53 protein-coding genes (2 of these 53 running past the window's edge) are annotated in these 56,815 nt (G+C 64.9%); 28 read left to right on the top strand and 25 right to left on the bottom strand.

Annotation, left to right across the window (positions count from 1 at the left end):
* The 9 genes from DKT70_RS04730 to DKT70_RS04690 all read right to left on the bottom strand — a co-directional run.
* On the bottom strand, nt 1-548 hold the 5' portion of the coding sequence (locus DKT70_RS04730; RefSeq protein ID WP_111558058.1) for a DNA topoisomerase IB. 508 nt of this gene lie to the left of the window's left edge; the window shows 548 of its 1,056 coding nt (coding positions 1-548); the start codon lies at nt 546-548; the stop codon falls past the left edge of the window.
* 109 nt (nt 549-657) lie between these two features.
* Nucleotides 658-2,184 carry an aldehyde dehydrogenase gene (adh, locus tag DKT70_RS04725; RefSeq protein WP_111558057.1) on the bottom strand — a complete coding sequence of 509 codons (1,527 nt, stop codon included), beginning with the start codon at nt 2,182-2,184 and terminating at the stop codon, nt 658-660.
* A 127-nt stretch (nt 2,185-2,311) separates the two neighbouring features.
* Nucleotides 2,312-3,268 carry a GAF domain-containing protein gene (locus DKT70_RS04720; RefSeq protein ID WP_233490422.1) on the bottom strand — a complete coding sequence of 319 codons (957 nt, stop codon included), beginning with the start codon at nt 3,266-3,268 and terminating at the stop codon, nt 2,312-2,314.
* A gap of 81 nt (nt 3,269-3,349) precedes the next feature.
* Nucleotides 3,350-4,558: an ABC transporter ATP-binding protein gene (locus DKT70_RS04715; protein ID WP_111558056.1), complete on the bottom strand. Its 1,209-nt coding sequence runs from the start codon at nt 4,556-4,558 to the stop codon at nt 3,350-3,352.
* Between the two features lie 16 nt (nt 4,559-4,574).
* The gene (locus DKT70_RS04710; RefSeq protein ID WP_111558217.1) at nt 4,575-6,101 is read right to left on the bottom strand and encodes an alpha-amylase family glycosyl hydrolase; all 1,527 of its coding nucleotides are present in this window, start codon (nt 6,099-6,101) and stop codon (nt 4,575-4,577) included.
* Nucleotides 6,102-6,111: 10 nt separating this feature from the next.
* A complete protein-coding gene (locus DKT70_RS04705) occupies nt 6,112-7,245 on the bottom strand; it encodes a carbohydrate ABC transporter permease (protein ID WP_111558055.1) in 1,134 nt (377 codons plus the stop codon).
* On the bottom strand, nt 7,245-8,240 hold the full coding sequence (locus DKT70_RS04700) for a carbohydrate ABC transporter permease (RefSeq protein WP_111558054.1): 996 nt from the start codon (nt 8,238-8,240) through the stop codon (nt 7,245-7,247). Before DKT70_RS04700 ends, DKT70_RS04705 begins: the two co-directional genes overlap by 1 nt.
* A gap of 69 nt (nt 8,241-8,309) precedes the next feature.
* Complete coding sequence (locus tag DKT70_RS04695) at nt 8,310-9,665, bottom strand: ABC transporter substrate-binding protein (protein WP_111558053.1); 1,356 nt, start codon at nt 9,663-9,665, stop codon at nt 8,310-8,312.
* An 84-nt stretch (nt 9,666-9,749) separates the two neighbouring features.
* Nucleotides 9,750-10,808 carry a quinoprotein relay system zinc metallohydrolase 2 gene (locus tag DKT70_RS04690; protein ID WP_111558052.1) on the bottom strand — a complete coding sequence of 353 codons (1,059 nt, stop codon included), beginning with the start codon at nt 10,806-10,808 and terminating at the stop codon, nt 9,750-9,752.
* 144 nt (nt 10,809-10,952) lie between these two features.
* Here DKT70_RS04690 and pqqA point away from each other — a divergent pair, with 144 nt between their 5' ends.
* The 11 genes from pqqA to DKT70_RS04635 all read left to right on the top strand — a co-directional run bounded on the left by pqqA (nt 10,953) and on the right by DKT70_RS04635 (nt 19,315).
* Nucleotides 10,953-11,045, top strand: a complete 93-nt coding sequence (pqqA, locus tag DKT70_RS04685) for a pyrroloquinoline quinone precursor peptide PqqA (protein ID WP_072296681.1) — start codon at nt 10,953-10,955, stop codon at nt 11,043-11,045.
* Nucleotides 11,046-11,119: 74 nt separating this feature from the next.
* The gene (gene pqqB / locus DKT70_RS04680; RefSeq protein ID WP_111558051.1) at nt 11,120-12,001 is read left to right on the top strand and encodes a pyrroloquinoline quinone biosynthesis protein PqqB; all 882 of its coding nucleotides are present in this window, start codon (nt 11,120-11,122) and stop codon (nt 11,999-12,001) included.
* Nucleotides 11,998-12,750: a pyrroloquinoline-quinone synthase PqqC gene (gene pqqC, locus DKT70_RS04675; protein WP_111558050.1), complete on the top strand. Its 753-nt coding sequence runs from the start codon at nt 11,998-12,000 to the stop codon at nt 12,748-12,750. Before pqqB ends, pqqC begins: the two co-directional genes overlap by 4 nt.
* The gene (pqqD, locus tag DKT70_RS04670) at nt 12,747-13,040 is read left to right on the top strand and encodes a pyrroloquinoline quinone biosynthesis peptide chaperone PqqD (RefSeq protein ID WP_072296684.1); all 294 of its coding nucleotides are present in this window, start codon (nt 12,747-12,749) and stop codon (nt 13,038-13,040) included. The genes pqqC and pqqD overlap by 4 nt, the downstream gene beginning before the upstream one ends.
* Nucleotides 13,037-14,173, top strand: a complete 1,137-nt coding sequence (pqqE, locus tag DKT70_RS04665) for a pyrroloquinoline quinone biosynthesis protein PqqE (RefSeq protein ID WP_111558049.1) — start codon at nt 13,037-13,039, stop codon at nt 14,171-14,173. Before pqqD ends, pqqE begins: the two co-directional genes overlap by 4 nt.
* Nucleotides 14,174-14,176: 3 nt before the next feature.
* On the top strand, nt 14,177-14,968 hold the full coding sequence (locus DKT70_RS04660) for a quinoprotein dehydrogenase-associated SoxYZ-like carrier (protein ID WP_111558048.1): 792 nt from the start codon (nt 14,177-14,179) through the stop codon (nt 14,966-14,968).
* A 136-nt stretch (nt 14,969-15,104) separates the two neighbouring features.
* Nucleotides 15,105-15,812, top strand: coding sequence for a response regulator transcription factor (locus DKT70_RS04655; protein ID WP_111558047.1), 708 nt, complete (start codon nt 15,105-15,107; stop codon nt 15,810-15,812).
* Nucleotides 15,812-16,975 carry an FIST N-terminal domain-containing protein gene (locus DKT70_RS04650; protein WP_111558046.1) on the top strand — a complete coding sequence of 388 codons (1,164 nt, stop codon included), beginning with the start codon at nt 15,812-15,814 and terminating at the stop codon, nt 16,973-16,975. Before DKT70_RS04655 ends, DKT70_RS04650 begins: the two co-directional genes overlap by 1 nt.
* On the top strand, nt 16,965-18,287 hold the full coding sequence (locus tag DKT70_RS04645) for an ATP-binding response regulator (protein WP_111558045.1): 1,323 nt from the start codon (nt 16,965-16,967) through the stop codon (nt 18,285-18,287). Before DKT70_RS04650 ends, DKT70_RS04645 begins: the two co-directional genes overlap by 11 nt.
* A 57-nt stretch (nt 18,288-18,344) precedes the next feature.
* A complete protein-coding gene (locus tag DKT70_RS04640; RefSeq protein WP_233490421.1) occupies nt 18,345-18,983 on the top strand; it encodes a hypothetical protein in 639 nt (212 codons plus the stop codon).
* Nucleotides 18,980-19,315 (top strand): hypothetical protein, encoded by a 336-nt coding sequence (locus DKT70_RS04635; protein WP_111558044.1) that lies wholly within the window; start codon nt 18,980-18,982, stop codon nt 19,313-19,315. The genes DKT70_RS04640 and DKT70_RS04635 overlap by 4 nt, the downstream gene beginning before the upstream one ends.
* Here DKT70_RS04635 and ubiB read toward each other — a convergent pair.
* Both ubiB and ubiE read right to left on the bottom strand, forming a co-directional pair.
* On the bottom strand, nt 19,312-20,847 hold the full coding sequence (ubiB, locus tag DKT70_RS04630) for a 2-polyprenylphenol 6-hydroxylase (RefSeq protein ID WP_111558043.1): 1,536 nt from the start codon (nt 20,845-20,847) through the stop codon (nt 19,312-19,314). The genes DKT70_RS04635 and ubiB overlap by 4 nt on opposite strands.
* A 4-nt stretch (nt 20,848-20,851) precedes the next feature.
* Nucleotides 20,852-21,598: a bifunctional demethylmenaquinone methyltransferase/2-methoxy-6-polyprenyl-1,4-benzoquinol methylase UbiE gene (gene ubiE, locus DKT70_RS04625; RefSeq protein ID WP_111558042.1), complete on the bottom strand. Its 747-nt coding sequence runs from the start codon at nt 21,596-21,598 to the stop codon at nt 20,852-20,854.
* Nucleotides 21,599-21,699: 101 nt separating this feature from the next.
* Here ubiE and mutM point away from each other — a divergent pair, with 101 nt between their 5' ends.
* The 8 genes from mutM to DKT70_RS04585 all read left to right on the top strand — a co-directional run bounded on the left by mutM (nt 21,700) and on the right by DKT70_RS04585 (nt 31,521).
* Nucleotides 21,700-22,545 carry a bifunctional DNA-formamidopyrimidine glycosylase/DNA-(apurinic or apyrimidinic site) lyase gene (gene mutM / locus DKT70_RS04620; protein ID WP_111558041.1) on the top strand — a complete coding sequence of 282 codons (846 nt, stop codon included), beginning with the start codon at nt 21,700-21,702 and terminating at the stop codon, nt 22,543-22,545.
* Between the two features lie 70 nt (nt 22,546-22,615).
* Nucleotides 22,616-23,392 (top strand): enoyl-CoA hydratase, encoded by a 777-nt coding sequence (locus DKT70_RS04615; protein ID WP_111558040.1) that lies wholly within the window; start codon nt 22,616-22,618, stop codon nt 23,390-23,392.
* Nucleotides 23,393-23,546: 154 nt separating this feature from the next.
* On the top strand, nt 23,547-23,816 hold the full coding sequence (gene rpsT / locus DKT70_RS04610; RefSeq protein ID WP_072296695.1) for a 30S ribosomal protein S20: 270 nt from the start codon (nt 23,547-23,549) through the stop codon (nt 23,814-23,816).
* A 561-nt stretch (nt 23,817-24,377) separates the two neighbouring features.
* Nucleotides 24,378-25,742: a chromosomal replication initiator protein DnaA gene (gene dnaA, locus DKT70_RS04605; protein WP_199559530.1), complete on the top strand. Its 1,365-nt coding sequence runs from the start codon at nt 24,378-24,380 to the stop codon at nt 25,740-25,742.
* Nucleotides 25,743-25,840: 98 nt separating this feature from the next.
* On the top strand, nt 25,841-26,959 hold the full coding sequence (dnaN, locus tag DKT70_RS04600; protein ID WP_111558039.1) for a DNA polymerase III subunit beta: 1,119 nt from the start codon (nt 25,841-25,843) through the stop codon (nt 26,957-26,959).
* Nucleotides 26,956-28,038 carry a DNA replication/repair protein RecF gene (recF, locus tag DKT70_RS04595; protein ID WP_111558038.1) on the top strand — a complete coding sequence of 361 codons (1,083 nt, stop codon included), beginning with the start codon at nt 26,956-26,958 and terminating at the stop codon, nt 28,036-28,038. Before dnaN ends, recF begins: the two co-directional genes overlap by 4 nt.
* Before the next feature lie 127 nt (nt 28,039-28,165).
* Complete coding sequence (gene gyrB, locus DKT70_RS04590; protein ID WP_111558037.1) at nt 28,166-30,604, top strand: DNA topoisomerase (ATP-hydrolyzing) subunit B; 2,439 nt, start codon at nt 28,166-28,168, stop codon at nt 30,602-30,604.
* 173 nt (nt 30,605-30,777) lie between these two features.
* Nucleotides 30,778-31,521: an outer membrane protein gene (locus tag DKT70_RS04585; protein WP_111558036.1), complete on the top strand. Its 744-nt coding sequence runs from the start codon at nt 30,778-30,780 to the stop codon at nt 31,519-31,521.
* A gap of 54 nt (nt 31,522-31,575) precedes the next feature.
* Here DKT70_RS04585 and pdeM read toward each other — a convergent pair whose 3' ends face one another.
* From pdeM to DKT70_RS04560, 5 genes are read right to left on the bottom strand one after another with little or no spacing between them, the layout of a single operon-like run.
* Nucleotides 31,576-32,262 carry a ligase-associated DNA damage response endonuclease PdeM gene (pdeM, locus tag DKT70_RS04580; protein ID WP_111558035.1) on the bottom strand — a complete coding sequence of 229 codons (687 nt, stop codon included), beginning with the start codon at nt 32,260-32,262 and terminating at the stop codon, nt 31,576-31,578.
* Entirely contained in the window at nt 32,259-34,634 is a 2,376-nt protein-coding gene (locus DKT70_RS04575) for a ligase-associated DNA damage response DEXH box helicase (protein ID WP_111558034.1), read from the bottom strand. The genes pdeM and DKT70_RS04575 overlap by 4 nt, the downstream gene beginning before the upstream one ends.
* The gene (locus tag DKT70_RS04570; protein WP_111558033.1) at nt 34,631-36,181 is read right to left on the bottom strand and encodes a cisplatin damage response ATP-dependent DNA ligase; all 1,551 of its coding nucleotides are present in this window, start codon (nt 36,179-36,181) and stop codon (nt 34,631-34,633) included. The genes DKT70_RS04575 and DKT70_RS04570 overlap by 4 nt, the downstream gene beginning before the upstream one ends.
* Nucleotides 36,178-37,170: a ligase-associated DNA damage response exonuclease gene (locus DKT70_RS04565; RefSeq protein WP_111558032.1), complete on the bottom strand. Its 993-nt coding sequence runs from the start codon at nt 37,168-37,170 to the stop codon at nt 36,178-36,180. Before DKT70_RS04565 ends, DKT70_RS04570 begins: the two co-directional genes overlap by 4 nt.
* Before the next feature lie 30 nt (nt 37,171-37,200).
* Nucleotides 37,201-37,677, bottom strand: coding sequence for an Lrp/AsnC family transcriptional regulator (locus DKT70_RS04560; RefSeq protein ID WP_111558214.1), 477 nt, complete (start codon nt 37,675-37,677; stop codon nt 37,201-37,203).
* 91 nt (nt 37,678-37,768) lie between these two features.
* Between DKT70_RS04560 and DKT70_RS04555 the strand changes: the two genes are divergently transcribed.
* Nucleotides 37,769-39,157 carry an aminotransferase class V-fold PLP-dependent enzyme gene (locus DKT70_RS04555; protein ID WP_233490420.1) on the top strand — a complete coding sequence of 463 codons (1,389 nt, stop codon included), beginning with the start codon at nt 37,769-37,771 and terminating at the stop codon, nt 39,155-39,157.
* Nucleotides 39,158-39,173: 16 nt separating this feature from the next.
* On the opposite strand, the gene DKT70_RS04550 is transcribed toward DKT70_RS04555, so the two are convergent.
* From DKT70_RS04550 to DKT70_RS04540, 3 genes are all read right to left on the bottom strand, one after another.
* Nucleotides 39,174-40,064, bottom strand: a complete 891-nt coding sequence (locus DKT70_RS04550; RefSeq protein ID WP_111558030.1) for a DMT family transporter — start codon at nt 40,062-40,064, stop codon at nt 39,174-39,176.
* A 122-nt stretch (nt 40,065-40,186) separates the two neighbouring features.
* Nucleotides 40,187-40,486, bottom strand: a complete 300-nt coding sequence (locus DKT70_RS04545; protein WP_072296707.1) for an HU family DNA-binding protein — start codon at nt 40,484-40,486, stop codon at nt 40,187-40,189.
* A 138-nt stretch (nt 40,487-40,624) separates the two neighbouring features.
* The gene (locus DKT70_RS04540) at nt 40,625-42,109 is read right to left on the bottom strand and encodes an AMP nucleosidase (RefSeq protein WP_111558029.1); all 1,485 of its coding nucleotides are present in this window, start codon (nt 42,107-42,109) and stop codon (nt 40,625-40,627) included.
* Between the two features lie 97 nt (nt 42,110-42,206).
* Here DKT70_RS04540 and DKT70_RS04535 point away from each other — a divergent pair, with 97 nt between their 5' ends.
* From DKT70_RS04535 to DKT70_RS04525, 3 genes are read left to right on the top strand one after another with little or no spacing between them, the layout of a single operon-like run.
* On the top strand, nt 42,207-43,112 hold the full coding sequence (locus DKT70_RS04535; RefSeq protein ID WP_111558213.1) for an SDR family oxidoreductase: 906 nt from the start codon (nt 42,207-42,209) through the stop codon (nt 43,110-43,112).
* Nucleotides 43,096-44,319: a UbiH/UbiF/VisC/COQ6 family ubiquinone biosynthesis hydroxylase gene (locus DKT70_RS04530; RefSeq protein ID WP_111558028.1), complete on the top strand. Its 1,224-nt coding sequence runs from the start codon at nt 43,096-43,098 to the stop codon at nt 44,317-44,319. Before DKT70_RS04535 ends, DKT70_RS04530 begins: the two co-directional genes overlap by 17 nt.
* A 57-nt stretch (nt 44,320-44,376) precedes the next feature.
* Nucleotides 44,377-45,294, top strand: a complete 918-nt coding sequence (locus DKT70_RS04525) for a glutaminase (protein ID WP_111558027.1) — start codon at nt 44,377-44,379, stop codon at nt 45,292-45,294.
* Nucleotides 45,295-45,298: 4 nt separating this feature from the next.
* On the opposite strand, the gene DKT70_RS04520 is transcribed toward DKT70_RS04525, so the two are convergent.
* Both DKT70_RS04520 and DKT70_RS04515 read right to left on the bottom strand, forming a co-directional pair.
* On the bottom strand, nt 45,299-46,723 hold the full coding sequence (locus DKT70_RS04520) for a UdgX family uracil-DNA binding protein (protein ID WP_111558026.1): 1,425 nt from the start codon (nt 46,721-46,723) through the stop codon (nt 45,299-45,301).
* Nucleotides 46,720-47,955: a putative DNA modification/repair radical SAM protein gene (locus DKT70_RS04515; RefSeq protein WP_111558025.1), complete on the bottom strand. Its 1,236-nt coding sequence runs from the start codon at nt 47,953-47,955 to the stop codon at nt 46,720-46,722. The genes DKT70_RS04520 and DKT70_RS04515 overlap by 4 nt, the downstream gene beginning before the upstream one ends.
* Nucleotides 47,956-48,105: 150 nt before the next feature.
* Between DKT70_RS04515 and DKT70_RS04510 the strand changes: the two genes are divergently transcribed.
* From DKT70_RS04510 to DKT70_RS04490, 5 genes are all read left to right on the top strand, one after another.
* Complete coding sequence (locus DKT70_RS04510) at nt 48,106-48,696, top strand: LolA family protein (protein WP_111558024.1); 591 nt, start codon at nt 48,106-48,108, stop codon at nt 48,694-48,696.
* Nucleotides 48,697-48,780: 84 nt separating this feature from the next.
* Nucleotides 48,781-50,022, top strand: coding sequence for an MFS transporter (locus tag DKT70_RS04505; RefSeq protein ID WP_111558023.1), 1,242 nt, complete (start codon nt 48,781-48,783; stop codon nt 50,020-50,022).
* 77 nt (nt 50,023-50,099) lie between these two features.
* Nucleotides 50,100-50,867 (top strand): 5'-nucleotidase, lipoprotein e(P4) family, encoded by a 768-nt coding sequence (locus DKT70_RS04500; protein WP_233490419.1) that lies wholly within the window; start codon nt 50,100-50,102, stop codon nt 50,865-50,867.
* A 1-nt stretch (nt 50,868) separates the two neighbouring features.
* Nucleotides 50,869-51,549, top strand: a complete 681-nt coding sequence (locus tag DKT70_RS04495; protein ID WP_111558022.1) for a 5'-nucleotidase, lipoprotein e(P4) family — start codon at nt 50,869-50,871, stop codon at nt 51,547-51,549.
* Between the two features lie 106 nt (nt 51,550-51,655).
* Nucleotides 51,656-52,801: a UDP-galactopyranose/dTDP-fucopyranose mutase family protein gene (locus tag DKT70_RS04490; protein WP_111558021.1), complete on the top strand. Its 1,146-nt coding sequence runs from the start codon at nt 51,656-51,658 to the stop codon at nt 52,799-52,801.
* A gap of 51 nt (nt 52,802-52,852) precedes the next feature.
* Here the strand turns inward: DKT70_RS04490 and DKT70_RS04485 are convergent, their stop codons facing one another.
* The 4 genes in view from DKT70_RS04485 to DKT70_RS04470 are tightly spaced (at most 41 nt apart) and all read right to left on the bottom strand, a layout consistent with a single transcriptional unit that may run on beyond the window.
* Nucleotides 52,853-53,851: a hypothetical protein gene (locus DKT70_RS04485; protein WP_111558020.1), complete on the bottom strand. Its 999-nt coding sequence runs from the start codon at nt 53,849-53,851 to the stop codon at nt 52,853-52,855.
* A 5-nt stretch (nt 53,852-53,856) separates the two neighbouring features.
* Complete coding sequence (locus DKT70_RS04480) at nt 53,857-54,843, bottom strand: hypothetical protein (RefSeq protein WP_111558019.1); 987 nt, start codon at nt 54,841-54,843, stop codon at nt 53,857-53,859.
* Between the two features lie 41 nt (nt 54,844-54,884).
* Entirely contained in the window at nt 54,885-55,784 is a 900-nt protein-coding gene (locus DKT70_RS04475; protein WP_111558018.1) for a glycosyltransferase family 2 protein, read from the bottom strand.
* Nucleotides 55,785-55,793: 9 nt separating this feature from the next.
* Nucleotides 55,794-56,815, bottom strand: partial view of a glycosyltransferase gene (locus DKT70_RS04470; RefSeq protein ID WP_158529944.1) — the 3' portion only. Its footprint extends 583 nt past the window's final position; 1,022 of the gene's 1,605 nt are visible here — the last part of the coding sequence; its start codon lies beyond the right edge, outside the window; the stop codon is at nt 55,794-55,796.

Genomic DNA, 56,815 nt, shown 5'->3' with positions numbered 1-56,815 from the left:
AACCGGATCCTGTTGCCGTCAAAGCTGACATGCCGGTCGCGCAGGGTCGTCAGCCCGTGCGACTTGTTCTGTTTGACATAATCCGAATTGCCGACGCGGATCATCGTATGTTCCAGCAGATAGACGATGGTGCCCAGCACCTTTTCCGCGGGCATCCCGCGTCGCGACATGTCCTGATCGACCTGCGCGCGCAAGGCTGGCAGGGCCTTCGCGAAATCCAGCATGCGGTCGTATTTGGCACTGTCGCGGACCTCTCGGAAATCAGGGTGGTATCGATATTGCTTGCGCCCCTTGGCATCGCGCCCCGTCGCCTGGATGTGGCCGCGCGGGTCCGGGCAGATCCAGACATCGTCATAGGCGGGCGGAATGGCCAGCGACGCCAGGCGCTTGCGTTCAGCCTTGTCCCTGATCGTCCGGCCCTTGGCGTCGCGATAGGAAAAGCCCTTGCCGGACCTGACGCGGGTGATGCCCGCCATGTCGTCGTTCACATAGATCAGGCCCGCGCTTTCGGCGGCGTCCTGGGGGTCGATGATGCTGTCTTTGGGCATGTGGGGCAGTCCGACAGGGAGGGGATGCGTCCTGCCCCAACGCCGCAGATCCCCCGGCGGTTGCCGAAGGATCGGTGGGCGGCCCCGGCGGCCCGCCCACCGTTGCGGATCAGAAGAAGCCGAGCTTCTTGGGGCTGTAGCTGACCAGCATGTTCTTGGTCTGCTGATAGTGATCCAGCATCATGCGGTGGTTTTCGCGCCCGATGCCCGACTGCTTGTAACCGCCGAAGGCCGCATGGGCCGGATAGGCGTGATAGCAGTTCGTCCAGACCCGGCCCGCCTGGATGGCGCGGCCAAAGCGGTAGCAGGTGTTGGCATCGCGCGACCAGACGCCCGCGCCCAGGCCGTAAAGCGTGTCATTGGCGATGGACAGCGCCTCGTCATGGTCCTTGAAGGTGGTCACGGACACGACCGGGCCAAAGATCTCCTCCTGAAAGACGCGCATCTTGTTATGGCCCTTGAAGACCGTCGGCTTGATGTAATAGCCGCCCGACAATTCGCCGCCATGATCGGCGGTTTCGCCGCCCGTCAGGATCTCGGCGCCCTCTTTCCGACCGATGTCGAAATAGGACAGGATCTTCTCCTTCTGCTCGCTGGATGCCTGGGCACCGATCATCGTGGCCTCATGGCGCGGATCGCCCTGCACGATGGCCTCGACCCGCTTCAGCGCCTTTTCCATGAACTGGTCATAGATCTTTTCGTGGATCAACGCGCGCGACGGGCAGGTGCAGACCTCGCCCTGGTTCAGTGCGAACATCACGAAGCCTTCAATCGCCTTGTCGAAGAAATCGTCATCCTCGCGGCAGACATCCTCGTGGAAGATGTTGGGGGATTTGCCGCCCAGTTCCAGCGTCACCGGGATCAGGTTTTCGGACGCATATTGCATGATCAGCCGGCCGGTGGTGGTTTCCCCGGTGAAGGCGATCTTGGCGATGCGCGGATTGCTGGCCAAGGGCTTGCCGGCCTCCAGGCCGAAACCGTTCACGATGTTCAGCACGCCCGGCGGCAGGATGTCGGCGATCAGCTCCGCAAAGATCATGATCGTCGCCGGGGTCTGTTCGGCGGGCTTCAGCACCACGCAGTTGCCGGCGGCCAGCGCAGGCGCCAGTTTCCAGCAGGCCATCAGCAGCGGGAAGTTCCACGGGATGATCTGGCCCACGACACCAAGCGGTTCGTGGAAGTGATAGGCGACAGTGTCATTGTCGATCTCGCTGATGCCGCCTTCCTGCGCGCGCAGGACGCCCGCGAAATAGCGGAAATGGTCGACGGCAAGCGGCAGGTCGGCGGCCATCGTCTCACGGATGGGCTTGCCGTTGTCCCAGGTTTCGGCGGTGGCCAGCAGCTGCAGGTTCTGTTCCATCCGGTCGGCGATCCGCAGCAGCGCGTTCGACCGTTCCGTGGTCGAGGCCTTGCCCCAGGCGTCCTTGGCCTTGTGGGCGGCGTCCAGCGCGGCCTCGATGTCATCGGCGTTCGACCTGGCGATCTCGCCAATGGCGGCACCGGTGATGGGGGTGGTGTTGGTGAAATACTTGCCCGATTTCGGCGCGACCCATTCGCCACCGATGAAGTTGTCGTAACGGGCGGCAAAGGGCATCACGCCCACGCCCTTGAATTCATGCGTCTGGTCGTTCGGCATCGGTTCCTCCTTGGGGTGTCTTCCCGGATCTCCCCATCCGGGTCTGTCCCAAGGCTGTGCTGCGCAGCGATTCGCGGCAACGGGTGATCCTCGCCGCGGCGCAGAAGGTGTATCAGCGGTGGGACAGTCAGCCGTGGTTTTCGCTGATCCCCAGCCGCGTCATGCGCCGGTACATGGTCGCCCGCCCGATCCCCAAGGCCCGCGCCGCCGCCGAGACATTGCCCTGCGCCCGCGCCAGCGCCCGGATGACCGCGGCGCGTTCGGCACGGTCGAAACCCGTCAGGTCGTCCTGGCGTCCCAGAAGGTCGGCGGCGGGACGCGGGCGGATGCGCCCCTCGCGCTCCAGACCCAGCATGCGGCGGGCGGCCCGCGTCGCGCCGATGGCCAGGTCGTCCTTGTCCACCGCCAGCAGGACCGCCGCATCGGGGTGATCGTCCGAGGCCACCACGATCCGCGCATCGGGAAAGCTCGAGCGGAAGAACATCGCCTCGATCCCGCGCGCGGTCTGCGCCACCTGCGCCGAGATCAGCCGGTTATAGCGTTCCGTCTGGTCGGCGCGCGCGCTGCTGACATCCAGCGCCGCCAGCAGCCGCCCGTCGGGGCCCCAGATGGGGGCGTCCATGCAGGACATGCCGGTGTTGCGCGTGCGGAAATGTTCGTCGCGGTGGATGGTGACCTGCCGCCCCTCGGCCAGACAGGTGCCGATGCCGTTGGTGCCCTGCGCGGCCTCGGACCAGTCGGCGCCGCGCCACAGACCCCATTCGCGGAACTGCGCCGCATCCCCATCCGACACGCGCTGGTCCAAGACCACCCCATGCGCGTCGGTCAGCAGCACGTTGCAGCCCGACAGCCCAACCAGATTGTAGAGCTGGTCCAGCTGCGGACCCGCGACATGCAGGAACGCCTGCATCGCCTGATGACGATGCCGCAATTCGGTGGCCGACAGCCGGTCGGGCCTGCGGTGATCGCCGGGATCCAGCCCGTGCTTCATCATCGACCGCCGCCAGGATGCGGCCAGAGCCGATGTGGCGCTGCGCGATTGCGATTGCTCGGCGACCAGATCGGCGTGGTTGCGTTGCATCATCTTCCCCCTCCCAAGGTGGGGGAAGCATAGCAGATTTTGCGGGGTGCGATGCAGAACTTTGGTCGCACCCCGGAGGGGTCTTCAGCGGACCGGGCCTTCCGGCTTGATGATACCGTCGGTCGGGGCCTGACGGTCGTCACCCGCAGGCGTGCTGCCCATGCTGCCCGAAGGCGTCGTGCGCGGCTGATAGGGCGGCAGGTCACCATCGCGATACAGCAGCGACTGCCCGTTGTGGAACAGGTGCAGCGCATCGGGATCGGCGGTCAGGCGCACCTTGCGACCGTTCAGGCCCGGATGGATGCCCGGCAGCTTGGCGATGATCGGCACCGTTTCGGCATTGGTCCCGAAATAGAGCAGCGTCACTTCGCCCAAGGCTTCGGTCAGATCGACGGTGCCTTCGAACAGCGCGTCGCCATCGGCCTCGCGCATGTCCTCGGGGCGGACGCCCAAATTGACCTGCATGCCCTGATCGCCCTCGCGCGTGGGGATGGCGACCCGGGCTTCCAGACCACCCTCCAGCGCGACGGTGGTGACGGAACCGACGGTCTTGACGCGGCCGGGCAGCAGGTTCATCGCCGGGCTGCCGATGAACTGGGCCACGAATTCGTTGACCGGGCGCTCATACAGTTCCAGCGGCGCGCCGACCTGGGCGATCCCGCCACCGGCCAGCACCACGATGCGGTCGGCAAGCGTCATCGCCTCGGTCTGGTCATGGGTGACATAGATCATCGTGCGGTCGGGCATCGATGCCTTCAGCTGCGCAATCTCGATCCTTGTGGCGACGCGCAGGGCGGCGTCCAGGTTCGACAGCGGCTCGTCGAACAGATAGACCTGCGGGTCGCGCACGATCGCGCGTCCGATGGCCACCCGCTGACGCTGGCCGCCCGACAACGCCTTGGGCAGGCGGTCCAGATAGGGCGTCAGCTGCAGCATCTTGCCCGCACTGTCGGTGGCGGCCTTGATCTGGTCCTTGGACTGGCCCGCGATCTTCAGGGCAAAGGCCATGTTGTCGCGGACCGTCATATGCGGATAGAGCGCATAGGACTGGAACACCATCGCGATGCCGCGCTGGCTGGGGGGGATGTCGTTGACCACCCGCCTCGCGATCTGCAGTTCACCCGCCGTGATCTGTTCCAGCCCCGCGATCATCCGCAGCAGGGTCGATTTCCCGCAACCCGAAGGGCCGACAAAGACGATGAACTCGCCGGATTTGATATCCAGATCGATGTCCTTCAGCACGCTGACATCGCCGTAGGACTTGGCGAGGCTGGTCAATTTGAGGTCGGCCATTTCGGTTCTCTCTCCCTTATCCTTCGATGATCTGAACCTGCCACGGCATCAGTCCGGCCACCTCGTCTTCCGAGAGGTTGGCGCGGATCAGCAGGGTCTGCAGGTCGTCGGCGCGGCGGAAGGACAGGACGGGTCCCTCGGCCTTGATATCGGTCATGGTGCCGGCGCGCAGGGCGCTGTGCTTGTTGCGCAGCCCGATCGCCCAACGGTAATGGTGCAACATGGACTGGGCGTCGGCTTCCTGGCCGACCACGGTCCGCTGCAGATGCGGATGCGGCACCGGCAGCCAAGGCTGGCTGGTCGAAAAGCCGCCATTTACCCCCATGTCCCAGACCATCGGCGTGCGACAGCCGTCGCGGCCCTTGAACTCGGGCCAGAACTCGATGCCATAGGGGTCGCGCAATTCCTCGAACTTCAGCTCGGCTTCGGGCAGGCCCAGTTCCTCGCCCTGATAGAGGCAGACCGACCCGCGCAGGCACATCAGCACCGTGGCATAGGCCTTGGCCGCCTGATCGGTCAGGTTCCAGCGGCTGATATGGCGCACCACGTCATGGTTCGACATGGCCCAGCACGGCCAGGCATTGGGCGCGGTCGCCAGCAGGCCTTCAAAGACCTCGACGATGCGGCTGGCCGGCAGGTTGTCGCCCGACAGGAAGTCGAAGACATAGGACATCTGCACGCGACCCGGCACGCCGGTATATTCCTCCAGCAGTTCCAGCCCACGCTCGCTGTCGCCGATTTCGCCCACGACCGACGCGCCATAGGGGACGATCACCTGGTTCAACCGCTCCAGGAAGACCGGGTTTTCGGGCTGGGACTTGCTGTAACGGTGGCTCTGGTGGTTATAGGGGTTCACGGCCGGGGCAGTGTCGGCCTTGCGCAGTTCCGGCGCCAAAGGCGGGTTGTCGCGCAGCTGTTCGTCATGGAAATAGAAGTTGATCGTGTCCAGCCGGAAGCCGTCCACGCCCTTTTCCAGCCAGAACCGCACCATGTCCAGCAATGCGTCCTGCACCTCCATGTTGTGGAAGTTCAGGTCGGGCTGCGAGTTCAGGAAGTTGTGCAGGTAATACTGTTCGCGACGCGCATGCCATTGCCAGGCACTGCCGCCAAAGATCGACAGCCAGTTGTTGGGCGGCGTTCCGTCGGGCCTGGGGTCCGACCAGACATACCAGTCCGCCTTGGGGTTGTTGCGGCTGGCGCGGCTTTCCTTGAACCAGGGATGCTGGTCCGAGGTATGCGACATCACCAGGTCGATCATCACCTTCAGGCCCAGTTCATGCGCCCGTTCGACCAGCCAGTCGAAATCGTCCATCTTGCCGAAGATCGGGTCGATGCCACGGTAATCGCTGACATCATAGCCGAAATCACGCATCGGAGAGGTGAAGAAGGGCGAGATCCAGACTGCATCCACGCCAAGCGAGGCGACATAGGGCAGGCGCTGCGCGATCCCGGTCAGATCGCCGATGCCGTCCCCGGTCGTGTCCTGAAAACTGCGCGGATAGATCTGATAGATCACGCCGCCCTTCCACCAATCCGTCTTCATTTCCGTCAAGTCATCCACCTTTCACTGACCCGGCCAGCAATCCGCGGACCAGGTATTTCTGCATCGCGAAGAAAACCGCCAAGGGCACCGCGATAGAGATGAACGCCGAGGTCGCCAAGATCTCCCATTCACCTCCGCGCGATCCCATCAGCTCTCGCAGCAGGCCGGTCATCACCAGCTGTTCGCGGGTATTGCCCAGAAAGACCGTCGCGACCAGCAGGTCGTTCCAGACCCACAGGAACTGGAAGATCGCGAAACTGGCCAGCGCCGGGAAGGACAGGGGCAGGATGATGCGGCGGAAGATCTGGAACTCGGTCGCGCCATCGACGCGCGCGCTCTCGATCACCTCGCGCGGCAGGCCGACCATGTAGTTTCGCAGCAGATAGACCGCCAAGGGCAGGCCGAAGCCGGTATGCGCCAGCCAGATCCCCAGATAGCCCTTGCCGATGCCCAGGTCGTTATGCATCCGCAGCAGCGGGATCAGCGCCACCTGCAGCGGCACGACCAACAGGCCGACCACGCAGGCCGTCAGGATCGCGCGTCCCGGAAACCGCATCCACGCCAGCGCATAGGCGGCGAAGGCCGCGATCAGGATCGGGATCACCGTCGCCGGGATCGTCACCGTCATCGTGTTCATGAAGGCCCGACCCAAACCTCCCGCCGTCATCACCCTGGCATAGTTGTCGGTGGTGAAGCTGGGGGGCGATTCCGTGGTGGTAAATATCCGCTCGCCGCGCCGCATGTCGAAGGGCTGGGCCGAGGTCATCTGATAGCGGCCATCCTCGGCCACGGTCAGGTTGACGCCCGGCTCGATCTCGACGGTGTCGCCGGGCGCGTTGGCATCGGGGGCGCGGGCACTGGTGCCCCAGGACACCAATTTCTGCGTGCCTTCCAGCGCGCTGCCCTCGATGACATAGAGCCCGTCGCGCTGGACCTGGTCATCGGTCGTGCCCGACCGCACAAAGCCGGTCTGTACCGACCCGGAAAACGACTGCCACCATCCCGAGGTCGAAATCTGGTCGCGGTCGCGGAACGATGACACGAACAACCCCAGCGTCGGGATCGTCCACAACAGCACCAGCAGGAAGGCGGCAAGATTGACCGCCCAAGCCAGCGAGGATTTCTGTCCGGCCATGCCTTCCATCAGCGAACCTCCTTGCGGGCGTTGTAGATGTTCCAGACCATGATCGGCGTGACCAGGATCATCAGCACGATGGCAATGGCCGATCCGCGTCCGTAATCGGGCGTGCCGCGGAACATCCAGTCATACATCAGGTTGGCCAGCACCTGCGTGCCCCATTGGCCGTTGGTCATCACGAAGACGATGTCGAAGACCTTCAGCACGACGATGGTGATGGTGGTCCAGACGACGGCGATGGTGCCCATGATCTGGGGCACCTTGATCTTGAAGAAGACCTGCAGGGGCGATGCGCCGTCCAGCACGGCGGCCTCGATGGTTTCCTCGGGGATGCCGCGCAGCGCGGCCGACAGGATCACCATGGCGAAACCGGTCTGAATCCAGACCAGCACGATCATCAGGAAGAAATTGTTCCAGCCAGGCAGCGTCAGCCAGATCTGAGGTTCGCCCCCGAACCGGGTCACGATCCAGTTCAGAAGGCCGATCTGGGTTTCGCCGGATGCCCGATATTCATAAATGAATTTCCAGATCACGCCCGCGCCGACAAAGCTGATGGCCATGGGCATGAAGATCAGCGACTTGCCGATATTGCCCCATTTCAGCCGGTCGGTCAGCTGCGCCGCCAGCAGGCCGAACAGCGTGGCCAGCGCCGGCACGACCAGCAGCCACAGCATGTTGTTCAGCATCGATTCGCGGAACTTGCCATCGCCCATCAGCCAGACATAGTTGTCGACGCCGACGAATTGCGACCCGTCTGAATTGAACAGGGACCGCCACAGGCTGTCGAAGACGGGATAGACCAGGTACATCCCCAGAAACAGGATGGCGGGCCCCAGGAACAGCCATGGCCTGATCTGGCCGGCGCGGCGGATGTTGTCGCCCGCCTTTTCACCCTTGGCGGGATAGATCCGGTCCAGCAGCCAGTTCGACCCCCAGAACCATGCCACGCATCCGAACACCCCGATGGCGATCGTGCTGACGGCCAACCACAGCAGTTCCATGTCCTAACCCCCATTGGTCGCAAAAGGCGCGGCATGTCATGCTGCCGCGCCGGTCGGTTCCTGCCGCGATCAGTTCAGCGACGCCCAGGTGTCCTGGATGCGGTCCGCGACTTGCTGGGCGGATGCGCCGCCCACGAAATCGATCATGCCGGTCCAGAAGGCGCCCGCGCCGATTGCGCCCGGCATCAGGTCCGACCCGTCAAAGCGGAAGACGGTGGCGTCCAGCAGGATCTCTCCCATGCGGCGGACGGTCGGGTCGTCATAGGCTTCGACATTGGCACCGGTGAAGGGCGTCACGAAGCCCTGCTGCGCCATCCAGATCTCGTGGGCAGCGGGGGTCTTCAGGAAGTCGACAAAGGCCATGGCGGCGGGGTTGTCGGACAGGACGGCAAACATGGTGCCGCCACCCAGAACGGGCTGGCCCAGATCGCCCGAAGCGGGCGCGGGCATGTAGAAGAAATCGGCATCCTCGCCCACGATGGTCCCTTCGGGGAAGAAGGTCGTGATGAAGCTGGCCTGGCGATGCATGTAGCAGGCGGGCGGGCTGTCGAACAATCCGGCCGGGCTCTCGCGGAAATCGGTCGAGCTGACGGCACCGACGCCACCGGCGACGTAGTCGGGGTTCTTTGCGAACCAGCCGAATTCCTCGATGGCGGCGACGACCTTGGGATCGTTGAACGGCATCTGGTTGGTGGTCCAGGCGTCGTAATCCTCGGGGGTCGCGGTGCGCAGCATCAGGTCCTCGACCCAGTCGGTGGCGGGCCAGCCGGTCGCGCCGCCCGAGCCGAGGCCGATGCACCAGGGCGTCTCGCCCTCCTCGGCGATCTGCTGGGTCAGGGTCTTCAGATCCTCGTAGGTTTCGGGCACCTCATAGCCGGCATCCTCGAAGTTCTCGGGGACGTACCAGACCAGCGACTTGACGTCGGCCTTGTAGGGAAAGGCGAACAGCTGCTCGGTGCCGTCCTGATCGGCATAGGTGCCCAGCGCCGACCAGCTTTCGCCGGCAGCGTAATTGTCCTTCAGCCACTGCGCGGTTTCGTCACCCAAGGGGCGCAGAAAGCCGCGCTTGGCCAGGTCGGCGGCCAGCCCCGGCTGCGGGAAGACCGCCATGTCGGGGGGCGATCCGGCCTCGCTGTCGATGACGATCTGCTGTTCGAAGCTGTCGGAACCGGAATAATTCGCCTGCGCCCCGGTCGCCTCGTTGAAATAGGCGATGACCGACTGGAACAGTTCCTGGTCGCCGCCAAGCCACGGCCCCAGGATGTTGAAGCTTTCGCCTTCCAAGTCGGGATGGGCGGCCTTGAATTCGTCCAGGCTGGCCCAGTTGATGCGGTCGTCGCTGCCCGGTTCGATCACCAGCTCAGCCTGCGCAAAGCCAGCACCCAATGCGATGATGGCGGCGGTCGTCAGCAATGTTGTCTTCAAGTCGTCCTCCCTGAACGCTGCGGGCCTTGCGGCGGCCCTTTGCCGTGAACATTCGACAGATTCACCGATACTGTCAAACGCTTATCATTCCCACTCCAATTCCTTGTAGGCGGCAGTAGCATCGCGTGCCACGGTCATCTCGAAGGAATTCCACGATGTCGCGAAGGATTTCAAATCGTTCGTGATCATCGGAACGGCCTTGGACATGGGAACACCTTGGGCGATGCGGCTTCGCGCAGCCTCTGCAAGCGCTTTCAAAAAATCCTCCTGGGGCTGATGCGCCAGCGCCCAGTCCGCGGTGGGTTCGCCATGCCCCGGCACGATCAGCCGCGCCCCGTCCGCAGGGTCCCCCTGCAACCATGAGAGCCATCCCGAAAGCGATCCGTCAACCACCGGCGTCAGGCCGCGAAAAACAAGGTCGCCCGTGAAGAAGGTCCCCGTCACGACATCCAGCGCCGTCAGGTCGTTGTCGGTATGCGCCGAAGGCCATGCCTGCAGCCGGATGGGACGCCCGCCCAAATCGATGCTGTCGCGATCCGTGACCCCCATCCGGGGCAGCGCGACCCCGGTGCCGATCCATTCTGACGGCGGAAACAGACGCTGCAGGTTTTCCAGATAGGTACCGGCGCGGTATTGCAGCCCGTTCGACATGGCGTGATGGGCCACGATGGTGGCGCCCGCCTCGGCCATGACCTCGGCGCCCAAGACGTGATCGGGATGCATATGGGTCAAGACCAGATGGCTGATCGGCTTGTCCGTCATCCGCCGGATTGCGACATACATCGCCTGCCCCTGCGCCCGTGACACGCCCGCATCGATGACGGCGACGCTGTCATCACCCTCGATCACGCCAAGATTGGCGATGCGGCCATCGGGGGATTCTTCCATCTGCACGGGGTCGCCCAGGAACGCGTGGATGCCGGGACGCAATTCGGTCAGGGGCGCGGCGGGCAGATCGGCATTATCGACACAGTCTGGGCGGTCGCCCTGCAGCTGCGGATGGCCATCCAGCCAGTCATCCGCGATTCGCTGCATCCGCGACATGCACTCTTGCCGCGTCGCGGCATCCCCTGCAGGCAGCAGCACGGGCGCGCAATCCAAAGGGGCCGCAGCCAGACAGACGTTCACAATCAGATGAAACATGCCCGAAAAACCCAGTAATTTCACGATCCGCCCGCATCGGACCTAACCTTAAGACTTTTGTCGGGTTGATTCATCCTGCCCCTGATCTACATTTGAATCCAGTCGCCTTCGATGTGGCGGACCTGACATGAAGGAGGATCTTGTATGGCCTGGAAGAAACCGACCCTGACTGAAATCGCCTGCGGCATGGAAATCAACATGTATGCGCCGGCCGAGGACGAACCCGTCCTGTTCTGAGCCTTGCCTAACCGGCAAAGCGACGGCCCCGTCCGATTCCGTCGGACGGGGTCTTTTTCATAAAGCGGGGTCTGATGCGGATCATCATCTTGGGGGCAGCGGCCGGTGGCGGCCTGCCTCAGTGGAATTGCGGATGCGACAATTGCAAAGCGGCGCGTGCAGGGCGGATACCCTCGCTGACGCAAAGTTCAGTCGCGGTCAGCGCGGACGGGCAGGACTGGGCGATCCTGAATGCGTCCCCCGACATCCGCATGCAACTGGCGGCGACTCCTGCCCTGCACCCCACCGGCCCCCGCGACATGCCACTGCGGTCGGTGCTGGTCACGAATGGGGATATCGACCATGTGGCGGGGCTGCTGACGCTGCGCGAAAGCCAGCCCTATGATCTGTTTGCAACGCAGGCGATCCATGATGCCTTGGCGGCGAACCCGATGATCGGCGCCCTGCGCGCCGATCTGGTGCCGCGCCGGACCGTCACCTTGGACCAGACCGTCGACTTGGCCCCCGGCCTGACCGCAACGCTGTTTGCTGTGCCGGGCAAGGTGCCGCTGTATCAGGAACAGGGCGAGGTTCAGACCGGCCTGGTCGGAGAGACCACGGTCGGTGTCGAACTGAAAGCCGGGGGCAAGCGCGCCTTCTACATCCCCGGCTGCGCCGACATGCCCAACTGGCTGAAGGCTCGGATCGACGGCGCCGATGCGCTGCTGTTCGACGGCACCCTGTGGGAGGATGACGAGATGATCCGCATGGGTCTGGGCGTCAAAACGGGTCGCCGGATGGGCCACATGGCCGCGACCGACACGATGACCGCGCTGGATGGGGTGTCCATCGGGCAGCGGATCTTCGTGCATATGAACAATTCGAACCCGCTGACCGACCCCGACAGCGCGCAGACGGCCCAGGCCCGCGCACAGGGCTGGCAGGTGGGTCGCGACGGAATGGAGATCTTGCCGTGAAGGACATCCAGAATCAGGCGCAATCGCGCCAGGATTTCGAGGCGCGGCTGCGCGCCATCGGGGCCGAGCGATATCACGACCGCCACCCGTTCCACGCCCGCCTGCATGGCGGCGATTGCACCCCTGACGAGGTCCGGGCCTGGGTCATCAACCGCTGGATGTACCAGTCGCGCATCCCCATGAAGGACGCGGCCTTCATGTCGCGCGTCGAGGATCCCGACCTGCGCCGCGCATGGCGCAAGCGGATCGAGGATCATGACGGCGGCACCACCGAAGGCGGGGGCATCCGGCGCTGGCTGGCCTTGGCACAGGCCGTGGGGCTGGACCCCGACTATGTCGCATCGGGCGTGGGCATCATGCCCGCGACGCGCTTTGCGGTCGATGCCTATGTCCGCTTCGTGCGGGACATGCCACTGCTGGACGCGGTCGCCGCCAGCCTGACCGAGCTGTTCGCCCCCAAGATCCACGCCCAACGCATCGAAGGGCTGCTGGCCCATTACGACTTCGCCGATGACAGCAGCCTGGCCTATTTCCGCAAGCGCCTGACCGAGGCCCCCGACGACGTCAAGTTCGGCCTGGATTACGTGTTGACCCATGCCGACACCCGCGAAAAGCAGGATGCGGCGGCGGCGGCGCTGATCTTCAAGACGGATGTCCTGTGGGCACAGCTGGATGCACTGTGGAACGGCTATGTCATGGGCAACACGCCGCCGGGCGCGTGGCAACCGGGCGAAGGGATGCTGTCATGACCGCGCTGATCACCCCCGACGACGTCCCCTATCTGCCGCGCGGCGTGCGGTTGGAAAACGACCAGCTGCGCAACATCCGCGTTCTGCAGGCCCCCGAACGCGCCATGCAGCTGGACCAGATCGGCGATGCCATCCTGGGCGAACTGGACGGCGCACGCAGCCTGGCGCAGATCACGCGGGATCTGGCCGCCCGCTATGACGCGCCGGTGGAACAGATCGAGGGCGATGTCCGCGACTTTCTGACCGGGCTGATTGAGAGGCGCATGGTCTTCCTGCGGGACATCACATGAAGGATCTTCCCGCACAGCCCCGCGACCTTGACGGCAACACCGTGACCCCCGGCTTGCCCATGGCCATGCTGGCCGAGATCACACATCGCTGCCCGCTGGCCTGCCCCTATTGCTCAAACCCGGTCGAGCTGATCCGCGCCAAAACGGAAATCAGCGCCGATGACTGGGGCCGCGTCTTCCGTCAGGCCGCCGACTTGGGCGTGCTGCAGGTCCATATCTCGGGCGGGGAACCGGGCGCCCGGCGTGACCTGGCGCAGATCGTGACCCATGCGCGCGACGCGGGGCTCTATGTGAACCTGATCACCTCGGGGATCGGCATCACCCGTGACCGGCTGCTGGAACTGGATGCGGCGGGGGTCGATCACGTCCAGCTGTCGCTGCAGGGCATCCGCCCCGACATGGCCGACCGCATCAGCGGCCATTTCGGGTCTTGGGACAAGAAGATGGGCTTTGCCGATTGGGTGACCGAAATCGGCTTTCCGCTGACCATCAACGCCGTCGTGCACCGCCAGAACATGGACCGCCTGCCCGACATGATCGCACTGGCCGAGCGTCTTGGCGCTCGCCGGATCGAGGTGGCGACCGTCCAGTTCCACGGATGGGCCGAGCTGAACCGCAAGGCGCTGATGCCGACCCGCGACCAGGCCGAAACGGCGCGTCGGATCGTCAACGAGGCCCGCATCCGCCTGCGCGGCAGGATGGTCATCGATTACGTCCCCGCCGATCACCATGCCATCTATCCCAAGGCCTGCATGGGGGGCTGGGGCTCGCTTGGCCTGAATGTGGGGCCGGATGGCACGGTCCTGCCCTGCCACGCCGCGCAGTCGATCGACTGGATGCGGTTCGAGAACGTGCAGGACCGCAGCCTGTCGGATATCTGGCACCTGTCGGACAGCTTCAACGCCTTCCGTGGCACGGAATGGATGCCCGAACCCTGCGCCAGCTGCGAACGGAAAAACGTGGATTTCGGCGGCTGTCGGTGTCAGGCTATGGCCTTGGCAGGTGATGCGCGGGCAACCGACCCGGTCTGTTCCAAATCACCGCTTCATGCGCAGATCGTCCGGCGGGCCGAGGAGGATGCGGCTGCCGACACGACCGAGTTCGTCTATCGGCGCATGTCAAAGGGAGGATAGGACATGAAGCCTTGGCTGATCGCCGCGGCGCTTGCGCTGGCCACGCCCCTTTGGGCTCAGGGCACGCCACCGGACAACCCGCTGCAACCCTCGCCCACATGGGAGGACATCCGCGAATCCGTCGTGGGTCTTGTGACCGAACCGCCCGTCGATCCGGGGGTGATCGACCTGACCGCGCCCCATCGCGCCAATGATCCCGCCATCGTGCCTGTGCGGCTGATCCAGCCCCGGGACGCGCCGCCGGTGACCGCGGCGACGATCGTCATCGACGAAAATCCGGCGCCCGTCGCCGCGGAATACACCTTCGGCGATGCGCTGATGCCGCTGGATTTCGAAATGCGCGTCCGCGTCGACCGCTATTCCGACCTGCGCAGCATCGCCACGACCGCCGACGGATCGCAGGTCATGGCGGGGCGCTTTGTCAAGGCGGCGGGCGGCTGTTCGGCCCCGGCGGGCAAGAACATGGCCGAGGTGACGCGCACCATGGGCCAGATGCGCTGGCGGACCGCGACCGAGGACGGCCGCGACATCGGCACGCTGATGATTCGCCACCCCAATTTTTCGGGGCTGCAGCGCGATCAGTACACGTTGTTGAACATCCCCGCCCATTTCATCGACAAGCTGGAAGTGCGCCAGGGGGACGATGTGCTGTTCACGATGGCGGCGGGCATCTCGGTCGCCGAGGACCCGGTCTTCCGTTTTGCCTATCAGGATGACGGTCGCCCGATCCATGTCCATGTCGAGGATACCGAAGGCAACGTCTGGGACGAAACCTTCCAGCCGGTCAGCGGCTAGGACCCAAGGACCAATCGCGGATCATGCGACTTAGGTCGCGCCATGACGCTTGCTTTATGTGCAACCTTACCTAAACTGGACCTTCGGACGGGACGCCTCGAGGAGGGGGCACCGCCGATACCCAGGGAGGAATGCCATGACCGCAGCCGCCATTCAGGCGCGCCCTGTGCCGTCACCGCGACCCACCGCCGACCAGGTCCGTGAAATCCTGATCGTCGATGATCATCCGTTGATGTGTGATGCGCTGGCGCTGACTTTGAAGATCAGCTTCGGATTGAAGAATGTCCGCACGGCGCGCAGCCTGGCGGCTGCCGTCGAACAGATCCGGGCGCAGGGCGCGCCCGATGCCGTGATCCTGGACCTGAACCTGCCCGATGCCCGCGGTGCCGAAGGCATCGTCACGCTGCGTCGGCAATTGCCCGACGTACCCATCACGATGATCTCGGCCGATCTGGAAGGGGCGATGATCTCGGCTGCGATGGCGGCGGGCGCACAGGGTTACATCAGCAAGTCCCTGTCGCGCGAGGCGCTGGTCGACAGCCTGCGCCGCATGTGGGAGGGCGAACATGTCACCCCCGAGGGATATTGCCCCGAACTGGACGGTGCCGAGGATCAGGCACGGGCCGAACTGGCCCGCCGCTTCGCCTCGCTGACGCCGCAGCAAATGAAGATCCTGCGGCTGATCTGCAAGGGCAAGGCCAACAAGGAGATCAGCTACGAGCTGTCGATCGCCGAGGCCACGGTCAAGACCCACATCACGGCGATCATGTCCAAGATCAACGCACGCCGCCGCACGCAGGCGGTGCTGCTGGCCAATTCTATCCGGCTTTTCGAGGCCGGGTGATGCATACCGACCCGGCGGCGAAGGAGGGCGCATCCGGGCCGGTGGCCGTGCAGGCTGACCGCGGCGGGGCCAATCTGGTCCCGACCCTGCTGGACGGCCTGCGCGGCATCAATCCCGCGCTGGTGCTGCTGTTCGGGGCGCAGGGCCAGCAGCTGGCGGATCTGGACGCCGCGTTGCGCGACCACCTGCCCCCTGATTGCGTCATCACCGGCTGTTCATCGGCCGGAGAGATCGGGCCACAGGGCTATGCCAGCGACAGCGTGGTGGCCATCGGCTTTCCGGCGGCGCAGTTCCGGGCGCGGGCGATGGTGCTGCCCGACATCTCGGCGCTTCCGGTGTCGGATTGGCTGGCGGGGCTGCGGCACATGCACCGGGCCTTTCGTCCCCATCCCCGCCGCAATCTTTTCGGTCTGCTGCTGGTCGACGGTCTTTCGGGACAAGAGGACGCGCTGGTCGCCACCCTGGACGCGGCCCTGCCATCGCTGCCGGTGATCGGGGGGTCGGCGGGCGACGGGCTGGATTTCGAACGCACCTCTCTGCTGGCGCAATCGCGGGTGATGTCCAATGTCGCGGTCTTCATGCTGGTCGAGACGGATCTGGACATTTCCGAGGTGACCTTCGCCCATTTCAGCCCCACCCCGATCCGCGCCGTCGTCACCGCCGCCATTCCCGAAAAACGGCGCATCCTGGAACTGAATGCCGAACCCGCCGCGCTGGAATATGCGCGGCTGACCGGACTCAGCCCCGACAGGTTGACGCCGTCGGAATTCGCGCGCCATCCGCTGCTGCTGCGCATGGGGCGCCGTCACCATGTCCGCGCCATCAGTGCAGTGACCGAAGATGACGGCCTGTCCCTGCTGTCGGCCATCGACATCGGCACCGTGCTGACCCTGGGACGGGCCGAGGACATGACCCAGGGGTTTTCCGACGCGCTGGATGCCCTGCCCCGCCCACCGTTGATGGTCCTGGCCTTCGACTGCATCCTGCGCCGGCTGGCGCTGGAACGCGCCGGGCTGACCGATTGCATGTCGGCCATGTATCGCCGCTATCGCATTGCCGGGTTCAACACCTATGGCGAACAGCATTGCGGCATGCATGTGAACCAGACCTTCGTGGGGCTGGCCTTCATGGCCCCCAAGGCCGGGGACAGCGATGCTGCGTGACGACGACACCCCCGCGCGTCAGGTCCAGAAGCTGGACCGCATCAACGCCGTCCTGATCGACCGTATCGACCGGCTGGAAGAATCGCGCGGATCGGCCTGGTCGATGTTCCAGGCCGCCGTCGCGCTGGAGCAGGAGGTCCTGGCCCGCACCCGGGACCTGGAACGGGCGATGACAGACCTGTCGCAGCGCAACCGCGAACTGGCCGTGGCCCGCGCCTCGGCCGAAGAGGCGAACCGGTCCAAGACCCGTTTCCTGCGCGCGGCCAGCCATGACCTGTTGCAGCCCTTGTCGGCGGCGCGGCTGTTCCTGTCGGCGCTGGCGGACACGCCCATGGACGATCATCAGACAGAGCTGACCAACAGGCTGGGCAGCGCCTTTGAATCGGTCGAACAGCTGATGCACGCGGTGCTGGACATCTCTCGGCTGGACAGCCAGCGGATCGAATTCAACCGCCAGCCCGTTCCTTTGGGCGATCTGTTCCGCAGGCTGGCCGCCGAATTCGCGCCCCTGGCCGATGCCAAGGACCTGCGGCTGGGGTTCCGCCCGACGGACCTGGTTGTGGAAAGCGATCCGGTCTTTCTGCGGCGTATCGCACAAAATCTTGTATCGAACGCCATCAAATACACAAATAAGGGTGGGGTTATCGTCGGCGCAAGGCGGCGGGGTGGCATGTGCTGGCTGACCATTCATGACACGGGGATCGGCATTCCGGCCGTTGACCGCAACCGCATCTTTGATGAATTCCAGCGCCTGACCCATGATCAGGCGACGCCCGGCATGGGCCTGGGCCTGTCCATCGTCCGCCGCGCCTGTGCCAAGCTGGGTCATCCGATCAGCTTCAGTTCCGAGGCGATGCGGGGCACCACCTTCCGCGTCGGCCTGCCCCTGATCGACGCCCGCGAGGCCAAGCCCGACAAGCCGACCGATGCCGCCATCCTGGCCCTGCGCGGGCGGGTCGCGCTGGTCGTCGAGAACGATCCCGACATGCGCCGCGGCTATGAGATGATCCTGCGCGACCGTCTGGGCATGGTTCCCCGCATCGCCGGCGGCACGGCCGAGGCGCTGGCCACCATGGGGGACGAGCCGCCCGACGTCATCCTGGCCGATTACCACCTGGAAAACGGTGATACCGGCGTCGCGGCCATCGAGGCGCTGCGGGCCGCATCCGACCGTCCCGTGCCCGCCGTGATGGTCACGGCCCATCGCGACGCAATCATCGCGCGGACCTGTTCGGCGATGGGGGTGCATCTGCTGGAAAAGCCCGTGCGCCCCCCTGAGCTGGCCGAGATGCTGGGTCGGCTTCTGGCCTAAGACCAAGGGTGGACAGGACCGATTGCGGGGCTTGCGATCCCCGTTCACTGCCCCATCATGGCCCCACGTTTGGGAGGACGAGAGATGATGAAACGCGCCATTGCCATTGCCCTTTGGGCAGCCCTTTCGATGCCTCAGGCCGGGCTTGCCGCCGAGGCGGGCGATGCGGTCTTTTCCGAACGCGGCCCGTGGGATCTGGGGCAGGAAGCCCTGGAATGGCAGATGACCGTCGAAGGTCCCGCCGTCGAAAGGTTCCGCCCGACAGCCGATAGCCGATTGATCCTGAGCCAGATCATCGACCCCTCGGACCAGCAGCCGGTGCTGCAGCTGCAGCAGCAGGGCGATGCGGCGAACCGCAAGATCGGACCGTTTCCGATTTCGGCGGGCGACCCGGTGCTGACCTATTTCCTGGAAGAGACCGTGCGCGACATGGCCGCCCTGACCGGGGGCAGCCCGCATTACATCCGCAACCGGATGAAGGATGCCATCTTTCGCGGCGGAGAGATCACCGAACAGGATGGCCGGAAGGTCGCGACTTTCAAGCCCTTCGCCCAGGATCAGAACGCCGCCCGGATGAAGGGGTTCGATTCGCTGACCCTGACCTTCGTCATGGATGATCCCAAGGATCCGATCCGCGAATTGCGCGCCGCCACCGACCAGTCCCCCGGCTATCGCAACACGCTGGTGCTGCAATGAGGGCTGTCGCCGCCGGCTTCGTCGCCCTGCTGGCTTGGCCGGCGGCGGCGCAGTCGGTGAACGATTACCCCACCAACGCCCGGGTCGAATACGTGACTACCTGCATGGCCACCAACGGCAACACCCGTGAAATGCTGGACCGCTGTTCCTGCGCCATCGACCGCATCGCCGAAATCCTGCCCTATGACGGCTATGTCGGGGCCGAAACCATCCTGCGCATGCAGCAGACCAATGGCGAAAGATCGTCGATGTTCAAGGGGATGGCCCAGATGAACGAAACCGTCGCCACCCTGCGACGTGCCGAGGCCGAGGCCGAGATCATCTGTTTCTAGCCCAGCCCCAGACCGATGCCCGCCCCCGCGGTCAAGGCCAGCACGGCCACCAGCCACAGGGGCACGGCAGGCTTGGGCTGGACGACGGTCAGTCGGGCCTCCTCAGGGTGGGCGCGTTCCCACAGGGCCTGTTCGACGATGCGGGGCAGCAGCGGCCCATAGCGGCCGATGGTCTGCGCCACCTGCGACAGGTCGTGCAACGCGGCCTTGGGGCCGATGCTGCCCTTGATGTAATCTGACACTACCGGCTTGGCCGCGTCCCAGATGTTCAGCTGCGGGTCCAGCGACCGGGCGACGCCTTCGACCACGACCATGGTGCGCTGCAGCAGGATCAGTTCGGTCCTTGTGGGCATGCCGAACCGTTCGGTTACCTCGAACAGATAGGACAGCAGGTTCGCCATGCTGATGCGGCTGGCATCGGCGCCGAAAATCGGCTCGCCCACGGCGCGCAGGGCCCGGGCAAAGGCGGCCTCGTCTTGGTCGCGGGGGACATAGCCCGCCTCGAAATGGACGCGGGCGACGCGACGATAGTCGCGCTGGATGAAGCCATAGAGGATCTCGGCATAGACGCGGCGGGTGTATTCGTCGATCTCGCCCATGATGCCGAAATCATAGGCGATGACATCGCCATTGGCCGCGACCTTCAGGTTGCCGTGATGCATGTCGGCATGGAAGAAGCCGTCGCGCAGGGCGTGGGACAGGAACAGCTGGATCACCCGCCGTGCCAGGTCGGTCGTGTCGTGACCCGCCGCGATCAGCGCCTGCGGATCGCCCATCGGCAGCCCTTCGGCCCAATCGGCGGTCAGCACGCTGCGCGAGGAAAAGGCCCAATGCGGCATGGGGATCTGGAAGCCCGCGTCCTGCGCGGTGTTTTCCGCGAATTCGGATGCGGCCGCCGCCTCCAGCCGCAGGTCCTGCTCGCCCATGACCGTGTGTTCGAAATGGTTGACCACGTCGCGGGGGCGCAGGCGGCGTGTGCCGGGCGACAGGATCTCGATGATGCGGGCGCCGAAATGGAAGGCGTCGATGTCGCGCTTGAAGGCGGCACCGATGCCGGGGCGCACGACCTTGACTGCGACCTCGTGACCGCTGTCGCGCAGGCGGGCGCGGTGGACCTGGGCGATGGATGCCGCCGCCACCGGTTCGGAAAATTCCGAAAAGATCTGGTCGACGGGGCGGCGCAATTCCGCCGCGATGGCCTGCTTGGCGATGGGGGTCGGGAAGGGCGGCAGGCGGTCCTGCAGCATCCGCAGCTGCCCGGCCAGTTCCGGCCCCACCACGTCGGCGCGGGTCGAGAGAATCTGCCCGAACTTGATATAGGCCGGCCCCAAGGCGGTGATCGCCCGCGTGATCGGCGGCAGGTTCGGATCGCCCTTGTAGCCCAGCCAGCGGAACGGCCAGCCCAGCACCCTGGCGGCGACACGCAGCCGGACGGGGGCTTCGACCGCGTCCAGCACGGCCTCCATCGCGCCGGTGCGCTCGAACGTGGCGCCCGTGCGGATCAGGCGCAGGATGTTGTGGGGGCCGCGCATGAAACTACAACTTCCAGCCGGAATGCAGGGCTGCGATGCCCATGGTCAGGTTGCGGTACTGAACCCGCCCGAAGCCCGCATCGCGGATCATCTGGGCAAAGGTTTCCTGGACGGGGAAGCGGCGGATCGATTCGACCAGGTACTGGTAGCTGTCGCGATCGCCCGTCACCGCCTTGCCCATTGCCGGGATGACGTTGAAGCTGTAGCGGTCATAGGCCCATTGCATCGCCGGCACCGGGATCTGGCTGAATTCCAGCACCATCAGGCGACCGCCGGGTTTCAGCACGCGATAGGCCTCGGACAACGCGTCGGGGATGCGGGTCACGTTGCGAATGCCGAAGCTGATCGTATAGCGGTCGAAGGTCGCATCCGCGAAGGGCAGCGCCATCGCATCGCCCGTCACCCAGGCCAGCCGGTCGGCCTTGTCCACCGCATCGGCGCGCTTGCGCCCTTCGACCAGCATGGATTCGGTCATGTCGCAGACCGTCACCCGGCCGTGCGGCGCGCGGTCCAGAAAGCGGAAGGCCACATCGCCCGTGCCGCCCGCCACGTCCAGCAGGTGCTGACCCTCGCGCGGGGCCAGCCAATCCATCATGGCCGTCTTCCAAACGCGGTGGATGCCCACGCTCATCAGGTCGTTCATCACGTCATATTTCGACGCGACGCTGGAAAAGACCTCGTGGACCATGCCGGCCTTGGCATCTTCGTCCACGGTCTGGAAACCGAAATGTGTCGTCTTTGAATCCGTCATCACGCTTGCCGTTTACCTGTTCCATCGCCAGATAAGTCCGGCCAGCCGCTGGCACAATGACCGCGATGCGCCACAGGTGCAATGCGACGAAAGGAACCTGCGTGCCCGAACTGCCCGAAGTCGAGACCGTCCGCCGCGGCCTGCTGCCCCATCTGGAGGGCGCCCGCATCGCCCGCGCCGAGGTCCGCCGCCCCGATCTTCGCTGGCCAATTCCGCCCGACCTGGTGCAGGTGATGACGGGTGCCACCGTGACCGCGTTGCGGCGTCGGTCGAAATACTTGCTGGCCGATCTGGACCGTGGTGGCACGGTGCTGTGGCATCTTGGCATGTCGGGGAGGATGCTGGTCGAGGGTGCGGGCCTGGCCGGTTTCCACCGCGATCCGGGCATCATCGCGCGCCACGATCACGTGGTTCTGACCACCGATGCGGGCACCACCATTACCTTCAACGACGCGCGCCGTTTTGGCATGGTGGACCTGATCCGAGACGGTGCGGCGCATCCGCTGCTGGACCATCTGGGGCCGGAGCCCTTCGATCCGGTCTTCACCCCCGAATACCTGGCCGCGCGTCTGGCGGGCCGGCGCCTGCCCATCAAGCAGGCTCTGCTGGATCAGCGCATCGTGGCGGGCCTGGGCAACATCTATGTCAGCGAATCCCTGTGGCGGGCGGGGATCGATCCGCGCCGTGCCTCGGGGCGGATCGGGGCGGCGCGGCTGGCGGCGCTGGTCGGCCACATCCGTGACGTTTTGTCGGATGCCATCACGGCGGGCGGATCGTCCCTCCGCGATCATCGGCAGGCCAGCGGGGAACTGGGCTATTTCCAGCACAGCTTCCGCACCTATGACCGCGAAGGCCAGCCCTGCCTGCGGGACGGATGCGGCGGCACCATCCGGCGCATCGTGCAGTCGGGGCGGTCCAGTTTCTACTGCCCGGCCTGCCAACGCTGAACGCTTGGATTTCCCGCGCTCAAGCTGATAGGACTTGTGCCAATGCAAATTGGCAACGAGGTCCAAGCCCATGGCTTTTGAAACCATCATCGTGGAGATCGAGGACGAGGTCGCCCTGATCCGGCTGAACCGTCCCGAGGCGCTGAACGCGCTGAACGCCACGCTTCTGGACGAGCTGTCGGCGGCCCTGTCTGACGCCGACCGCAACGACAAGGTGCGTTGCATCGTCCTGACGGGCAGCGAAAAGGCCTTTGCCGCGGGCGCCGACATCAAGGAAATGTCGACAAAATCTTTCGTCGAGGTCTATGAACAGGACCTCTTCGGCGCCCAGATCGAAAAGATTACCCGCGTCCGCAAGCCGATCATCGCCGCCGTCAGCGGCTATGCCCTGGGTGGCGGCTGCGAGCTGGCGATGGTCTGCGACTTCATCATCTGTGCGGAAAACGCCAAGTTCGGCCAGCCCGAGATCAACCTGGGCGTCTGCGCGGGCATCGGCGGCACGCAGCGCCTGACGCGATTCGTTGGCAAGTCCAAGGCCATGGACATGAACCTCACCGGCCGCTTCATGGATGCCGCCGAGGCAGAACGCTCGGGGCTGGTCAGCCGCGTCGTCCCCACCCCCAAGCTGATTCCCGAAGCCCTGACCGCCGCCCGTAAGATCGCCGACAAATCGCAGATCGCGGTCAAGACCGTCAAGGAATCGGTCAACCGCGCCTATGAGACCACCCTGGCCGAGGGTCTGCTGTTCGAACGCCGCGCTTTCCATGCGCTGTTCGCGACCGAGGATCAGAAGGAAGGCATGGCCGCTTTCCTGGAAAAACGCGAAGCCCAGTTCCGCGACCGCTGAAAAGGGTTTTCTTTTTCCGCCCCATGTCCTATAGGCCCACCCTTACATGCGTGTGGGCCCGCTTAGGCAAGAATCATGACCGTACCTTTCGGGGTGCGGCGCCATGGGGCTTTTGCGCAATCGAAATGCAACTGACCCGTTAGGATTCTGACCCATGGCCAATACGCCCCAGTCGAAGAAACGCGCACGCCAGACCGAGCGTCGCACCGACATCAACAAAGCCCGCCGTTCGCGCATCCGCACCTATCTGCGCAAGGTCGAAGAAGCGATCGCCAGCGGCAACGTCGATGCCGCCCGCGAAGCCCTGAAAAACGCCCAGCCCGAACTGATGCGCGGCGTCACTAAGGGCATCGTGCACAAGAATACTGCATCGCGGAAAGTGTCCCGCCTGGCAGCCCGCGTGAAGGCGCTGCAGACGGCCTGATTTCCAACCCCCTGGGGTTGAAGAATATCCAGACATACGGCCACGATAGGCCTCGGAAACGACCGATCGGGTGCAAGCTTTGCTTTGCGCCCGATCTGCATTTCTGCACCTGCGAAAAGCAATAAAATCCTTTCTTTTCAAGCCAGTCAGTTTTTTTGTCTTTGGAGTCAAAGGGCTCGCAGATTCGATTTCACCAAGTTGCTGTCAAGCGCATAGTTCGGTTGCAGCGGTCGTCGCGCTGAGGCTAATTTCCATCTTGCGATTCACGTCGCTTGGGGGACGGGTCGAACCTCGGGGCCGGCAGATGCCGACCAAGAAATCGACCGGGCGACGAGGTCGGGACAACCGTCCTTCTTCTGCTCTCGGGTTTCGGACTGTCGGCTGCCATCGGCTGTCACGGGATCTGTGTCTGTGAACTGGAAAAACGGGCTGGCGCCCTTCTAGCGACCGAGGTCTCGGACGCGGAGGATGCCTGTTTTTCTGTGTCACGGCCCTGGCTGCGTGAACGTTGTCCCGTCGGATCGCCCGGCGGGATTTGGGGACAGGCACGGGAAACGGAAGATGATGGACAAGATCTGGGGTCAGGCATGCGCCGAACTGGAAAGCAGCGTTGGGCCGAACAACTATAACCACTGGATCAAGCCGCTTCGTCTTGCCGCCATCGAAGAAGGCGCCGCGCGCTTCATCAGCCCGACGCGCTTCATCTCGGACTGGGTGAACCGTCACTTTGCCAAGGAAATCATGTCGGTCCTGAACCGGACCGGCGAACATGTCGAACGGCTGCGATTTGACGTGGGCAGTGCCGCCGCACGCCCTGCGGCGCAGGCCGCCGCCCCGGCCGACATGCCCGCCCAGGCCCCCACAGCGCGCGTCGCCCCCCGCGCCGATCTGGGCGCGCCGCTGGACCCGCGCTATACTTTCGGAAATTTCGTCGTCGGCAAGCCGAACGAACTGGCCCATGCCGCCGCCCGCCGCGTCGCCGAAGGCGGGCCCGTGGGTTTCAACCCGCTGTTCCTCTATGGCGGCGTTGGCCTGGGCAAGACGCACCTGATGCATGCGATTGCGCATGATTATCAGACCCGCCATCCGAACGCGCAGGTGCTGTACCTGTCGGCGGAGCAGTTCATGTACCGCTTTGTCCAGGCGCTGCGCGAAAGCACCATCATGGACTTCAAGGGCATGTTCCGGAACGTGAACATGCTGATGGTCGATGACGTCCAGTTCATCGCCGGCAAGGACAGCACGCAGGAAGAATTCTTCCACACGTTCAACGCGCTGGTCGATCAGGGCAAGCAGATCGTCATTTCCGCCGACCGCGCCCCCGCCGAAATCAAGGGTCTTGAGGAACGCATCAAGTCGCGCTTGTCCTGCGGTCTGATCGTGGACCTGCACCCCACCACCTATGAACTGCGTCTGGGCATCCTGCAGTCCAAGACCGCCGTCTTCCGCGCCCAGCAGCCCGACCTGGAAATCGGCGCGGGCGTGCTGGAATTTCTGGCGCATCGCATCACCACCAACGTCCGCGTGCTGGAAGGCGCGCTGCAGCGTCTGTTCGCGCATGCCAGCCTTCTGCGCCGCGAGATCACGCTGGAGGTGGCGCAGGAATGCCTAGCCGACATCCTGCGCACCAATGACCGCAAGATCAACATCGACGACATCCAGCGCAAGGTCGCCGAACATTACAACATCCGCCTGGCCGACATGATGGGTCCGAAGCGCGCCCGCAATGTCGCCCGGCCCCGCCAGATCGCCATGTATCTGTCCAAGCAGCTCACCAGCCGGTCGTTGCCGGAAATCGGTCGCCGCTTCGGCGGGCGGGATCACACCACCATCATGCACGGCGTTCGCAAGATCGAGGAATTGATCATCGACGACAGCGCCATGTCCGAAGACATCGCCGTCCTCAAGCGGATGCTGGAGGCGTAAGCACCACCACCTCACGTTATTCTTGTGACCGCCCGCGCGGGCGGTTACACATCAGGTCCGACAAACCGGCCGATGCGCCTGAATGACAGGGGAAGCTTATGAAATTCTCGATCGAGCGCGCCGTATTGGTCAAGGCCGTATCGCAGGCCCAATCCGTCGTCGAGCGCCGCAACACCATCCCGATCCTGGCCAACGTGCTGATCGAGGCAACGCCTGATGGCGTCAGCTTCCGCGCGACCGATCTGGACACCGAGGTGCTGGACCGGTCGGCGGCCCATTTCGAACGCCCCGGATCGACGACCGTCAGCGCGGTGATGCTGAACGAGATCTCGCGCAAGCTGCCCGATGGGGCGCTGGTCCAGATCAGTTCGGACGATGCGACGGGCCGGCTGGCGGTTCAGGCCGGGCGGTCCAGCTTCAGCCTTGCGACCCTGCCGCGCGAGGATTTCCCGGTCATGGCGACCAGCGAATACAGCACCACCTTCACCGCGCCCGCCAAGGTCCTGCGCCGCCTGTTCGACAAGTCGAAATTCGCCATCTCGACCGAGGAGACGCGTTATTACCTGAACGGCGTCTATATGCACGTCGCCAAATCCGAGGACGGCCCGGTGCTGCGCTGCGTGGCCACCGACGGCCACCGGCTGGCGCGCATCGATGCCCCCCTGCCCGCTGGCGCCGAGGATATGCCCGGCGTCATCGTACCACGCAAGACCGTCGGCGAGCTGCGCAAGCTGCTGGACGAGGATGAAGACGAGATCTCGGTTTCGGTCAGCGAGACCAAGGTGCGTTTTGCCACCACCACCATCACCCTGACCTCGAAGGTGATCGACGGGACCTTCCCCGATTACAGCCGTGTCATCCCGCAGGGCAACACCCGCAAGCTGGAGGTGGACGCCACCGATTTCGCCCGCGCCGTGGACCGTGTGGCCACCGTCAGCAGTGAACGATCGCGCGCCGTCAAGCTGTCGCTGGATGCCGACAAGCTGGTCCTCTCGGTCAACGCCCCCGATTCCGGCGCTGCCGAGGAAGAGCTGGTCGTGGCCTATGACGCCGAGCCGCTGGAGATCGGCTTCAACGCCAAGTACCTGCAGGAAATCGCCAATCAGGTCGATCGCGACAATGCGGTCTTCCTGTTCAACGGCTCGGGCGATGCGGCCCTGATCCGCGAGGGCAGTGACCTCAGCGCCGTCTATGTCGTCATGCCGATGCGCGTTTGACGTTAAGCCGTCTGTCGCTGGCGCAGTTCCGGTCCTGGCCCCGGCTGGACCTGGACCTGGACCTGGACGCCCGCCCCGTGGCGATCTTCGGATCGAACGGGTCGGGCAAGACCAACATTCTGGAAGCCGTGTCGATGCTGGCCCCCGGACGCGGGCTGCGCGGATCGGCTGCGCCCGAACAGGCGCGGCAGGGCAAGGACGCGGGCTGGCGCATCGCCGCCGATCTGGGCGACCACCGGGTCGTCACGCAGGCCCCGCCCGACCAGACCCGCAGCGTTGCCTTGGACGACAAACCCGTTCCGCAGACCGCCCTTGCCCGGCTGGTGCGCGTGATTTGGCTGGTGCCCGCGATGGACCGGCTGTGGACCGAGGCCCCTGAGGGGCGGCGCCGCTTTCTGGACCGGGTGACCCTGTCGCTGATGCCTGACCATGCCGATCTGGCGCTGGCCTATGACAAGGCCATGCGCGAACGGAACCGCCTGCTGCGCGACCAGGTCGGGGACCCCGGCTGGTATCGCGCGCTCGAGGCGCAGATGGCCGATGCGGGCGCGGCGCTGACCCGCAACCGCCAGGCCGCCCTGTCCGCCATCATGGCTGCGCAGGGACCATCGGACGCCTTTCCGGCCGCGACCCTGACGCTGCTGCCGGGTGAAGGCCATGCCGATGACGATGACGCCGACAGCATCGCCGCGCGCATGGCCGCGATGCGGCCGCGCGATCTGGCTGCGGGGCGCAGCCTGACGGGGCCGCATCGCGCCGATCTGGGGGCGACATGGGGGCCGCAGGACATGCCCGCGTCGCTGTCATCCACCGGCGAGCAGAAGGCGCTGCTTTTGTCGCTGATCATGGCCAATGCCCGCGCCCTGTCCGATCAGCCGGTCCTGCTGCTGCTGGACGAGGTCGCGGCCCATCTGGACGGCGACCGCCGCGCGGCCCTTTACGACCTGATCCGCAACCTGCCCGCGCAAAGCTTGCTGACGGGAACGGGGCCCGAACTTTTTGCCGATCTGGGCGATGCGGCGCGGCGACTTGCGGTGGAAAAGCATGACGGGCGGTCCGATCTGGCCGCGCTTTCGTGACCCGCCCCGTCCCTTTGGCCACATGGGGGCAGAAAACCTGCGCATGGCGGGGAAAAACCCTGTCAAAGCCGTGACTTTGCCGCCCCGAAGCACTATATCGAGGCATGACGAACAGGAAGCCCGACGCATGACCGACACAGCCTCTCAGCCTGCCGAATACGGCGCCGATTCCATCAAGGTTCTTAAGGGACTGGAGGCCGTGCGCAAAAGGCCCGGCATGTATATCGGCGATACCGATGACGGGTCCGGCCTGCACCACATGGTCTACGAAGTTGTCGACAACGGCATTGACGAAGCCTTGGCCGGCCATGCCGACTTCGTCCGCGTCAAGATCCATGCCGACAGCAGCGTCAGCGTGCGCGACAACGGTCGCGGCATTCCGGTCGACATGCATGCCGGCGAGGGTGTCAGCGCGGCCGAAGTCATCATGACCCAGCTGCATGCGGGCGGCAAGTTCGACCAGAACAGCTACAAGGTGTCGGGTGGCTTGCACGGCGTGGGCGTGTCGGTCGTGAACGCGCTGTCGGATTGGTTGGAGTTGCGCATCTGGCGCAACGGCAAGGAATATTACGTTCGCTTCGAACATGGCGATACGGTCGAATCCTTGCGCGAGGTGGGCGATGCCCAGCCCGGCGAAAAAGGGACCGAGGTTCGTTTCCTGGCATCGGCCAAGACCAACCACCCCGAGGGCACGTTCAGCAACCTGGACTATGTCTTCAAGACGCTGGAAAACCGCCTGCGCGAACTGGCCTTCCTGAACAGCGGCGTGCGCATCATCCTGGAGGATGAGCGCCACGCGGAATTGCAGAAGACAGAGCTGTTCTATGAAGGCGGCGTGCGGGAATTCGTGAAATACCTGGACCGCTCCAAGACCTCGGTCATGCCCGAGCCGATCTTCATGACCGGCGAGAAGAACGGCATCGGGGTCGAGGTCGCAATGTGGTGGAACGACAGCTATCATGAAACCGTCCTGCCCTTCACCAACAACATCCCGCAGCGCGATGGCGGCACGCACATGGCCGGTTTCCGCGGCGCGCTGACCCGCGTGATCGGCAAATACGCGCAGGACAGCGGCATCGCGAAAAAGGAAAAGGTCGACTTCACCGGCGACGACGCACGCGAAGGCCTGACCTGCGTGCTGTCCGTCAAGGTGCCCGACCCGAAATTCTCCAGCCAGACCAAGGATAAGCTGGTTTCCAGCGAGGTCCGTCCGGCGGTCGAGGGGCTGGTTGGTGAAAAGCTGGCCGAATGGTTCGAGGAGAACCCGACCGAGGCCCGCCAGATCGTCGGCAAGATCATCGAGGCCGCCTTGGCCCGCGAAGCCGCCCGAAAGGCGCGCGAGCTGACGCGGCGCAAGACGGCGATGGACGTGGCCTCGCTGCCCGGCAAGCTGGCCGATTGTCAGGAAAAGGACCCGGCGCTGAGCGAGCTGTTCATCGTCGAGGGTGACTCGGCTGGCGGTTCGGCGAAACAGGGCCGCTCGCGTCAGAACCAAGCGGTGTTGCCTCTGCGCGGCAAGATCCTGAACGTGGAACGCGCGCGCTTTGACCGGATGCTGGGCAGCGACCAGATCGGCACGCTGATCACCGCGCTTGGCACCGGGATCGGGCGCGACGAATTCAGCCTGAAGAAGCTGCGCTACCACAAGATCGTCATCATGACCGACGCCGATGTGGACGGCGCGCATATCCGTACGCTGCTGCTGACCTTCTTCTTCCGGCAGATGCCGGAGTTGATCGAGGGCGGCCATCTCTATATCGCGCAGCCGCCGCTCTACAAGGTGGGCCGCGGCCGGTCCGAGGTCTATCTGAAGAACGAGGCCGCGCTGGAGGATTACCTGATCCAGCAGGGCGTCGAAGGGGCGTCGCTGCGCCTTGCCTCGGGCGAGGAGATCACCGGCAACGACCTGGCCCGCGTGGTCGAGGAAGCCCGCATGGCGCGGCGCATCCTGCGGCTTTACCCGACCCATTATCCGCCGCACATCACCGAACAGGCGGCCATCGCCGGGGCCCTGCGCCCGGGCCGGATCGACGACAACCCCCAGGACGTGGCCAACGATATCAGCGCGCGCCTGGACCTGATCGCCGAGGAATATGAACGCGGTTGGCAAGGTCGACCCACGCAGGACGCCGGCATCAGCCTGATCCGCACCCTGCGGGGCGTCGAGGAAAGCCGCACCTTGGACGGCCAGATGCTGCGCAGTGGGGAAAGCCGCCGCTTGGGCGAAATGACCCAGGCCCTGCAGGACATCTATGCCAAGCCCGCGCGCCTGATCCGCAAGGATCGCGACCAGCCGATCTATGGCCCGCTTGGCCTGTTGCAGGCCGTGTTCCTGGAAGGTGAGAAGGGTCTGTCGCTGCAGCGCTACAAGGGTCTGGGCGAGATGAACCCCGAACAGCTGTGGGAAACCACGCTGGACCCGGTCGCCCGCACCATGCTGCAGGTCCGGATCGAGGACGTAGCCGAGGCCGAAGACCTGTTTACCAAGCTGATGGGCGACGTGGTCGAGCCGCGGCGCGAGTTCATCCAGCAAAACGCGCTGAACGTGGAGAACCTGGACACCTGAGCCTTGCTCCAACCTTTTGTTGCCAAATAGGCACGTTCGACCATAATCTTTGGTATTATGTCGGACGCGTCCCCTTGGTTTGATTTGCCTGAAAGCAGGTTTTCGTTGTAAAAGGTGGCAGTTTTCCGCTGTTAAAGCCTCCAATTGGTGGGCCGTTGTTTCAGGAGTTAGCCATGAATCTTAAGTCCATGTTCGCCGCCACCACTGCCCTGGTCCTGAGCGCGGGGACCTCCTTTGCCGGCGGTGCCATCGTTCCGGTCGTCGAGGCGCAGCCCGTCATGATCGATGAAGTGCCGGTCGCCAGCAACTGGGCAGGTGCCTATGTCGGTGGCGGTCTGGGCTATAGCTTTGGTGGCGACGACGAAATCGGCATCGCGATCGTCGAGGATGGCGACGAAACCGCCCGCGATACCGACCTGGGCGATGTCGACATCAAGGGTGTGACCGCCCGTCTGCACGCCGGCTATCGCTGGCAGCGCAACAACTGGGTCTTTGGTCCGGAACTGGGCATCGAAGGCGGCAGCGTTGACGACGAAACCGACATTCTGCCCTTCGGCACCGCGGCCACCATCGAGTCCGAGATGAACTATCTTGTCACGCTGGTCATGAAGACCGGCTACGAAGTTCAGCCGGGCACCTTGATCTATGGCACCTTTGGCGTGGCCCATGGTGATTTCGACTATACCCTTTCGACCGGCGACCAGTCCGCTACCGAAAGCTTCAGCGCCACCGGTCTTGCGGCCGGTCTGGGTGTGGAACGCATGATCAACGACAAGATGTCGGTCTTTGCCGCCTATCAGTACCGTGATCTGGGCAAGGAAACCGTCAGCTTCACGGATGATTTCGGCGATACCGTCACGTCCGAGGCGACCCCCGCGCATAGCAATGTCAGCTTCGGTGTGAACTATCGCTTCTGATTCTGGCGCGACCTGAACAAGGGGCCGGTTCGCCATGGGCGCGCCGGCCCTTTTTCATGCGCGCCGCCGGGTCCGGGTCGGTTTGGGCGGTGCCGCCTGGGTGGTGACGGGCACGGGGATCGCGCGATGGGCGCAGGCGATGGCCATGCCCGCAGGCACCAAGGCACGCAAAACCGGATCGTCGATGGCCAGCCCACCGGTATAGGCCCCGAAGGCGGGCAGGATCAGGTGATCGGTTCCGGCCAGAAAGCATCGCATCCGTTGTCCGGCCAACCGCAGGCAGGGATGGAAATGTCCCGAGACATCCGGCCCCTGCCCTGCTTCGTGCCTGAAGATCAGCCCGACATCCATTTGCGCCTGAACCTGCCCCGGCAAGCGTGGGTTCAGCGCACCCGGATCGTGATTGCCGCTGATCCAAGTCCAGTCCCGCCCCTGCGCCATGGCCTGCAGCGCGTGGCAGACGGAATCGGGCAGCGCCATGCCTGCGGCATCATCGTCAAAGCCGTCCCCCAGGCTGATGACCCTGCGGGGATCGGTCGCTTCGATCTCGGCGCCCAGCCGGTCCAGCGTGGCTTGGGTTTCATAGGGCGGCAGCAGCGCACCGCCGCGTCGGGCCATGCGTTCGGATTTGCCCAGGTGCAGGTCGGCCACGATCAGCCAACGCCGTTCCGGCCAGAACAATGCCCCCGAGGGTCGCGCCTGCAGCCGCTGGCCGTCGAAGATGAAATCATGCGTCGTCACGTCAGTCCCGCTTCTGCCATCAGGGCGGCGGCCTCGGCCTCGGCCAGACGCTCACGACCCTGCCCCGCGATCGGCACCCGACCCTTTTCCAGCATCAGGGGCGCCGCCAAGGGCGATACGCGATCCAGCATGCGGTGATCAAGCCGGTCGCTGCGATCCAGCATCTCCTCGATCCGGTCGAAATCGACCAATCCGCGCCGCGCTTCGTCGGTCGTGATGCGCAGCATCAGGTGATCGGGGTCATAGCGGCGAAGCGTGTCGTAAAGAATGTCGCTGGAAAACGTCGCCTGACGCCCCGATTTGCGTTGTCCGGGCAGGTTGCGGTGGATTAACCCCGCGATGGTCGCGACATTGCGGAAACTGCGCTTCATCACGGCATTGCGGCCCAGCCAATCGCCCAGACCCTCGCGCAGGGCATTGCGGTCCAGCAGGGGCGCGGGATCGGTCACCGGGTCCAGCGACCAGATCAGCAGGGCGTAATCCGTCGACAGGAAACCCAAGGGCGCAAGGCCCGCCTCCTCCATTACGCGGGTCATCAGAAGGCCAAGCGTCTGCAGCGCATTGCGTCCGGCAAAGCCATAGACCGCCAGATGCCATCGCCCTTGGTGAGGAAAGCTTTCGGTGACCAGGACGCCGGGGCGCGGCAGCACGCTAACCCGGCCCTGCAGCGCCAGCCATTCGGCGGTGTCGGGGGGCAGCTTGTCGTGTTGTGACGGATCGCCGATCAGCGCCTGCACCCGATGCGACAGCTGAGTCGATGTTGCCATCTTCAGCCCCGAAAAGACCGCGATCTTTGGTTCGCGGGCAGGCTGTTTGGTGACCTCGACCACCATGTCGCGCAGCCCGTCATAGCGGACGGTTTGCCCGCCGATCAGGAAGGTGTCGCCGGATTCCAGCGTGGCGGCAAAGCTTTCCTCGACCTCGCCCAGGGGCGTGCCGCCGCGGCCGCGAAAGCGGACCTTCAGCATCTCGGCCTCGACGATGGTGCCGATATTCATCCGCAAGTCGCGCGTGGCCCGCGGGTCGCGCAGCCGCCACAGACCGTCGCGCAGCATCAGCCGTTGCCAGCGGTCATAGGCGCGCAGGGCATAGCCGCCGGTCGCCGCGAAATCCAGGCAGGCGTCGAAATCGTCCTGCGTCAGATGGCGATAGGGGCCGGCCTCGCGCACCTCGCGGAACAGGGCATCGGCATCAAAGGGACCCGCGCAGGCCGTCAGCAGGATATGCTGGCACAGCACATCCAAGGGGCCGGGACCGCGGGGATCGCCATCCAGGTCGCGTTCGCGCACCGCCTGCAGGGCGGCGGTGCATTCGATCACCTCGAACCGATTGGCGGGCACGATCCGCGCCCGGCTCGGCGCGTTGTATCGGTGATTGGCCCGCCCGATTCGCTGGACCAACCGCTTGACGTTCTTGGGGGCGCCCACCTGGATGACCAGATCCACCGCACCCCAATCGATGCCCAGATCCAGGCTGCCGGTCGCCACGACGGCGCGCAATTCACCGGCGGCCATCGCGGCCTCGACCCGCTGGCGGGCCTCGCGTGACAGGCTGCCGTGATGCAGACCGATGGGCAGGTTGTCGTCATTGGCGGCCCAGATGGCTTGGAAGAACAGCTCGGCCTGGGCGCGGGTGTTGATGAAGATGATGGTGGTGGTGGCCTGTTTCACCTGCGCCAGCACGTCGCGGACCGCATAATGCCCCCCGCCGCCGGCCCAAGGGGCGGGGTTGGTCGTGGGCAGCATGGCGATGTCGGGATCGGGGCCGGGATCGGCGTCGATCACCTGCGCCCCGCCCATGAAACCGGCCAAGCCCTGCGGGTCCTCGACCGTGGCCGAAAGGCCGGTCACGGTGACCTCGGGGGCCAGTGCCTTCAGCCGGGCCAGGCACAGCATCAGCTGATCGCCCCGCTTGTTTTCTGCCAGCGCGTGCAATTCGTCCAGAACCACCCGGCGCAAGCCCCCGAAGATGCGCGGCGCCTGTTCATAGGACAGCATCAGCGCCAGCGACTCGGGCGTGGTCAGCAGGATGTCGGGCGGATCGATCTTCTGGCGCGCGCGCTGGCTGGCGCGGGTGTCGCCGGTGCGATCCTCGATGCGGATATCAAGGCCCAGATCGGCCACGGGGCGCGACAGGTTGCGGGCGATATCCGCGGTGAGCGCCTTCAGGGGTGACACATAGAGCGTATGCATCCCCTCATGCGGTTCGGCCAGATCGACCAGCGTCGGCAAAAACCCGGCCAGCGTCTTGCCGCCACCCGTCGGCGCGATCAGCAACGTGTCGCCCGTCGCCTGCAACAACGCGATCTGGTGGGGATGGGGCTGCCAGCCCTGACGGGTGAACCAGTCCTGAAAACGCGGGGGCAGTGTCACGGGATCATGGCTTTCAGGGTCTCCAGCCGGTCGGCCTCGGGGGCAGGCTTGTCCCACCGGATGCGGCTGATGCGCGGAAAGCGCATGGCGACGCCGGATTTGTGGCGGGCGGATGCGTTCAGCCCCTCGAACGCGACCTCCAGCACCAGCTTGGGCGCAACCGAGCGGACGGGGCCGAAGCGTTCGGTGGTGTTGTTCCTGACGAAACGGTCCAGCTCGCGCAGCTCCTCATCGGTAAAGCCGAAATAGGCCTTGCCGACCGGCACCAGCACGTCCCCGTCCCACAGGCCGAAGGTGAAATCGCTGTAGAAGCCCGATCGCTTACCGTGCCCGCGCTGCGCATAGAGCATCACCGCATCAACCACCATCGGGTCGCGTTTCCACTTGAACCAGGGCCCGCGGGGACGGCCGCCGACATAAGGGCTGTCGCGGCGCTTGATCATCACGCCTTCGATCACGATGCTGGGCGGATCGGCGCGCAGGGCGGCAAGATCGTCCCATGTGCCGAAATCCAGCAGGGGTGACACGTCGATCCGGTCGCTGCCGAAATCGGCCTGTTGCAGGATCGTGCGGCGGTCCTGATGCGGCATGTCGCGCAGATCCTGCCCGTCCCAGATCATCAGGTCATAGACGCGCAGTCCCGCCGGATGGCTGTCCAGCATGGCGCGGCCCACCACCTTGCGGCCAAGGCGCTTCTGCAGATCGCCAAAGGGTGCCACGTCGGCCCCGCGCCGGACCAGCAATTCGCCATCGACCGCGCCGTCGAAATTCAGCGCCTCGATCACGTCGGGGAAGGATCCGCTGATATCTTCACCGGTGCGGGAATACAGGCGGCGCACCCCGTCGTCATTGACCGCCTGCACGCGGATGCCGTCCCATTTCCATTCGGCGACATGGTCATCGGGGTCCAGCGCGCGCAGCTGATCCAGATCGACTGGGGTGGACAGCATGACCGGTCGAAAGGGCGCCTTGGCCGCATGTTCGGGCCGCGCCCCGCCCGCGATCCAGTCGAATAGCGGCTGATACGGGGGCGTCAGACCGTGCCAGATCTCCTCTAGGTCCTTGATCTGCGGCTCGCCCATTTCGGCCAGCGCCATGCGGGCCATGCGGGCCGACAGCCCCACGCGCATGTTGCCGGTGGCCAGCTTCAAAAAGGCCAGTCGCTCCGACGGACCCAAGCGGTCCAGCATGGCGCTGATCGCGGCAGGCAGGCCCGCGCGTCCCGTATCCGACAGCAGCGCCACCGCGTCGCCCAAGGGCACATCATCGTCGCCGTCACCGTCCCACAATAATGCGATGGTTTCGGCCAGATCGCCCACGAAATCATAAGACAGCGCGAACAGCTGTTCGTCCACCCGTTCGGCCATCAGCCCGCGCAGCAGCTTGGGCGTCACGGCGCGCAGCTTCAGATCGCCCGTCAGGGCCGCCAGGGCAAAGCCGCGATCGGGGTCAGAAGTTTGTTCCAGGTAATGGCGCAGGATGCGCAGCTTGGCATTGCGCGCGGCGGTGAAGGCCAGACGCTCCAACAGGGTGGCAAAGGCCTTCATTCGGGTTCGTCCTCGTATCCGACCAGCCGCAGGGGGCGGGCGGCGATCTGGTGCAATTCGCACCAGCGCATCAGCCCGTCCTCGTTGCCATGGGTGATCCAGACCTCGGACGGGGCCAAGTCGCGGATGGTCTGCGTGACCTGTGGCCAATCGACATGGTCGCTGATGACCAGGGGCAGCTCGACCCCGCGCTGACGGGCGCGGGCGCGGACCTGCATCCAGCCCGAGGCGAAGCCGATCACCGGATCGCGGAACCGCTGGACCCATGCGCTGGCAAAGGCGGAGGGCGGCGCGATGACCAGTTGCGCGGGCACGTCGGCGGCGGTGGCGGGGATCAGTTCGCCCAGATCGATCCCCTGTTCGACATGGTAGTCACACAGCCGCTGCAATGCGCCGTGGATGGCGATGGGACCGTCGATCCCGGCCTGCCGGGCCAGCGAGATCACCCGCTGCGCCTTGCCAAGCGCATAGGCCCCGATCAGGTGCTGGCGTTCGGGAAATTCGGCCATGCTGGCGCGCAGACGCGCCATTTCCTGCAGCGGGTCGGGATGGCGAAAGACCGGCAGGCCGAAGGTCGCCTCGGTCACGAAGATGTCGCAGGGGACAGGTTCATAGGGCGCGCAGACGGGATTGGGGCGGCGGCAGTAATCGCCCGAAACGACGATCTTCGGGCCCTTGTCCGGCTGCACCGCGATCTGCGCCGAGCCCAGGATATGCCCCGCGGGATGAAAGCTGACGGTGGTATCGCCCACGCGGATCGGGCCGTCGGCCACCTGGCGGGTTTCGGTGAAATCGGCACCATAGCGGATGGCCATGATGTCCAGCGTCTGACGGGTCGCCATGACGGCCCCATGGCCGGCGCGGGCGTGATCGCCATGCCCGTGGGTGATCAGCGCGCGGGGGACCGGGCGGATCGGGTCGATATGGAAATCCCCGGGCGGGCAGTAAAGCCCGGCCTCGGTCGGGTGCAAGATCTGATCGGCGCGCATAGGATCCAGATGGCGAGTGTTTCGCGAAAATCAACGCGGCAGGCGCAGCGGGCGGGCCGTGAAGATCGTCTCCATCGAGAAAACGCCCGTGACGCGTTCCAGATCCATGTCGCGGATCAAAGCCTTGTAGCAGCGGTCATAGCCCGACATCGAGGTCGTCACCAGCTTGGCCATATAGTCCCATTCGCCGCCGATGCGGTGAAACTCGGTGATCTCGGGGATGGATTCGACGCGGGCGCGGAACCGACCGGCCCAGGCATCGTCATGGTGGCGGGTGCGGATCATCACGAAGACGGTCAGGTGCAATCCGGCGCGGGCCGCATCGATCACCGCGCGGTTGCCCTGCAGGATGCCGGCCGCGGTCAGCTTCTGCAGTCGCCGCCAGCAGGCATTCTGCGAGAGGCCGATGCGGTCGGCCAGGTCGCGTTGCGACAGGGTTCCATCCTGCTGCAGCGCCGACAGGATGCGGTTGTCGATGTCGTCGATCTGGTGGGTCTGGTCGTTCATCTGACCCGCATAATAGGGGTATTTGTGCAAAAGAGAAATCAAAACCTGCGGCTTTCCGTGTCACCTTGCAGGCTAATGAATGAGGATTGGCATGGATATTTTCGACAGGTTTCGCGCAGGTCTGGGGCGCCCCGAGGATCTGCACCGCGACATCATCGGGAACGATCAGGTGATCGACGGGCCGTTCGGGCCAAGACGGATGATCTATGCCGATTACGTCGCTTCGGGCCGGGCGCTGCGGCAGGTCGAACGGGCGGTGATGGAGGATGTGCTGCCTTGGTATGCCAACAGCCATACCGAGGCCAGCCATTGCGGCGGGGTGATGACGCGCATGCGGCGCGCGGCGCGGGCGCAGATCCTGGGATGCGTCGGGGGCGGGGCCGATCATGCCGTCATCTTCACCGGGTCGGGTGCGACGGCGGGGATCAACCGGCTGGTGCATCTGCTGCAGGCCGGGCCGGGCGTGACGGTGATCATCGGCCCCTACGAGCATCATTCCAACATCCTGCCATGGCGCGAAAGCGGCGCGACGGTGATCCAGCTGCCGGAAGGCGCGCAGGGCGGGCCGGACCTGGAGGCGCTGACCAAGGCGCTGGCACGAGATGGGCGGCGGATCGTGGCGATGTCGGCAGCTTCGAACGTCACGGGCGCGCTGAGCGACGTGGCCGGCATCACTGCCATGGTCAAAGCTGCCGGGGCCACGATGGTCTGGGACTATGCCGGGGGGGCGCCCTATCTGCCGATCGACATGGGGCTGGGAATGGATGCGGTGGTGACATCGCCGCACAAGTTTCTGGGCGGGCCGGGGGCATCGGGGGTGATGATCCTGCGTCGCGACGCCGTGCTGTCGGACCGGCCCAGCCTGCCCGGCGGCGGCACGGTGAAATTCGTCAACGATTCGGGCCATGATTACGCAACCCAAGTTGAAGCCCGCGAGGAGGCAGGCACCCCCAACGTCGTGGGCGACATCCGCGCCGGGCTGGTCTTTGCGTTGAAGGATCACGTGGGCCAGCCTTGGATCGACGCCCGGCATCGGCGCTGGCTGTCCAAGGCAGCGGCATTGCGGAATGTGGCCGGATTGCGGATGCTGGGCCGCGACGACATCGCGCGGCTGCCGATCCTGGCCTTCCGGATCGGCGATGGCGCGGGCGGCTTTGTTCATCAGCAGCTGGCGACGCGGATGCTCTCGGACCTGTTCGGGGTACAGGCGCGGGGGGGCTGCGCCTGCGCCGGTCCCTATGTGCATCGGTTGCTGGGCATCGGGGAGGCTGAATCGCAGGCGATGCGGATGGCGATCCTGTCGGGGCGCGAAATCGAGAAGCCGGGCTTCGTGCGCCTGAACCTGTGCTGGGCCGCCCCCGAGGCCGAGATCGACGCGATCCTGGCGGCGATGATCCGGCTGACGGCCGATGCGCCGGACCATCTGGCGCGGTACCGGGGCGATCCGGCGACGGCGATTTTTTCGCCGCGCGCCGCGTGACCGGTGCGCCCGGCCTTCAGCTGGGGGGCGGGCGCTTGACCGGAGGGGCCTTGGACAGCTGAACGGCCAGAATGCCGACCATGATGATCGCCACGCCGATCACGTCGCCCGCGCCCAGGTTTTCTCCCAACAGCAGCGCCGCCAGCGACACCCCGAAGAACGGTGTCAAGAAATGGAAGGTCGCCGCACGCACCGCGCCAATGCGGCTGACCAGCAGGAACCACACCCAGGTGGCGCCGATGCCCGGCACCACGACCGTATAGACGAATGCCGCGACCAGGCGGGGCGTCAGCGTGAATTGGAAGGTTTCCACGAAAGGGGCGATAACGCCAAGCGTGACGGCCCCCACCAGCATCTGAAGCCCCACGATCATCATGACATTGCCGCCGGAACTGGCGCCGCGCACCGTCAGGGTCGCCACCGCCAGGGCCAGGGCCGCCGCAAAGCACATGGCGATGCCGACCAGATCGCTGCCGCCCTGCAGGCGCGCGCCCATGATGATGGCGACGCCCACCACTCCCAGGGCCAGCCCTGCCACGCCCAGACGGCGCAGGCGTTCGCCCAGCAGGCTCCAACCCAGGAAGGCGACCATCAGCGGCATGGTGGCGGCGATGATCGAGGCGAGGCTTGCTTCGATCGACTGCATCGCGACCCAGTTCAGGCCCAGATAGAGCGCGTTCTGGCACAACCCCAAGATGACGACCGCCCGCCATTGGGGCCGCGTCAGGCCGCGCCATGATTGGCCCATAACCAGCGCGATCAGGATGCCCAGCACACCCGACAGGGCAAAGCGCAGCGCCAAGGCGGTCAGGGGCGGGGCCTCGGTCACAATCATCCGAGTGGTGGTGAAGGCCGAGGCCCACATCACCGCAAACCCCAGGCCCATCACCAACGCCTTGAAATCCATGCCAGCCCCATTCTTTCACGCCATGCAAAACGGCTAGCAGACGCAGGGGCAACCGTGAAGACCAAAGAAAAGGGGCCGCACCCGCAGGTGCGACCCCTTCGCGACTGTCATCCAGTCAGGGATCAGCTGTTGACGCTGTCCTTCAGGGCCTTGGCGATGGTCACCTTGACCTGCTTGTCGGCAGGCTTGGTCATCATTTCCTGGGTCTGCGGGTTACGCACCTGACGCTCGGGGCGGGCACGGCAGGCGATCTTGCCGATGCCCGGCAGGGTCACGGCGCCGCCGCCAGCGACTTCGCGCGTGACGATCGCCACGATCGCATCCAGTGCGGCCGAAGCCGACTTCTTGTCCGAACCCATTTCCTCGGCGAGCGTCGCCACCAGTTGGGTTTTGGTCATCGGTTTTGCAGCAGCCGTAGTCATGGTCTGTCTCCTCTTGCCCTGTTCCGACGGGGCCCAAATATTGCGCCTTTTGCGGCATATCGCCTGCTACACACGGTTTTGTCGAGCAGTTCAAGCCTTTTTCGCCCAACCTGCGGAAACCCGCGTCCGAAGGCCGCCTTACAGGAAGGCCGTCTCGCTGAATGAGCGCAATTTGCGCGAATGGATCTTTTCCAGCGGCATGCCCCGCAGCTTTTCCATCGCCCGGATCCCGATCAGCAGATGATTGGCGACTTGGGTGCGATAGAAATCCGTAGCCATGCCAGGCAATTTCAGTTCGCCATGCAGCGGCTTGTCGCTGACGCACAAGAGCGTGCCATAGGGAACGCGAAACCGGAACCCGTTCGCCGCGATGGTGGCGCTTTCCATGTCCAGCGCGACGGCGCGCGACAGCGACAGACGGTGGACGGGGCCGGAATGGTCGCGCAATTCCCAGTTGCGGTTGTCGATGGTGGCCACGGTGCCGGTGCGCATGATGCGCTTCAGCTCGTACCCTTCCAGGCGGGTGACCTCGGCCACGGCCTCCTGCAGGGCGACCTGTACCTCGGCCAGGGCGGGGATGGGCACCCAGACGGGCAGGTCGTCGTCCAGGACGTGATCCTCGCGCAGATAGGCATGGGCCAAGACGAAATCGCCCAGGGACTGGCTGTTTCGCAACCCCGCGCAATGGCCGACCATCAGCCAGGCATGGGGGCGCAGGACCGCGATATGGTCGGTCGCGGTCTTGGCGTTCGAAGGCCCCACGCCGATATTGACCAGCGTGATCCCCTGCCCGTCGGCGCGCTTCAGGTGATAGGTGGGCATCTGCGGCATCTTGGACAGCGGCGCGATCTGGCCGTCCGCGGTGGTGATTTCCTGATTTCCCGGCGCGACAAAGCCGGTATAGCCCGCATCCGGATCGGCCAGGACGCGGCGGGCATAGGCCTCGAATTCGTCGACATAGAACTGATAGTTGGTGAACAGTACGAAGTTCTGGAAATGCTCGGGGGCGGTGGCGGTGTAATGCGACAGCCGCGCCAGCGAATAATCGACGCGCTGCGCGGTGAAGGGCGCCAGGTACTGCGTCCCGTCGGGCAGCGGCGCCGCCATGCCGTTGACGATGTCGTCGTTCATGCTGTTCAGGTCCGGCACATCGAAGACGTCGCGCAGCGAAAAGGCCAGCACGCCTTCCTGCGGCACCGCCAAGTCGCTGTTCGAGGCGACGGCGAAATGCACCGGCATCGGCGTGTCCGACAGCCCGATGCGCACCGGCACCCCGTGGTTGCGGATCAGCAGGCCCACCTGTTCGATCAGATAGTTCCGGAACAGGTCCGGACGGGTGATGGTGGTGGCATAGCTGCCGGGTTGGACCACATGGCCGAAGGACAGGCGGGAATCGGTCTTGGTATGGGTCGGGACCGTCAGGCGGATTTCCGGATAGAAGGCGCGATAGCGCGCGGTCGGCTGGTCGCCCTCCAGGATGCGGGTGAAGTTGTCCAGCAGGAACCCCGTCGCCTGGTCGTAAAGGCTGCTCAGATAGGCGATGGCCTCGGCGGCGTCGGTGAATTCGCGGCGGGTGGGCGTTTCGGGGCTTTCGACCGGCAGGAAGCGGGAATCCGTTGTCATGGTGCTTTATGTCCTTGTGATTGCACAAAGCCTGCCAGCACCGCCTGCGACAGGCAAGCGTCTGGCGCTGCCCGAACGGCAGGGTTACGATAGCGTCATGGAAATGCTTGTTTTCGGTCACGGCTACTCGGCCAGCCACCTGACGCCGCTGTTGCGGGCGCGGGGCTGGAATGTCACGGGCACGACGCGCGGCGATCTGGCGCGCGTGGCGGATGCGGGCGCGCAGCCCCTGTTGTGGCCGGGACCACGCCAGCCCCTGCTGGACGCCATCGCGCGGGCGGATGCAATCCTGGTATCGGCCGCGCCCGGCGAAGGAGGCGATCCGGTGCTGGCCGATTTCCGCGACGCCTTGGCCGCTGCGCGCCCGCGCTGGCTGGGATACCTCTCCACCACCGGGGTCTATGGCGACCGTGACGGCGGTTGGGTGGACGAGGACAGCGTGCTGGACGGCAGCGGCCCGCGTGGCCAGGCCCGCATCCGGGCCGAGGCCGACTGGCAGGCCCTGGCTCGCGACCACCACCTGCCGCTGAAGATCTTCCGGCTGGCGGGCATCTATGGCCCCGGCCGCGGCCCCTTCCGCAAGGTTCTGGACGGCACCGCGCGCCGCATCATCAAGCCCGGACAGGTGTTTTCGCGCATCCATGCGGATGATATCGCGCAGGTGCTGCTGGCCTCGATCCTGCAGCCTGACGTGGGCGACGTCTTCAACCTCTGCGACGACGATCCCGCACCGCCCCAGGACGTGATCGCCCATGCCGCGCATCTGCTGGGCATGCCCCTGCCCCCGGCGGTGCCCTTCGATCAGGCCGACATGTCGCCCATGGCGCGATCGTTCTATGCCGACAGCAAGCGGGTGCGGAACGACCGCATCAAGACGCAGTTGGGTGTCCGGCTGCTTTACCCCGATTACCGCAGCGGGCTGGCCGCCCTGCTGGCCAGCGAAACAACCGACGGCGCATCACACCGCCCCATGCAAGGATCGCGACATGACAAAGACGCATGATGTGCTGATTGCCGGGGGCGGGTTGAACGGCCCCGCGCTGGCCCTTGCGCTGGCCCAAGCCGGGTTGAGCGTGGCAGTGGTGGACCCACGCCCCGCCGATGCCCGCGCCACCGACAGCTTCGACGGGCGGGCCTACGCGCTGGCGGTGTCGTCCCAACGGCTGCTGAAGGCGCTTGGGCTGTGGGACGGGCTGGCCGCCGACAGCCAGCCGATCCGACAAGTCAAGGCGTCGCAGGGACGTCCCGGCGACGGGGCCGCGCCGTTCTTTCTGCATTTCGACAGCGCCGAGACCGAGGAAGGCCCCGTCGGCCACATGCTGGAGGATCGGTTCCTCTACAAGGCGCTGCTTGGGGCGATGACGGGGCGCGTCACCCATCTGCCGGGCGTCGCCGTGACGGGTCAGCAGGTCGATCATGCGGGCGTCACCGTCACCCTGTCGGATGGCGGCACCATGCGGGCGCGCGTGCTGGTGGGGGCCGACGGGCGCGGATCGGGGGTCGCGAAACGGGCGGGCATCACGCGGCGGGGCTGGGATTACGGCCAGACGGCGTTGGTCGCGGCCATCGATCACGACCTGCCGCATGACGGCATCGCGCAGCAGTATTTCATGGCCACCGGGCCCCTGGCAATCCTGCCCCTGCCCGGCAACCGCAGCAGCGTCGTCTGGTCGGAAACGCAGGCCAATGCGCAGGCGATCCTGCAGCTGGACGATGACGATTTCCTGAAGGTCCTGCGCCCGCGTTTCGGCGATTTCCTGGGTGATATCGCACTGGCGGGGGGGCGGTTCTCCTATCCGCTCAGCCTGTCGCTCGCCGACCGCTATGCCGTCGCGCGGGTGGCGCTGGTGGGCGATGCGGCCCATGGGGTGCATCCCATCGCGGGTCAGGGGCTGAATCTGGGCCTGCGCGACGTGGCCGCCTTGGCGCAGGTGCTGGTCGAAGCCACCCGCCGTGGCGAGGATATCGGATCGGAGCTGGTCCTGCAGCGATACCAATTCTGGCGGCGTTTCGATGCCACCGCGCTGGCGCTTGGGATGGACGGGGTGAACCGGCTGTTCGCGACGGACAATCCCGTGGTTTCCGCCGTCAGGGGCCTTGGCATGGGCATGGTCACGGCCCTACCCGCCCTGCGTCGCGGCTTCATGCGGCAGGCGGCGGGGCTGTCGGTCGACCCGATGCCGCGCCTGCTGACCGGACGCCCGCTTTAGCCTTTTCACAAGGCCGCTTTCACGCCATAGCCTTGCCGCAAGGCGAAGGGGGGCAGCATGACCGGCGATCTGGGGGAATTCCTGACAGGCTTGGACCGCGATATTCGCGCGGGCGGCAACTGGGGCAAGGTGGCCGATTACATTCCCGAACTGGGCCGCATCGACCCCGCCCAGTTCGGCATCGCGGTCGCCACCGCCGATGGCAATGTCCTGACGGCGGGCCAGGCGGATCAGCCGTTTTCGATCCAATCGGTCAGCAAGGTCTTCGCCCTGGCCTGCGTGCTGGGGCGCATCGGGGAACAGCTGTGGCTGCGGGTGGGGCGCGAACCCTCGGGCGATCGGTTCGATTCGATCCTGCTGCTGGAGCAGGAAAAGGGCCGGCCCCGGAACCCCTTCATCAACGCGGGCGCGCTGGTCGTGACCGACGAATTGCTGACCGGCCGCAGCCCCCGTCAGGCCCTGTCCGAGGTGATCGGCTTTCTGCGCAGCGCCGGCGAGGATGACGACATTCACATCGACAAGGCGGTGGCCAAATCAGAGGCCGCCAACGGTCACAGGAACGCGGCCCTGGCCCACTACCTGCGCAGCTTCGGCAATCTGAAGAACCCGCCAACGCATGTGACCGGCACCTATTACCACCAATGCGCAATCGAGATGTCCTGCATCCAGCTGGCCCGCGCGGGCCGCGTCATCGCGGGCCTGGATTGTGCGCCGGGCCTGCTGTCGCGCGTCAAGCAGCGGCGCATCAACGCGCTGATGATGACCTGCGGGCAATATGACGGGTCGGGCAACTTCGCCTTTCGCGTGGGATTGCCCGCGAAATCAGGCGTTGGCGGCGGGTTGCTGGTCATCGCGCCGGGGCGGGCCTCGATCGCGATCTGGTCGCCGGGGCTGGATGGCTGGGGCAATTCGCGCGCCGGCACTTTGGCCGCCGAGAAACTGGCGGAATTCACCGGCTGGTCGGTCTTCGGCTAGGGCGTCACGCCGCCAGCATCCGCCCCGCCTGCCGCAGGTCCTCCAGCAGTTCGGCCCGCGCCGCCGCCGCGCGATCATCGGGCAGGCGCAGGATCAGGCTGGGATGCCATGTGATCAGCACCGGCCCGCCATCCAGCCCGGCCTGCACCCTGCCCCGGCGCGGCGTCAGAGGCGTCCTGTCACCCGTCAGCGCGAAGGCCGCCGTCGCCCCCAAGGCCACGGTCAGGTCGGGGGCGACAAAGCCGCGTTCGATCCCCAACCACCAGCGGCACTGTTCGATATGGGGCCGGTCCGGCGTCTGGTGCATCCGGCGCTTGCCGCGGGGGGTAAAGCGGAAATGCTTGACCGCATTGGTCAGCCAAGATTTGTCGGGGTCGATATCGGCCTGGGCCATGGTCTGGCGCAGCAGCTGTCCCGCGGGACCCACAAAGGGGCGCCCGGACAGATCCTCCTGATCGCCCGGCGCCTCGCCCACCAGCATCAGGCGGGCATCGGGATCGCCCTGCCCCCAGACGGTCTGGGTCGCGGCATGGCACAGCTCGCACCGTGTGCAGCGGGCGGCCTGGTCCTGGGCCTGCGCCAGCGTTTCGGGGGGCGTGTCCTGCGCAGGCTGGCGGATGCGGGCCGTGACCCTGGCGGCAAAGGCGGGCGCATCGCTGGCGCCCGCGTCGCGCATTGCCTGCACGCGACGGGGCGCGTCGGCCAGCATCTGCGGGATCAGGTGCGTTTCGGGCAGATTCTTCCAGTATTTGATCGGCATCTCGGACCGCATGGCGTTGGTCTTGATGCGCGCCGGATTGAAGATGTTGGCGAAATAGGTCTGCCACAAACCGTGATTGGCATCTGGCGGCAGGTCGGGACGGGGCGCGGGCGGGTCATAGGCGATGGCATCGCCGGTAAAGCGGGCGATGCCTTCGGGTGTGGCGATCAGCCAGTCCATGTCGGCGAAACGCTTGGCAAAGAACGGTGTGGCGGCCTGCAGAATCAGATGCTCAGGCTCGAACCAGGCGCCGAAGCTGCGGCGCGGACCGTCCGAGGGCAGTTCGTGGAACCGCACGAAAGCATGCATCTTGTGGATGTCGCGGCGCACGGATTTCGCCAGCCGGTTCAGCCGGTCCATCAGCGGATCGGCAGGGTTGTCCAGAAAGCCGCGATCGGATTGGGCGCGCCACAGTGCGGCATAGATCAGAGACCATCGTTCAGGGTCGGAATGGTTGGCGACGGTGCGGGCCAGTGTCAAATAATCCTTGGTCGCCTTGACCTTGGCATTGCCCGCCGGCGGCATCGGGTCGCTGCCAAACAGATCGGCAGGCGCATCGGTGTCGGCCCAAGTGATGCGGTCGGGGGCGATGCCCGCGCCGACCAGAGCGCGGGCGGCGTCGCGCCATGCCTCGAACCGGTCGAAACGGGGCAGATCGACCCGGATCATCCAAACAGCGACAGCTGTTCGGGTGCAGGGGCAAAGCGGGCGCGCAGGCTATCGCTGTCGGTCAGCGCGCCGGGATGCCAGTCAGGCAGCGTCACGAAGGGCTTCGCTTTGGACATGATCGCCCCCATTCGCAACAGATCGGCATAGCGCAACGCACCGCTGCGCCGGGCGGCCAAGATGCGGCCCACGGTCTTGGTGCCGAAACCCGGCACCCGCAGCAGCATGTCACGGGAAGCGTTGCGCACATCGACGGGAAACTGCCCCCGGTTCGCCAAGGCCCAAGCCAGCTTGGGGTCCACGGCCAGGTCCAGATTGCCCGAAGGATGGGCCGCGCCGATCTCCTCGGCGTCGAAGCCGTAAAAGCGCATCAGCCAGTCGGCCTGATACAGACGGTGTTCGCGCATCAAGGGCGGCTTGATCAGCGGCAGCGCTGCAGAGGCATCTGGAATAGGGCTGAAGGCCGAATAATAGACCCGCTTCAGATGATAGCCCGAATAGAGGTTCGACGAGGTCTTCAGGATGTCCCGATCCGTCGCCGCATCCGCCCCGATGATCATCTGCGTCGATTGACCGGCGGGGGCAAAGCGCGGCGGGCGCTTGCCGGTAAAGGTTTTTTCCTTGGCGGCCTCGCGGCCCAGACGGACATCGGCCATGGCGGCGCGGATGGTTTCGGGGCGCTTTTCAGGGGCCAGCTGGCGAAGGCTGGCATCCTGCGGCAGTTCGACATTCACCGACAGGCGGTCGGCATAAAGCCCGGCCTCGGCCACCAGTTCTGCACCGGCGTCGGGGATGGTCTTCAGATGGATGTAACCTTTGAAGCCGTGATCGACCCGCAGCATCTTCGCGATGCGGACCATGTCGCCCATGGTCTGATCGGGGCTGCGGATGATGCCCGATGACAGGAACAAACCCTCGATCATGTTGCGGCGATAGAATTCCAGCGTCAGGTTCACGACCTCTTCGGGGGAAAACCGCGCGCGTTCGACATTACTGCTGACCCGGTTGATGCAATAGGCGCAGTCATAGATGCAGAAATTCGTCATCAGGATCTTCAGCAGGCTGATGCAGCGCCCGTCCGGCGTATAGGCATGGCAGATTCCCGTCCCCCCCGCCGAGCCGATACCCCCCGACCGCGAATCGCGGCGCGTCGTCCCGCTGGAGGCGCAGGATGCGTCGTATTTCGCCGCGTCCGACAGGATCGCCAATTTCTGATCAAGGGTTCTTTGGGCCATACCATGACTATATGTTCCGCTTATGTTCCAGACAAGCCGCCAAAGCTGAAACAAACTGCGCGGAACTGTCACAGCGGCGCGATCGTTGCCCGCGATGCCATCCTACAGACGTGATGTGCAACGGTTTCGCGAAAGGATAAGATCGAGGTCATGAACATTCGCTCACTCGCACTTGCGCCCGCCCTCCTCATCGGTCTTGCCTTCCCGGCCTTGGCCGAGCGTATCTCGCTGTCCGAGATTTCGCGTTATCTCAACGGTTTGTCGACGGTGACCTCCGAGTTTACCCAGATCAATCCCGACGGCACGGTGTCGACCGGCACGGTCTATATCCACCGTCCGGGCCGGGTGCGCTTTGAATACGACAACGACAACACGCTGGTCCTGGCCTCGGGCGGCAACGTCGCGGTCTTCGACAGCAAGTCGAATGGCGGGCCGCAGCAATACCCTCTGTCGCAGACGCCGCTGTCGATCATCCTGGACGCGAATGTCGATCTAGGCCGCGCCAACATGGTCACCGGCCACAGCGAAAAGGACAACGCCACCATCGTGACCGCGCAGGACCCGCAGCGTCCGCAGAACGGCAACATCCAGATGGTCTTTTCCAACCCGACCGAGCTGCGCCAGTGGATCGTCACCGACGATAGCGGCCAGAAGACGACGGTGATTCTGGGTGAGATGACCAAGGGCGGATCGATCCCGTCATCGCGCTTCTCGATCCAGTCCGAGATGAACCGCCGCTGATCGATTGCGCCCATACAATTGCGTGATTGACCGAACGGGGTCGCCGCGCAAACCTGCGGCCCTCATCCTTTCAAGGCCGCAGCCATGTCCCAGAACGCGCGCATCTTCACCCCCATCCTGATCGGCGGATCGCTGATCCTGCTGATCAACTTTGCGCTGCGCGCCAGCTTCGGCGTCTTTCAGATCCCCATCGCCGCCGATTTCGGCTGGCCGCGGGCTGAATTCAGCCTGGCCATCGCCATCCAGAACCTGGCCTGGGGGATCGGTCAGCCGATCTTCGGGGCGCTGGCGGAACGCTGGGGCGACCGATGGGCGATTATCCTGGGGGCCGCGCTCTACAGCCTGGGGCTGATCCTGACCGCCTTTGCCACCACCGCGGCCGGCATCCAGCTGCTGGAGGTGATGGTCGGTTTTGGCATCGCGGGCACCGGCTTTGGCGTCATCCTGGCCATCGTGGGCCGCGCCGCCAGCGACGAAAACCGCAGCCTTGCCTTGGGCATCGCCACCGCGGCGGGGTCGGCGGGCCAGGTCTTCGGCGCCCCCCTGGCCGAGATCCTGCTGGGCTTCTACAGTTGGCAATCGGTCTTCATCATCTTCGGCGTCATCGTCCTGACCACGCTGCTGTTCCTGCCGATGCTGGGCGACGGCAAGCCCGCCACCCGTGGCCAGCTGGAGGACAGCCTTGGCACGGTGCTGAAGCGCGCCTTTCGCGATCCGTCCTATCTGATGATCTTCGCGGGCTTCTTTTCCTGCGGCTATCAGCTGGGCTTCATCACCGCCCATTTCCCCGCCATGATCACCGAGATGTGCGGCCCCATAAACCCGGCGGGCATCCTGGCCGGGCTGGGCATCACCACGACCTCGGCCCTGGGGGCGGTGGCGATCTCCATGATCGGGCTGGCCAATATCGCGGGGGCGATCCTGGCGGGCTGGCTGGGGAAACGCTACAGCAAGAAATACCTGCTGGCGGGCATCTATACCCTGCGCACCATCGCCGCCGCCGCCTTCATCTTGGCACCCATCACGCCGGGGTCGGTGATCCTGTTTTCGCTGGTGATGGGGGGGCTGTGGCTGGCGACGGTGCCGCTGACCTCGGGGCTGGTCGCGTATATCTATGGGCTGCGTTACATGGCGACGCTCTATGGCTTCGTCTTCCTGTCCCATCAGATCGGGTCCTTCATGGGCGTCTGGCTGGGGGGCTGGCTTTACGACGTCTCAGGGGACTACCTGCTGGTCTGGTGGATCGGCGTGGGCGTCGGGGCCTTCAGCGCCCTGATCCACCTGCCCGTCCGCGAGGCCCCTGCCCGCGTGCCCTTGGCGGTCTGACGCCATCCGTTTGACGCTGCGTCAAGGCTTGCATAGGGTCATGACGCCGACATTCACGCCATGACCAGATGGGACCCATGACCATGATTGCACGACCGACACTGGCCCTTGCTGCAGGGCTTGCCATGACGACCGCAGCCGCCGCACAGGCGCAGGATGACTGCAAGGTCTCCGAATTCACCATGGGCCTGCGCTATCAACAGCAGTCGGCCGAAGTGCGCGCCTTGCAGACGCAGGCCTACAACATCGCCACCATGCGTCTGGATGCCGCCGTCGAGGGCGCCGAGGACCCCGCCAAGCTGGCCGTCGTCACCGATCTGGACGAAACCGTCATCGACAATTCCGCCTTGCTGGCGCGCGATCTTGCCGATTGCCACATGTATGACGCGTGGGACACCTGGCTGCCTTGGGAACGCGACGGCATGCCGACGCTGATCCCCGGCGCGATGGAATTCCTGACCCATGCCGACGATCTGGGCGTGACCATCCGCTATGTCTCGGACCGTTCGGACGAACAGAAGGTCGATACGATGGCCACCCTGACCGCCCTGGGCCTGCCGCAGGTCAGCGAGGAATCGGTTCTGCTGCTGGGCCCGCCCAAGGTCGAACGGCGCGAGATTGTCAGCAAGGATCACCGGATCGTTCTGTTGCTGGGCGACACGCTGCATGATTTCGACGGCGGCTTCCGCAAGACCCCGCTGGAGGATCAGCGCAATCTGGTCACCGAACAGGGCGACAAATGGGGCGCGGAATGGATCGTCTTTCCCAACGCCGGCTATGGCACCTGGTCCGAGGCGCCCCTGACCGAATGGGCCGCCGAACCCGTTGTCGAGCCTTGGGAATGACATGACCCGCCAGCCCCACGACCACGCCATCGCCGTCCGCTATCAACAGGCCTCGGCCGAGATCCGCGCGCTGCAGCGCCAATGCTATGCGCTGGCCACGCTGCGCCTGCGTCAGGCGGTGGATGCGGCGGGGGGCGGTGCGGGGCTGGCGATCCTCAGCGATATCGACGAGACGATCCTGGACAACAGCGCCGTCATGGCGCTGGCCATGCATCACGACGCCATGTTCGAAAGCCTGGAGACCTGGAAGCTGTGGGAACGCGAAGGCGACCCGCATCTGATCCCCGGCGCGGCCGCCTTCTTTGATCTGGCAGACCAGCTGGGCGTGACGATCTTCTATGTCTCGGACCGGTTCGACGAAAACAAGCTGGCCACCATCGCCACCCTGTCCAGGCTGGGCCTGCCCCAGGTCCATGACCGCCATGTCCTGCTGTTCGGCCCCCCCAAGGCCGAACGCCGCGCCGCCGTCGAACGCGATCACCGGATCATCCTGCAGCTGGGCGACACGCTGCATGATTTCCACGGCGCCTTTGCGGGGGCGGCATTGGACGATCAGCACAGGCTGGCCGAACATCATGCCGACCGCTTCGGCCAGGACTGGATCGTCTTTCCCAACGCCGCCCATGGCACCTGGATGAAGGCCGATCTGCGCCCTTGGGAGGTTCCTCGGATCCCCGCCTGAGGCGCGCCGCCCGCGATATGGCATCGCCCCGCCCTTTCATGCTATCGGCATGGCTGGGCGATGCCCTTGGGCACGGTGCCACGGATTGCGCAGGATTGGGGACTGAATGATGATACTTCTTGTCGGCGCCGGATTGTCCGGTGCAGTGATCGGCCGCCAGTTGGCCGAGGCCGGCCATGATTGCCGCATCATCGATGCGCGTCCCCATATCGCCGGAAACTGCCACACGGAACGCGACGCCGAGACCGGCGTCATGATGCATGTCTATGGCCCCCATATCTTCCACACGGATGACGAGGCGGTCTGGAATTACGTCAATGATTTCGCGACCTTCATGCCCTTCCAGAACCGCGTCAAGACGACGACGCAGGGCGCGGTCTATTCCCTGCCGATCAACCTGCTGACCATCAACCAGTTCTTCGGCCAGACCATGCGCCCCGACGAGGCCCGCAGCTTTGTCGAATCCAAGGCCGACACGACGATCACCGATCCCCGGACTTTCGAGGAACAGGCCCTGCGCTTTGTCGGCCCCGAGATGTATCGCGCCTTCTTCAAGGGCTATACCGAAAAGCAGTGGGGCTGTTCGCCGACGGAACTTCCGGCCTCGATCCTCAAGCGCCTGCCGGTGCGCTTCAACTATGACGACAACTACTTCTTCCACCGCTTCCAGGGCATGCCGCAGGACGGCTATACCGCGATGGTGCAGGCGATCCTGGATCACCCGCGCATCACCGTCGAACTGGACACGCCCTATACCCCCGAAATGGGCGAAAAGGCCGATCACGTCTTCTGGTCGGGATCGCTGGACGGTTATTTCGACTACCGGCTGGGGCGCCTTGGCTATCGCACATTGGATTTCGAACGCTTCGATTATCAGGGCGACTATCAGGGCTGCGCGGTGATGAATTACGGCGACCCCGAGGTCCCCTATACCCGCATCACCGAACACAAGCATTTCAGCCCTTGGGAAACCCATGACGGCAGCGTCTGCTATCGCGAATTCTCGCGCTTGGCCGAACTGGGCGACACGCCCTATTACCCGATCCGTCTGGTCGAGGAAAAAGCCTTGCTGGCCGATTACGTCCAGATGGCCCGCGACACCCATGGCGTGACCTTCGTCGGTCGCCTGGGGACCTATCGCTACCTCGACATGGACGTCACCATCCGCGAGGCCCTGGACACCGCCCAAACCTTCCTGGCCCAATCCGCCGAAGGTCAACCGATGCCCGCTTTCGTCGCGGACCCCAGCTGAAGAACGGGACATGCCGGATCGGGACCGATCCGGCATGTCCGTCAATCCGGTCTATTTGTCGCGAAAATGCGCGACCAGTTCCTGCATGAACGGAACGACAAGCCGCTGCATCGTTTGGGTCGCGTCGTCCGGCAAGGACGGCGTCTTCACCGGGGCGGACGGATCGGGCAGAGTGTCCAGAAACAGCTCCTCCCGCCCCATGAAGCGCCGCGCGACGTTGCGATTGCCTTCGGCATAGCCGTCCATGATTCTGCGACGCTCTTCCCACGGGATCATCAGCGTCGTGGCATCCTGTTCCCTGATCTGGCGGTCCACGGCCTCGGCCATGCGGATCAGCTGAAGGCGCAGCTTCATCGGGGCGTCGATGAAGGGAAGGTGCCGGACGAATTCGGATGTTTCGGGTGTCAGGCTGATGTTTTCCCCGCCCGCCTTTCGTAACTCTGCGAAGTTGGCAAAGCCTATGGCATTGCAGAAAGCCGCAATGGGTCCGTCAGGCATCTGACCGCGCTCGAAGACGTAGGGAAGCACGCTGCCTTCACCAAACACCTCTTCAAGGTGATTGATGTAGCGATCATAGTCGATCCAGTGGAACTGTTCCCGGTTGGCCATGAAATCCGGCCAGGGAGTATGGCAAAGTTTACGATCCCACTGACCCTTGACGTTCTGCGCCCACCAGCTTTCCAGCCACAGATCCTGGCGGCGAAGGGCAATGACCACCTTGACGTCGAAATGGTCCCGAAACCCGGCAAGCAGACCAAGGTCGGGACGTTTGCTGACGGCCTCGTCGCTCAGGATCAGACTGTGGATGTCGCAGTCTTGGGCATCGGCCTCCTCCAGCAGCGTTTCGGCAGCATGCGCCACGCTCTGCTTTCCGGCGAAGATGCTGTTGAACAGTCCGATATGCCGTTTGACGCCCAAGGCATGAAGGAAGCCGGACCGCCGCAACGTGTCGCGATTGGCGAACATTGTCGCCTGGATGGCGGTCGTGGCCGTCCGATGCACGCCGAAGTGCAGATAAAGAGTGCGGCGGTTGCCGTTCACCTGCTCCATGTCGTTCAACCCATCTTCACCAGGCTGTTCGCCTTCAGCAGCACATCGAACATGTTGAACTGTTCGGCCTGCGCAAAGACGGCGGCGTCGTCCGAGACCTCGGGGAAAAGATCCTTGAGGCCCGTCGCCGATGGATGTGCCGCCGAGATCGCGCTGTTCATGCCCCGATAGCGATCCATGATCTGTTTGCGGGTCTGGATATCCAGCAAACGCAGGCGTTTCTTGTCCTGCGCCTGCGTGGCGACCTTGTCCAGGCGGATCACGTGATTGATCAGTTGCATGTGCTGCGCGGCGGTCATCGGCAGCGCGTTGCACTGACGCATGAATTCCAGGGCTTCCATGCTGAGATTGGTCTTCTGGTCGATCACGGGCCCCGAGGCCGGCTCGAAGCCCGAGGAATCGGTGATGCCCAGAACGTTCAGGAAATCGGCCCCGACATCGCCATTCTTCATGAACTTGCGGTCGAAGACGCGGATATGGATCGCGTCGGCGGCCTGCTGCCACTGGCTGATCAGGCGCTTGTAATCCAGGAAGGCCAGCTTGCTGGTTTCAAGATACTGGTGGATCGTCTTTTTCAGCCGCGGCTGGAAATCGCGGATCTGCTGGCCATAGAGCGATTCGATGTAATCGTCCTGGCGACGCAGATAGATGATCGGCCTGATCGAGAATTCAGGCAGGAACCGCTTGATCAGGGCGGGGTGTTGGACCCATTCGAACTCTTCGGAACTGATGATGATGTTCTGGTATCTGACCTGCGAGATCTCACGCTTGAAACGTTCCCAGACCGCGATACCGTCCAGCTTTTCCTTGGGTGCCTTGCGGTTGAAGATCGCCTGCCCCAGCCGGTGCTGAGCCTGCGTCACCCGCCCCGACGTGGGGTAGTAGAACCCAAGATCGTTCAGCAGGTCGCTGTTCTTGGCAAGATAATGCTGCAGCCACGTGGTTGCCGTCTTGTGAGTGCCCACATGGATATAAAGGTTCTGCATCGTCATTTAACTTTCTTGTCCCATACTCATACGGAAGGTCTTGGGTGTCACACCCGCTCGATGCGGGGACGGAAGCTGATCCCCTTGAGGATCGCCCCATAGATCTGGCGGCGCAGATCCTTGGGGACATTGGCCCCCTTCATTTGGCGGCGCACGCCATAGGCATAGGCCAGGACGTTGACCAGCCCGCCCTCGCGCCGGCGGAACGAGGCCTCGTTGCGGGCGCCGTACTTGAATTTCCACAGGCTCTTTTCGTCGATCATGCCGAAATTCACGCCCCTGTTGTCGGGGGTGTCGTGCAGCACGACGCTTTCGGGGACGAAGATGCCGGGATAGCTGCGCGCAATGCGGCGGGTATATTCGGCATCGTCGAACCAGATGAAGTAATCCGGGATCGGCAGCCCGTGTTCACTGACCGCCCAACGCGGGATCAGGACCGATACGAAGGAGGCGCTGTCCACCAGCGGCCAGTTCTGGGCGGCGGTGACGAAACGCGGCCAGTCCCAGACCGGGCGCGGGGTGTTCATCTCGCACAGGGTCCCGTCGATCCACTCGACCCGCGAACAGGCAAAGCTGGGGCGCCAGGCGTGGCTTTCCTCGAAGCTGGTGATGGCATGTAGCAGGTTCGCGATGGCGTCGGGTTCGGGATAGGCATCGTCATCCGAGATCCAGAAATAATGCGCGCCCATGCCATAGGCCGCCTTCAGCCCCGCATGGAAACCGCCCGCCCCGCCCACGTTCTTGGGCAGCCGCAGATAGCGCAGGCTGTCGTCGTCGCGCGCCCGCGTCTCCATCAGCGCCTGCGTGTCGTCGGTCGAGGCGTTGTCCACGATCAGGATGATGTCGGGGCGGCGGGTCTGGTGGTCCAGCGCGTCCAGCACCTTCACCAGCTTGGCCGATCGGTTGAAGGTGACGATGATCGCCGCGGTCTTGTTCAGGGCAGGCATGGCGGAAACCTATTCTTCTGTCACGTGAGCCGCGTCGCGATAGACAGGCATCAGGATCTCTTGGGCGGTGGGGTCGGCGGCGATCCGCGACCATGCGGCGTGCAGTTCGGCCTTCTGGCGGTCGCAGAACGCGGCGTCCTTCCAAAGGCGATCGACGACCGAGACGATGCCCTTGACGCAGGCCGCAGGTTCCAGCGGAACCAGCAGATCGGCCGGAACGATCTCGGCCTGCGATCCGACATCGGTTGAAATCGGGATGCAGCCCTGCTCGATCGCCTCATAGCAGACCAGCGCCAGCCCCTCGTTGTTGGAAGGCAGAAGCAGGATGTCGCTGTCGGCCATGATCTGCGGGACGGGTGATCCCGCCGGCAGCAGTTCGACCTTCGAGGTCAGGCCGTATCGCTTCAGCATCTGGCGCAGGGTGTCCAGGAAGGGCCCCTCGCCGATGATGCGGCCGCGCAGCTGCACGCCGTTCGCCACGGCCCATTTGTCCAGGGCGCGCAAGGCCTCGACCACGACGACCGGGCGCTTTTGATAGTAAAGCCTGCCGACGAAGGTCACGCGCAAGGTGTTCTGGCCCGGCGTCATCGTCATGGCCGGAAGCTCGCGCGCAGGTTCCACCCGGTCCAGCATGCGACCCAGCTTCACCTTGCCGATGACCTGGAAATTGTCGCGATAATAATCGACCAGCTCGCGGCTGATGACATGGTGGATGTCGATGAATTCTGACCAGACCCCCGATGTCCGCGGATAGCCCCCGTTCGCGTATTCGACGATATGCGTGCTGTCGATCACCTTGACCCAGGGCAGGATCGCTCGGATCTGCGGCAGCGATTCGTACAGCGGAATGCAGTGGTGGTTGTGGATCAGGCCGATATTCTCGTCCCGGATCAGCCGTTCCACGAAACGCGGCCATTTGTCATGCGCCAGATAGCGGTCCAGCCGGATGAAGGTGACATCTGGGCTGTCGGGCAGGTTCGTCTGCAGCCGCTGCAGGGCGGGCACGCTGGCCACGACGAAGACGCGCAGCC

This window comes from Paracoccus sediminilitoris (assembly GCF_003259195.1).
Lineage (GTDB): Bacteria > Pseudomonadota > Alphaproteobacteria > Rhodobacterales > Rhodobacteraceae > Paracoccus > Paracoccus sediminilitoris.
Note: the sequence above shows the minus strand (reverse complement) of the source record. Positions and strands in the feature narration are given on the sequence as shown.

Coding starts and splice junctions, on each gene's coding strand:
- DKT70_RS04615 (WP_111558040.1), top strand. CDS start 22,616: ATGGCTTTTGAAACCATCATCGTGGAGATCGAGGACGAGGTCGCCCTG.
- DKT70_RS04520 (WP_111558026.1), bottom strand. CDS start 46,723: ATGATCCGGGTCGATCTGCCCCGTTTCGACCGGTTCGAGGCATGGCGC.
- DKT70_RS04515 (WP_111558025.1), bottom strand. CDS start 47,955: ATGGCCCAAAGAACCCTTGATCAGAAATTGGCGATCCTGTCGGACGCG.
- DKT70_RS04560 (WP_111558214.1), bottom strand. CDS start 37,677: ATGAACGACCAGACCCACCAGATCGACGACATCGACAACCGCATCCTG.
- adh (WP_111558057.1), bottom strand. CDS start 2,184: ATGCCGAACGACCAGACGCATGAATTCAAGGGCGTGGGCGTGATGCCC.
- dnaA (WP_199559530.1), top strand. CDS start 24,378: ATGATGGACAAGATCTGGGGTCAGGCATGCGCCGAACTGGAAAGCAGC.
- DKT70_RS04475 (WP_111558018.1), bottom strand. CDS start 55,784: ATGCCTGCCCTGAACAAGACCGCGGCGATCATCGTCACCTTCAACCGA.
- DKT70_RS04660 (WP_111558048.1), top strand. CDS start 14,177: ATGAAGCCTTGGCTGATCGCCGCGGCGCTTGCGCTGGCCACGCCCCTT.
- DKT70_RS04500 (WP_233490419.1), top strand. CDS start 50,100: ATGACCATGATTGCACGACCGACACTGGCCCTTGCTGCAGGGCTTGCC.
- DKT70_RS04540 (WP_111558029.1), bottom strand. CDS start 42,109: ATGACAACGGATTCCCGCTTCCTGCCGGTCGAAAGCCCCGAAACGCCC.
- DKT70_RS04555 (WP_233490420.1), top strand. CDS start 37,769: ATGGATATTTTCGACAGGTTTCGCGCAGGTCTGGGGCGCCCCGAGGAT.
- DKT70_RS04710 (WP_111558217.1), bottom strand. CDS start 6,101: ATGAAGACGGATTGGTGGAAGGGCGGCGTGATCTATCAGATCTATCCG.
- DKT70_RS04550 (WP_111558030.1), bottom strand. CDS start 40,064: ATGGATTTCAAGGCGTTGGTGATGGGCCTGGGGTTTGCGGTGATGTGG.
- DKT70_RS04645 (WP_111558045.1), top strand. CDS start 16,965: ATGCTGCGTGACGACGACACCCCCGCGCGTCAGGTCCAGAAGCTGGAC.
- DKT70_RS04655 (WP_111558047.1), top strand. CDS start 15,105: ATGACCGCAGCCGCCATTCAGGCGCGCCCTGTGCCGTCACCGCGACCC.
- DKT70_RS04585 (WP_111558036.1), top strand. CDS start 30,778: ATGAATCTTAAGTCCATGTTCGCCGCCACCACTGCCCTGGTCCTGAGC.
- DKT70_RS04535 (WP_111558213.1), top strand. CDS start 42,207: ATGGAAATGCTTGTTTTCGGTCACGGCTACTCGGCCAGCCACCTGACG.
- pqqA (WP_072296681.1), top strand. CDS start 10,953: ATGGCCTGGAAGAAACCGACCCTGACTGAAATCGCCTGCGGCATGGAA.
- DKT70_RS04525 (WP_111558027.1), top strand. CDS start 44,377: ATGACCGGCGATCTGGGGGAATTCCTGACAGGCTTGGACCGCGATATT.
- rpsT (WP_072296695.1), top strand. CDS start 23,547: ATGGCCAATACGCCCCAGTCGAAGAAACGCGCACGCCAGACCGAGCGT.
- DKT70_RS04495 (WP_111558022.1), top strand. CDS start 50,869: ATGACCCGCCAGCCCCACGACCACGCCATCGCCGTCCGCTATCAACAG.
- dnaN (WP_111558039.1), top strand. CDS start 25,841: ATGAAATTCTCGATCGAGCGCGCCGTATTGGTCAAGGCCGTATCGCAG.
- DKT70_RS04700 (WP_111558054.1), bottom strand. CDS start 8,240: ATGGAACTGCTGTGGTTGGCCGTCAGCACGATCGCCATCGGGGTGTTC.
- DKT70_RS04690 (WP_111558052.1), bottom strand. CDS start 10,808: ATGTTTCATCTGATTGTGAACGTCTGTCTGGCTGCGGCCCCTTTGGAT.
- DKT70_RS04530 (WP_111558028.1), top strand. CDS start 43,096: ATGACAAAGACGCATGATGTGCTGATTGCCGGGGGCGGGTTGAACGGC.
- DKT70_RS04635 (WP_111558044.1), top strand. CDS start 18,980: ATGAGGGCTGTCGCCGCCGGCTTCGTCGCCCTGCTGGCTTGGCCGGCG.
- DKT70_RS04705 (WP_111558055.1), bottom strand. CDS start 7,245: ATGGAAGGCATGGCCGGACAGAAATCCTCGCTGGCTTGGGCGGTCAAT.
- DKT70_RS04640 (WP_233490421.1), top strand. CDS start 18,345: ATGGCCCCACGTTTGGGAGGACGAGAGATGATGAAACGCGCCATTGCC.
- pqqE (WP_111558049.1), top strand. CDS start 13,037: ATGAAGGATCTTCCCGCACAGCCCCGCGACCTTGACGGCAACACCGTG.
- DKT70_RS04545 (WP_072296707.1), bottom strand. CDS start 40,486: ATGACTACGGCTGCTGCAAAACCGATGACCAAAACCCAACTGGTGGCG.
- ubiE (WP_111558042.1), bottom strand. CDS start 21,598: ATGACGGATTCAAAGACGACACATTTCGGTTTCCAGACCGTGGACGAA.
- DKT70_RS04720 (WP_233490422.1), bottom strand. CDS start 3,268: ATGATGCAACGCAACCACGCCGATCTGGTCGCCGAGCAATCGCAATCG.
- DKT70_RS04485 (WP_111558020.1), bottom strand. CDS start 53,851: ATGGAGCAGGTGAACGGCAACCGCCGCACTCTTTATCTGCACTTCGGC.
- DKT70_RS04480 (WP_111558019.1), bottom strand. CDS start 54,843: ATGACGATGCAGAACCTTTATATCCATGTGGGCACTCACAAGACGGCA.
- ubiB (WP_111558043.1), bottom strand. CDS start 20,847: ATGCGCGGCCCCCACAACATCCTGCGCCTGATCCGCACGGGCGCCACG.
- DKT70_RS04510 (WP_111558024.1), top strand. CDS start 48,106: ATGAACATTCGCTCACTCGCACTTGCGCCCGCCCTCCTCATCGGTCTT.
- pqqB (WP_111558051.1), top strand. CDS start 11,120: ATGCGGATCATCATCTTGGGGGCAGCGGCCGGTGGCGGCCTGCCTCAG.
- pqqD (WP_072296684.1), top strand. CDS start 12,747: ATGACCGCGCTGATCACCCCCGACGACGTCCCCTATCTGCCGCGCGGC.
- DKT70_RS04570 (WP_111558033.1), bottom strand. CDS start 36,181: ATGAAGGCCTTTGCCACCCTGTTGGAGCGTCTGGCCTTCACCGCCGCG.
- DKT70_RS04490 (WP_111558021.1), top strand. CDS start 51,656: ATGATGATACTTCTTGTCGGCGCCGGATTGTCCGGTGCAGTGATCGGC.
- DKT70_RS04565 (WP_111558032.1), bottom strand. CDS start 37,170: ATGCGCGCCGATCAGATCTTGCACCCGACCGAGGCCGGGCTTTACTGC.
- DKT70_RS04505 (WP_111558023.1), top strand. CDS start 48,781: ATGTCCCAGAACGCGCGCATCTTCACCCCCATCCTGATCGGCGGATCG.
- DKT70_RS04715 (WP_111558056.1), bottom strand. CDS start 4,558: ATGGCCGACCTCAAATTGACCAGCCTCGCCAAGTCCTACGGCGATGTC.
- DKT70_RS04650 (WP_111558046.1), top strand. CDS start 15,812: ATGCATACCGACCCGGCGGCGAAGGAGGGCGCATCCGGGCCGGTGGCC.
- gyrB (WP_111558037.1), top strand. CDS start 28,166: ATGACCGACACAGCCTCTCAGCCTGCCGAATACGGCGCCGATTCCATC.